Origin of the sequence: Aeromonas sp. S41-2, from assembly GCF_027705845.1 — a bacterium.
In the GTDB taxonomy this organism is placed as follows: Bacteria; Pseudomonadota; Gammaproteobacteria; order Enterobacterales; family Aeromonadaceae; genus Aeromonas; species Aeromonas hydrophila.
Genome location: NZ_JAPDCG010000003.1, coordinates 57672 through 115150, shown reverse-complemented (window position 1 = coordinate 115150; position 57479 = coordinate 57672). Strand labels below are relative to the sequence as shown.

Sequence of the window (57479 nt, the reverse complement as noted above, 5' to 3'; positions counted from 1 at the left end):
ATGCGGGCCCTTTCCTTTTGGCCCCTGCTCTGCTCTAATTCAGCCACTGTTTTTTCTGTGAGATCAACCAGATGATAGAGTTTCTGCGCCGTATTGCCGCCCATCGCCTGGCCTGGAGTCTGCTTGCAGCCTCTGCCCTGTTCCTCGAGTTGAGCGCCCTCTTCTTCCAGCATGTGCTGGGCCTGCATCCCTGCGTCATGTGCGTCTATGAGCGGATCGCCACGCTGGGAGTCCTCACCGCAGGGCTGCTCGGCATGGTGGCACCGCAGAAATGGTACGTGCGCTGGAGCGCTCTGCTGTTGTGGGGCTCCAGTGCCTTCTGGGGCCTGAAACTGGCGCTCAAGCATGTGGATTATCAGGTCAATCCCTCCCCCTTCAACGTCTGCGAAGGCTTTGTCGACTTCCCGAGCTGGGCGCCGCTGGATCAGTGGATCCCCTGGATGTTCTACCCGGATGGCGATTGCAGCGAGGTCACCTGGCAGTTCCTGAGCTTCTCCATGCCTCAGTGGCTGGTGGCCATCTTCGCAGCCTACCTGCTGGTGTTCGTCGTGGTGGCCATCGGCAATCTGGTCAAGGGTCGCTGCTGCAACTAAGCCCGATAGCAGTACAAAAAAGAAGGGAGCCAGTGGCTCCCTTCTTTTTTATGTCATTCGGCTTCATCAGCCAGGTGGCAGGGTGTTCAGGAAGCCGCCTTGCTGGCGTTCATTCTGGCCTTCACCATGCCGATCACCATGGGCAGCAGCGAAATGCCGATGATGCCGAAGATGAGCAGGGTAAAGTTCTGACGCACCACCGGCAGATTGCCAAAGAAGTGACCGGCATAGACGAATGAAAGGACCCACAACAGACCGCCCACCAGATTGAACGCCAGGAAGCGCTGATAGGTCATGGCACCCATGCCCGCCACGAAGGGCGCGAAGGTACGCACGATGGGCAGGAAGCGGGTGATGATGATGGTCTTGCCGCCATGCTTGGCGTAGAAGGCATGGGTCTTGTCCAGGTAATCCCGCCGGAAGATTTTGGAGTCAGGATTGCGGAACAGCTGCTCGCCGAAGAAGTGACCTATGGTGTAGTTCACCACGTTGCCGAGTACCGCGGCGATGATCAGCACGGCGGCCAGGGTATGCACATCCAGCACGCTGCCCACGGTGAGCGCACCGGCGGCAAACAGCAGGGAATCGCCCGGCAGGAAGGGGGTTACCACCAGTCCGGTCTCGCAGAAGATGATCAGAAACAGGATGGCGTAAACCCAGATCCCATAGTTTTCAAACAGCTCTTTCAAGTGCACGTCGACGTGCAGGATAAAATCAATCGCAAACAGGATCAGATCCATTTTCTCATACCCATAAAGTGAACGGCGTGGAGTCTACGCCAATGCATTGAGCGCCACAATCTCCCCCACCATGCTCTTTCTTATCACGCCCAAACACAACCGGCATGACACTTTTCATCAAATCGATGGCGATACAGCGAGCACGGCCAAGGCGGCCTACTCCCGCTCGGCGAGCGCCGCCCTCACGGCACCGGGCAGGCATAACTCCCAACCCCACAACAAGAGCAGCAGCAGGGTCGCATCGTCGAGCCAGCCAACAAATGGCACCACATCGGGGATGAGATCCAGCGGGCTGATGCCGTAGAGCAGGACCAGGATCACCAGCCCCCTGGCCCACCAGGGGGTATCGGGGTGGCGAAAACCCCGATAGAGGCGGCGCAAACGCCGCCAGATCAGCCAGCGTCGGGTACCCGGCAAGGCACTCAACTCTCGATCAACTCGTTGCGCAGCCGCTGGATCTGGTCCCGCAGCGCTGCCGCCTGCTCGAACTCCAGATCCCGTGCATGCTGGAACATCTGCTCTTCCATCCGCTTGATCTCCTTGCTGATCTCGCTGGCGGAGCGGGCATGGTACTCCCCTTGTGGCTCGGCGGCCTTGCGACTGCCCCGCCCGCTCTTGCCCGCACTGCGACTGCCTCCCATGTCCATCACATCGCCCACCGACTTGTTGAGCCCCGTCGGGGTGATGCCGTGTTCCTGGTTGTGGGCATGCTGCAGGGCGCGGCGCCGCTCGGTCTCTTCGATCGCCACCTGCATGGAGTTGGTGATGGTATCCCCGTAGAGAATGACCTTGCCGTTGAGGTTACGCGCCGCCCGGCCGATGGTCTGGATGAGGGAGCGGGTGGAACGCAGGAAACCCTCTTTATCCGCATCCAGGATCGCCACCAGCGAGACCTCCGGCATATCGAGCCCCTCTCGCAACAGGTTGATCCCCACCAGCACGTCGAACTTGCCGAGGCGCAGGTCCCGAATGATCTCCACCCGCTCGACGGTGTCGATGTCGGAGTGCAGATAACGCACCCGCACCTCGTGATCCGCCAGGTATTCGGTCAGATCTTCCGCCATCCGCTTGGTGAGGGTGGTGACCAGCACCCGCTCCTCCACCGCCACCCGTTTGCGGATCTCGGAGAGCAGGTCGTCCACCTGGGTGGTGACCGGACGCACCTCGATCTCGGGGTCGAGCAGGCCGGTGGGGCGCACCACCTGCTGCACCACATCGCCGCCGGACTTCTCCAGCTCGTAGGGGCCAGGGGTGGCCGAGACAAACACCGTCTGCGGCATCAGCGCCTCGAACTCGTCGAACTTGAGCGGCCGGTTGTCGAGCGCCGAGGGGAGCCGGAAGCCGTACTCCACCAGGGTCTCCTTGCGGGATCTGTCTCCTTTGAACATGGCGCCGATCTGCGGCACCGTGACGTGGGATTCGTCGATGATGAGCAGGCCGTCTCCCGGCAGATAGTCAAACAGGGTGGGCGGCGGCTCGCCGGGCGCGCGACCGGAGAGGTAACGGCTGTAGTTCTCGATGCCGGAGCAGTAGCCCAGCTCCTGCATCATCTCGATGTCGAACTGGGTGCGCTGACTGATGCGCTGCTCCTCCACCAGCTTGCCCAGCGACAACAGCTGCTCACGGCGGCCCTTGAGCTCCTCCTTGATGTGCTCGATGGCCCCCAGGATGGTCTCGCGCGGGGTAGCGTAGTGGGTCTTGGGATAGATGGTGTAGCGCACCACCGTCTGCTCGATGGCGCCGGTCAGCGGATCGAACAGGGAGAGGCGTTCCACCTCCTCGTCAAACAGCTCCACCCGCAGGGCCAGCTTGTCCGATTCGGCGGGATAGATGTCGATCACCTCCCCCCGCACCCGGAAGGTGCCGCGCTGGAAGGCCATGTCGTTGCGGGTGTACTGCAGCTCGGCGAGACGGCGCAGGATATCCCGCTGGTTGATCAGGTCCCCCACTTTCAGGTGTAGCATCATGCTGAGGTAGGCTTGCGGGTCTCCCAGACCGTAGATGGCCGACACCGAGGCGACGATCACCACGTCGCGGCGCTCCAGCAGTGCCTTGGTGGCCGACAGCCGCATCTGCTCGATGTGATCGTTGATGGAGGCATCCTTCTCGATGAAGGTGTCGGTGGTCGGCACATAGGCTTCCGGCTGATAGTAGTCGTAGTAGGAGACGAAATACTCCACCGAGTTGTCGGGGAAGAACTCCTTCATCTCGCCATAGAGCTGGGCCGCCAGGGTCTTGTTGGGAGCCAGGATCATGGTAGGGCGATTGAGGGTGGCGATGACGTTGGCCATGGTGAAGGTCTTGCCCGAGCCGGTTACCCCGAGCAGGGTCTGATGGGCAAGGCCGGATTCGATGCCATCGAGCAGCTGGGCAATGGCCCTTGGCTGATCCCCGGCGGGTTGAAACTGGCTGGCCAGCTGGAATAACTTGCTCATGACGACTCCCGGCAAAAAAACGCAAGAGCAGAAGTGTACTCCGAGATGGGGTGGGCTGGGTATCCACTCTGCCGGAAGAAGCAACTATTGACCTCGAAATACGACCTCTGTATGATGCTCCTCCTTGCCTGATGTTCCCCCGTAGTTCAGTCGGTAGAACGGCGGACTGTTAATCCGTATGTCACTGGTTCAAGTCCAGTCGGGGGAGCCAATCTCCTCACCATCTCGGTGCAAGTTATCCACTTTAGTGCTTTCCTCTGCCAATTTTAATGCACAAGCCGCATCCCGCGGTGACGTCTCCCTTTTGATTCCGCATCCCCCCCGGCAGCGTTTTGTTCTGCTGCGTCTAACTATTTGATTTTTATAGAAACAATTTATCTCAGGTATTTTTTGAACAGTCCTTGCAGCCCAGTATTGGCGCGGGATACAGCCTGATCACCAAGTTTCATGAACAGGGTTATCCACAGATTCTGTGGGTAAGTAGAGCAAAGCCAATGACGGCCTAGGCTGGCAGGCCATTGCCAGCGACGGGCGATGTTTTTCCCTGCCGACCTGATTTTCTGCTGTTTTTGAGCGCCCCCCTGAATGGGTTGCCATCGCCGCCGACAGATGCCTTTTGCAGATATCTTTTCGCCATCCCGCACAACATGGGTCACTCCCTGGCGACACCCACCTATCGGCTCCCGGACTCATGCCACCCCCTTCAGTCAGATGTGCTGAAAAACCAGAAAACCGCCCTGCCAAACAGCAGAGAATAAATTTTCAAGCAGAGCGGAAAGACGAGGATCACAGATAGCAGGAATCACTAATTGACAGCGGGGCTGGCAGAGGGAAATAGAGGTCATCACCAGACCCGCCCCGCAGTTTCCCTCACACAGGCGGGTCGCGTGGCGGGTTAGTGCCGATTAATCCTCCTTTGACGCTTCTTTATTGGTGAGGGATCCGGCACAATATCGGCCCCACTTTTTTCCTCGGTTTTTCCGGGCATGACCATAGATTTTGTGACACTGCTACATCAAAGCGACTCCCTGCTGCTGTTCGTGGTACTGGCCTTCGGCCTGCTGCTCGGTAAAGTCAGGTTCGGCAACTTCCAGATCGGCAACACCATCGGCGTGCTGTTTACCGCCCTGCTGTTCGGCCAGATGGGTTTTGAATTCACCGCCACCACGGAGAACGTCGGCTTCATGCTGTTCATCTTCTGCGTGGGGATAGAAGCGGGGCCGCACTTCTTCAGCGTCTTCCTGCGTGACGGCATCCACTACATCACCCTCACCCTGGTGATCCTGCTGACCGCCCTCTTCCTCACCGTGGGGCTGGCCAAGTTCTTCAACCTCGGGCCGGGCATGGCGGCCGGCATCCTGGCCGGCTCGCTCACCTCGACCCCGGCGCTGGTGGGCGCGCAGGATGCCCTGCGCAGCGGCCTGCTCAACCTGCCCCATCAGACCGACATGCAGTCGGTGCTCGACAACATGGGCATCGGCTATGCACTGACCTATCTGGTGGGACTGGTCGGCCTGATGCTGGTGGTGCGCTACCTGCCTTCACTGGCACGGCTCGACCTCAACACCGAGGCGCAGAAGATCGCCCGCGAGCGCGGCCTCTCCGACAACGAGAGTCGCAAGACCTACCTGCCCATCATCCGTGCCTACCGGGTTGGCCCGGAGCTGGCCGCCTGGATCGGCGGCCGCACCCTGCGCGAGACCGGCATCTACCCCCACACCGGCTGCTATGTGGAGCGGATCCGCCGCAACGGCATCCTGGCGAGCCCGGATGGCGATGCCGTCATCCAGGAAGGGGACGAGATCGCCCTGGTGGGTTACCCCGAGAGCCACGAGAAGCTCGACGTCAACTACCGCAACGGCAAGGAGGTGTTCGACCGCAATCTGCTTGACCTGCAGATCGTCACCGAAGAGATAGTGGTGAAAAACGATGCGGTGGTGGGTCGCCATCTGGTGGAGCTCAACCTCACCGAGAAGGGCTGCTTCCTCAACCGGGTGGTGCGCTCCCAGATAGAGATGCCGTTCGATCGCAACATCATGCTGCAAAAGGGCGACGTGCTGCAGATCAGTGGCGAGAAGCAGCGGGTCAAGCTGCTGGCCAACAAGATCGGCTTCATCAGCATCCACAGCCAGACCACGGATCTGGTGGCCTTCACTACCTTCTTCGTGCTGGGGCTGCTGATAGGCTCCGTCTCCCTGGTGTTCGGCCAGCTCGAATTTGGGCTGGGTAACGCCGTCGGGCTGCTGCTGGCGGGGATCCTGATGGGCTACCTGCGCGCCAACCACCCCACCGTCGGCTACGTGCCGCCGGGCGCCCTGCGTCTGGCCAAGGATCTCGGTCTGGCGGTGTTCATGGTGAGCACCGGCCTCAAAGCCGGCGGCGGCATTCTGGATCACCTGAGCCAGGTCGGTGCCGTGGTGCTCTTCTCCGGCATGCTGGTGACCACCCTGCCGGTGCTGGTGGGCTACCTGTTCGGGGTCTGGGTGCTGAAGATGAACCCAGCCCTGCTGCTCGGCGCCATCACGGGGGCCCGCACCTGCGCCCCGGCCATGGACGTGGTGAACGAGGCGGCCAACAGCTCCATCCCGGCGCTCGGCTATGCCGGCACCTATGCGGTGGCCAACGTCATGCTGACTCTGGCGGGCTCCTTCATCATCGGCTTCTGGTTCTAGCGCCGACGATCTAGCACCAAGTACACCAACTCAAGGGGAGCCGTTATGGCTCCCCTTGAGTTCATGCCTCTCTCCTCTTCGCCTAAGCCCCATCGCCTCGCCCCGCAAGATAGGGCCTATCGTGCTATGCGCCCCTCACCGACCAAACCCAATGAGCTAAAGCGCCCGCCCCATGCCGCTTACACTCAATGAAACACACGAGGGCATCGTCATGATACGGTTATGGATCCTTCTGGGCTGGCTGCTGTGCGGCCCGCTGCAGGCCGCCACGCCAGCGCAAACCTCCCCCGCAGAGGAAGCCGACTCCGAACCGGCCGCCCTGGCTTTTAGCAGCGACCAGCTCGCCCAGCCCCTGCTTGGCGATCTCGATGCCATGCTGGCACGGCGCACCATCCGGGTGCTCACCACCTACAACAAGACCGGCTATTTCATCTACAAGGGGGTGCAGCGGGGCGTCACCTACGACGCCTTCATCGAGGTGGAGAAGCGGCTCAACGAGCAGTTGCGCAAGCAAAAGAGCCTCAAGCGCCATCTCAAGCTGCACCTGGTCTTCATCCCGGTAGCGCGCGAGGCCCTGCTGGAAGCCCTCATCGCGGGCAAAGGCGACATCGCCGCCGCCAACCTCACCATCACCGAGCGGCGCAAACTGCAGGGGGTGATCTTTACCGACCCTCTGCTGGAGAACGTGCGGGAACTGCTCATCTCGGGACCGGCCTCTCCCAAGGTGGAGAGCGCCGCCGATCTGGCCGGCCAACGGATCTACGTGCGCCCCTCCTCCAGCTACTTCGAGAGCCTCACGGCCTACAACCAGGCCCGCAAGGCGGCGGGAGAGCCGCTTGTCGACATCCAGCCCGCCCCGGAGGCGCTGGAAGATGAAGATCTGGTGGAGATGGTCAATGCCGGCCTGCTGCCCTTCATCGTCATGGACGAACACAAGGCCCGGTTCTGGCAGAAGATCTTCCCCGCCATCCGCATCCATGAGCAGCCGGTGTTCCGGCAAGGGGGGGTCATCGCCTGGGCGGTGCGCAAGGAGAGCCCGCAACTGCTGGCCATGCTCAACGAACAGATAGCCGCCCTGCGCGGCAAACACAGTGGCGACGCCATCCTGGCCCGCTATCTCAAGCAGAACAAGTTCGTCAAGAGCGCCGCCGCCGACGCCGAGCGCCAGAAGTTTCTGCAGGTGGTGGATCTGTTTCGCGAATATGGCGAGAAATACGAGGTGGACTGGCTGCTGATGGCGGCCCAGGGCTATCAGGAGTCGGCCCTCAATCACAAGGCGCGCAGCCACGTCGGCGCCATCGGCATCATGCAGATCATGCCCGCCACCGGCAAGGGGCTCAAAGTGGGCGACATTCGCCAGCTAGAGCCCAACATCCACGGAGGTGTCAAATACATGCGCTGGATGATCGACCACTACTATGCAGACGAGCCCATGACGGCCCTCGACAAGGCACTCTTCTCGTTCGCCTCCTACAACGCCGGCCCCGCCCGGGTGGCGCGGCTGCGCACCGAGGCCAAGAAACGGGGGCTGGATCCCAACGTCTGGTTTCACAACGTCGAGTACGTGGCGGCGGAGAAGATTGGGGCGGAAACCGTGACCTACGTCGGCAACATCTACAAGTACTACATCGCCTACAAGCTGGTGATGGAGCAGTTGCAGCTCAGGCAGCAGGCAACCGAGGCCATCAAGCAGCAGGGCACCGCCGACGACCAGGTATCCACCGCACCGGCATCACAGGGATAAGCCAGCCCGTCATCCGCGAGGCTCCCCGTCTGACGGGGAGCCTCGCGCCTTTTCAGCCGTTGCCACGGTTCGCTTCTGGCCACCTTCAGCCCCGCCATGGCCCACCTCACCCTGCCGTGACCAGAATAAACATAATGGCCACAATAGCCTTAATAGCCATTACGGTCAGATTGTTTGCCGACCAATCATGATTAATTAACCTTCCTGCAACAATCACAAGGAGTACACCATGTTGCAAGGAACCCTCAAACGCACGTTGCTCTGCTGCCTGCTGGGCGCCAGCCTCGGCGCCCAGGCCAAGATCGACGAAATCCACTTCCTCATTCCGGGCGGCGCCGGCGGCGGCTGGGACAACACCGCCCGCGGCACCGGCGAGGCGCTGACCAAATCCGGCCTCATCACCACCGCCTCCTACCAGAACATCTCGGCCGGTGGCGGTGCCAAGGCCATCGCTCACCTGATCGAGACCTCGGCCCAGTCCGACAAGACCCTGATGGTCAACTCCACCCCCATCATCGTCAAATCCCTCTCCAAGGAGTTGCCACAATCGTTCCGGGATCTCACCCCGGTGGCCGCCATCATCGCCGACTACCAGGCGCTGGCCGTGCCGCTGGACTCCCCCTATCAGAGCTGGCCCCAGCTGCTGGCCGCCTATCAGGAGAACCCCGCCAAGGTGAAGATTGCCGGCGGCTCCGCCCGTGGCAGCCTGGATCATCTGGTGGCGGCCATGACCTTCAAGAATGCCGGGGCCGATGCCGGCAAGCTGCGCTACGTGGCCTATGACGCCGGCGGCAGCGCCATGGCGGCGGTGCTGGCAGGAGAAACCCAGGTACTCTCCACCGGCTTTGGCGAGGCGATGGAGGCGGTCAAGTCGGGCCAGATGCGGATCCTCGGCATGACGGCTCCCACCCGGATGCCGGATGCGAGCGAAGTGCCCACCTTCAGCGAGCAGGGCAACCCCACGGTCTTTGCCAACTGGCGCGGCTATTTCGCCTCCCCTGCCGTCAGCGCCGACAAGTCGGCCGAATTCGCCGCCCTGCTCAAGCAGATGTATGACAAGCCGGAGTGGGAGACGGTCCGTGCCCGCAACAACTGGACCAATCTCTATCAGGCCGGCCCCGAGTTCACCGCCTTTCTGATCCAGCAGGAGCAGCAGATCGGCGGCCTGATGCGCGAACTCGGCTTCATCAAGTAATCCCACTGTCGGCGGGCCTGGCCCGCCCATCGGAGTCATCCCATGCATTTGACCAAGGAGCGACTCGGGGGGCTGCTGTTTTTGCTGCTCTCCCTCGCCTACGGCTATCACGCCACCCAGATCCCCGGCTACCCCGGGGACGAATATGAACCCTTCACCGCCAGCACCCTGCCCTATGCCCTGGCCGGTGCCGGCGCCCTGCTCTCCCTGCTGCTGATCTGCTTTCCGGGCGGCGAGCGGCTGCAGCGGGAGAGCGGCAACTGGCGGCTGGTGTTCGCCCTGCTGCTGCTGATGCTGGTATACGGCCTGGCCCTTGGCTGGCTCGGCTTTCTGGTTGCCACCACCCTGTTTCTCATCGGCGGGATCCGGCTGATGGGCGAGCAGAGCCTCGCCTTCGCCTGCAAGGTGAGCCTGCCGTTCACCCTCATCTTCTGGGCCCTGCTCACCAAGGGGCTCAACGTCTACCTCGAGCCGGGCCGGCTGTTCACCCAGTTGCTGGGATAAGGAGAACCCATGTTAGACGGCATTTTGCAAGGACTGGGCACCGCCATGCTGCCCATCAACATCTTCATGGTGATCGTCGGCTGTTTCGTCGGCACCTTCATCGGCATGCTGCCGGGCCTTGGGCCCGTCACCGCCATCGCCCTGATGATCCCCATCACCTACGGGCTGGATCCCGCCTCCGGCATCATTTTGATGGCCGGGGTCTATTACGGCTCCATGTTCGGCGGATCCACCTCTTCCATCCTGATCAACACCCCGGGCTGCTCCGCCAGCATGATCACCGCCATCGACGGCTATCCGCTGGCCTGCAAGGGGCAGGCGGGCAAGGCGCTGGCCATCGCTGCCTACGCCTCCTTCACCGGCGGCACCCTGTCCGCCATCTTCCTGATGGTGGCGGCGCCGCTGCTGGCCAAGGTCTCCCTCTCGTTCCAGTCGGCGGACTACTTCGCCCTCATGGTGCTGGGACTCTCGGCGGTGGCGGCCTTTGCCGGCAAGGGCCAGGTGCTCAAGGCGCTGATCATGGCGCTGTTCGGCATCATGCTCTCCACCGTCGGCATCGACCGCAGCGTCGGGGTGGACAGGTTCACCTTCGGCCTGCCGGACTTGCGCGACGGCTTCTCCTTCCTGCTGCTGGCCATGGCCACCTTCGCCCTGGCGGAGATCTTGATGACGGTGCTGCGCCCGGGCAAGGACACCAGCAAGGAGGAGGCGCGCAAGATCCAGCAGCTCGGCTCCCTCAAGCTGAGCAGGGACGAGGTCAAAGAGATAGCGCCCCCCATCGCCCGCTCCTCGGTGATGGGTTTTCTCATCGGCGTGCTGCCGGGGGCCGGCGCCACCATCGCCTCCTTCATGGCCTATGGCGCCGAGCGCAACTTCGCCAGCAAGCGCAGGCAGGAGGAGTTCGGCAAGGGCAGCCTGACCGGTATCGCCGCGCCGGAAGCGGCCAACAACGCCGCATCCAGCGGGGCCTTCGTGCCGCTGCTGACCCTGGGGATCCCGGGCTCCGGCACCACGGCGCTGATGCTGGGGGCCCTTATCGCCTACGGCATCCAGCCGGGCCCGCGCCTGTTCATGGAGCACCCGGACGTGTTCTGGTCGGTGATCATCTCCATGTATCTGGGCAACGTGGTGCTGCTGATCCTCAACCTGCCGCTCATCCCCTATCTGGCCAAGATCCTGCAGGTGCCGCGCCCGGTGCTCATCCCCATGGTGCTGCTGTTTTCGCTGATCGGGGTCTATCTGGTCTCCTTCAACACCATGGACATCTATGTGATGGCGCTGGTGGCGCTGATCGCCATCGGCCTGCGCCTGCTGGACTTCCCCATGGCGCCCATGCTGCTCGGCTTCATTCTGGGGGGCATGCTGGAGGATAACCTGCGCCGGGCCCTGGTGATCAACGACGGCTCCCTGAGCTTCCTGTGGGAGCGCCCCATCACCCTCGCCTTCACCCTGATCACCCTGGTGATGCTGCTGTTGCCGGTGTGGCAGTGGTGGCAGGCGCGCCGCGCACCGGCCGCCACACTGCAATCCGAACCGAGCTGAGTTGGCGGATCTTACACAGCAAAAGAGCGCCGACAGGCGCTCTTTTTATTGGCAAGACGAGATGCGTGGCTATCCCGCTCAGGGCTGGCGATAACGCCGCTCCGGCCGGCCCACGGTGCCGTACTCCAGCTCCGGGCTCGCCAGCTGCTGGCCCACCAGAAACTCCAGATAGCGGCGCGCCGTGGTGCGGCTCACCCCGACCCGGCCGCCGATCTCCTCGGCGCTGGCCCCCTGCGACCCCAGCGCCGCCAGCACCCGCTGCAGGGTGAGTCCGTCGATCCCCTTGGGCAGACCGCCTGCCGCCACCTGCTGCAACGGCGTCCCCAGCAGGGCGTCCACCGCCTGCTGATCGATGTCGGCCAAGGCCGCCAGGGCGGCGCGGTTCTGGCAATATTTGTCGAGGGTGTCGCGCAGCCGCTCGAACACCACGGGCTTGAGGATGAAATCCACCACCCCGAGCCGCATCGCCTCCTGCAGGGCGCCGGCCTCCCGCGCCGCGGTGAGCAGTATCACGTCGAGGGAAGCCCCCGCCTGGCGCAGCTCCCGCAGCAGGGCAAAGCCCTCGCCATCGGGCAGCCAGACGTCCAGCAGCACCAGATCGGGCTTGAGGATCTCTATCTGCTCCCTGGCATCAAACAGGGTGAGCGCCACCCCCAGCACCTCGAAGCCCGCCAGCCGCTGCACGAAGCGGCGGTGGATCTCGGCAATGGCCGGGTCATCCTCGACGATCAGGATCTTGATCACTCACACCTCCTTGGGAATGTAACAGACGACGCAACTCCCCTGCGTCGTGGCTTCGATGGTGATGGTCCCCTGCAGGGCATCCAGGGTCTTGCGCACCAGCGCGAGGCCGATGCCGTGATCCGGCTCCGCCTTGCTGCTGACCCCCCGCTCGAACAACCTGTCCGCCAGTGCGGGATCGATCCCCCCCGCCCCATCTTCCACCTCCAGGATCAGATCCTGGCCGAGATCGCTCAGCGCCACCCGCACCGGCTGGTAGGGGGCACCGTGGCGACGAGTCGCCTCGAAGGCATTGTCGATGAGATTGCCCAGCACCGTCACCAGCTGGGAGCCGCTGACGCGAAGGGGAATGTCGTACAGGCGGGAATCCGGGTCCACCTCCAGCACCAGTCCCAGCTCGTGAGCCCTGTGGTATTTGCCGAGCAGCAGGCCGGCCACCTTGGGCTTGGCGATGGCGCTCATCAGGAAGCTGAGCAGGCTCTGCTCGGTTGCAGCCTCCCGCCCGATGAAGGCGAGCGCCTCGCGGGTGGCTCCGAGCTCGATGAGCCCGGCGATGGTGCCGAGCTGATTGTGGTGTTCGTGGGTCTGCACCCGCAGCAGATCGCTGTAGGCCTGCACCTGGGAGAGCTGGGCGCTCAGTTCGGCCAGCTCGTCCTTGCGCCGAAAGCTCGACACCGCGCCGATCAGCTTGCCATCGCGCACCAGCGGCAGCCGGTTGACGATGAGGGACTGGCCGTTGAGCACTATCTCCTCGTCAAACTGCGGGCGCGGATCCTGAATGAGGGAGAGCATGCGACTCTCCGGCAGCAGCCGGGTGACGGGCTGGCCGATGGCGGCCTGGGCCGTCTGCTCGTCAAGGCGCAGCAAGCGGATGCCATTGGGATTGAGGGAGGTGAGCCGACCCTGCTCGTCGATGGTGAGGATCCCCTCGCGCACGCTGCGCAGGGTGCAGTCGAGCTCGGCATAGAGGCGGCCGATCTGCTCGGGCTCGAAGCCAAGGATGGCACGTTTGTAACGGCGGGCCAGCCAGGCGGCGGCCAGGCTGTTGAGCAGCACGATGAGCAGGGTCATGGCGAGGCCGAAACGCAGGAACCCCTGTAGATCCGCCTCGATATCCCGCACCAGATAACCGACCGAGACCACCCCGATGATCTGGCCGAGCTCATCGCGGATGGGGCTCTTGCCGCGCACCGAGACCCCGAGGGACCCTTGCGCGCGGGAGATATAGGCCTCCCCCTGCAGCGCCCGCCTCGGATCATCCCCCATCATGGGCTGGCCGATGCGATCCGCATTGGGGTGCACCAGCCGGCGCGCGTCTTTATCGCCGATGACAATATAGCTGGCACCGACCTCGGCGCGGATCCGCTCCACCAGCACATTGAGGCGGGCGGTGTCGGCCCGCTTCACCCCGGCCAGCACGCCAGGCTCGCGGGCCACCAGCCGCGCCACGTCGAGGGCCTGATCCCCCACCTCGCGGTAGCGCTGCTCGGACACATAGTAGTAACTGGCCCCGCTCAGCAGCACCAGCTGCAGCAGACTGACCAGACAGAGCATGAGGAGGATGCGTCCTTGCAACCCCAGCTTCATGCCTCCTTGTCGCCTCGCAACAAGTCGAGCAGCAGGCTGCCATCGCGCAGGGCCTTGTGCACCTGCACCGAGGTGGGCTTGGTGGGATCTTCGTAAAAGTGGGTGGATTCAATCTGCAGCCGCACCAGGTATTCGGCCGGCAGCTGGCTTGCCAGCGACTGGTGCAGCATGGGGAACAGCAGCCGATCGGCGCGGGTGATTTCGCCTCCCAGCAGCAGCTTGCCCGGATTGAGCAGGCAGATGAGGTTGGAGAGCACCCGGGAGAGCCGTCCCGCCGCCTGATGGAGGATGTCCTGGCAGAGGCTGTTGCCCGCCAGCGCCAGCTCGCACAGCTCGCGGATGGTGACGCTCTCCGGCAGATCGTACTCCTGCATCCGCTCGCGCAGATCCCGGTACTGGGCTTCGAGCGCCTGATTGGTCACCAGCGTGCAGGCACAGCCAAAGCCGCCGCAATAACAGCGCTGACCGTAGGGCTCGAGCTGCAGGTGGCTGAGATCGCCGAGCAGGGCCGATTCGCTCTCGATGAGCTGGCCGTTGACCACCATGCCGACCCCGATGTCGTTGTGCACGAACACCAGTACCGCATCGGCGCAGTTCTTGGCGGCCCCCCACTCACGCTCGGCCTGGATCCAGGTGCGCACGTCGCCACTCACCAGCACGGGCACCGCGAACGCCTCCTGCAGGGTGGGGCCAAGCGGCCAGTTGCGCAGATCGTAGAAGGGGAAGTGTTTGACCATGCCGGAGTGGCGCTCCACCTGCCCCGGCAGACAGAGGGCGATGCAGGCGAGGCGCAGCGCCTTCTTGGGTAAGAAGCCCTCGATGGCCCGCACCAGGCTGGCCAGCAGGTCGGCGCGCTCCCCTTCGCTGAAGACATGGCGATGACGGGCGAGCGAGCGACCGGCCAGATCGAACAGCGCCATGTCCACATAGCCGCGGCCAAGGCGCATGGAGAGAAACTGGAAGCGGCGCTCGTTGATGCGCAGCAGGGTCTGGCGGCGACCGCGCCCCACCGAGCTCTCGCCACAGGTGACCACCAGACCGCCGTCGAGCAGCTCGCGGGTGATCTTGGTGATGCTGGCAGGCGAGAGGCCGGTCAAGCGGGAGAGATCGGTACGGGACAGCTCCTTGTGCTCCTCCAGGCTGGCGTAGACCAGGCCATAGTTGAGCTGACGGATCAAATCGATACTGCCTTTCACGATCTCATTCATAGGGTACGGGGCAAGGGCTGACACAGAGGGGGGCAATTTTCACATATTATTGGTCAATCCCCAAATAAAGTGCGGCCTGAACCGGGGTTCAGGCCGCATCTTGTGAGGGACATCCCCCTCTTGTCACCCCATCAGTAGCGGAACTGGGAGACCAGCTTGCGCAGTTTGTCGCCGGTGCTGGCGAGATCGCGGGTGGTGCTGTTGGACTCGACCGCCGCGTCTGTCAGCTCGCTGACGATCTGCTGAATGGCCACCAGGTTCTTGTTGATCTCCTCGGAGACCGCGTGCTGCTCCTCGGCAGCGGTGGCTATCTGGATGTTCATGTCGTTGATGGTGCTGACCGCCATCACCATGCTGTCGAGGGAGGTGGCGATGTGGCTCGCCTCCTGCACCGTCTCCTGGCTGCGCTCCTCGCTCGCCTGCATCACGTCCACCGCCTGCTTCACCCCGCCCTGCAGGCGCTGCAGCATCTCGTTGATCTCCTTGGTGCTCTGCTGGGTGCGACCGGCGAGCGATCGGACTTCGTCCGCCACCACCGCAAAGCCGCGCCCCTGCTCGCCGGCCCGGGCCGCCTCGATGGCGGCGTTGAGCGCCAGCAGGTTGGTCTGCTCGGCAATGCCGCGAATGACCTCCACCACGGATCCTATCTTGGCGGTCTCCTGCGCCAGCTGCTCAATGACGCCGGAGGCGGTGTGCACCTCCCCCACCAGCCGGTTGATGCTGTTGATGGCGGTGCCCACCACGCCGCGAGCGGCATCGGATTCGCGCGCCGCGTCGCTGGTGGCGGTGGCCGCGTTGGAGGCGCTGGCCGCCACTTCCTGGGCGGTGGAGCTCATCTCGGTCACCGCGGTGACCACCTGATCAGTCTCCCGGCTGTGGCCGTGCATCTGATGGTCATAGTGCTCGCTCAGGTGGTGCAGCTTCTCCACCGCGCTGAATAGATGATTGCTGGTCTCCCCCACCTGGCTCACCACCGACTGGATCCGCGTCACGAAGCGATTGAAGGCGGTGGCCAGCTGACCAATCTCGTCATGGCTCTGCACCTTGAGGCGCTGGGTCAGATCCCCCTCCCCGTCGGCGATGTCGTTGAGGGCCGAGACCGCATCCGCCAGTGGCCGGGTGACCCGGTTGCCGATCACCACAGTCACCGCCAGGGTGATCCCCAGGATCACCAGGATCAGCAGCACGCTGCTCTGCAGGGAGTCGTGCATGTTGCTCTCACGCTCGGTGCGCAGCGCCGCCAGTTCATTGTCGATGTCATCGATATAAAAGCCGGTGCCGATGACCCACTGGTACTTGTCGAGCACCAGGTTGAAGGAGAGCTTGGGGGCATCCCGGCCGATGGAGGGCTTGGCGGTCCAGTATTCGGAGAAGCCGTCCCCCTGGCGCGCCGCCTTGACGATCTCCTGGATCAGCAGCTTGCCCTTGGCATCCTTGTCCTGCCAGCGGTTCTTGCCTTCCATCTCGGGGCGGGTGGGCAGCAGTATGGTGTTGCCCTGAAAGTCGTAGACGAAGAAGTAGCCGTCACTGCTGTAGCGCAATGGCCGCAGGATCTCGGTGACCTGCTTGCGAGCTTCCGGGGTGTCTGGCTGGTTGTAGGCAGTGTCGACGGCGGTCTTGGCCAGCATCAGGTAGCTGCTGAGCAACGCCTTGCGATCCTTGATGGCATTTTCTCGCGCCACCACCAGATCGGCTTCCAGGTCACTCTTTGAAATCATGTAGTTGCTGAGATTGACCACCAGGGCCATCAGGAGCACGGGGACGGCTCCCAACAACAGAATTTTCTGCTTTAGCGTCATCTTTCACATCCTTGCAGCTATTTTTATGGGCGTTCCGTTCCTACCAGACCAGTATAGGATGCTGGTCGACGGGGACCCGCTTTCGCTACAATCCCCGCCCTCTATATCTATCGACTCTGATGGCCAGACACATGAACAAATGTCCTTGCGGTTCAACTCTTTCTCTCGAATTGTGCTGTGGATCACTGCATCGGGGCGCCACCGCCCAGACCCCGGAGCAGCTGATGCGCTCGCGCTACAGCGCCTTCGTACTGGGATTGGGGGAGTACCTGGTGCACAGCTGGCACCCTGACTATCTGGGGGATCTGACTGCGGAGCAGCTCTCCCAGACCGACACCCAATGGGATGGGCTCGAGATCATCGCCAGCCAGGGCGGCCCCGCTGACACCCTCGGCATGGTGGAGTTCAAGGCCTGGTTCGTGGAAGGTGAAGCACGCCACTGCCTGCATGAGCGCTCCCGCTTCATGCGCCATCAGGGGCGCTGGGTCTACACCGACGGCGAGCAGGATCCGGCGCCGCTGCGGGTGGGGCGCAACGACCCCTGCCCCTGCGGTAGCGGCAAGAAGTTCAAGAAGTGCTGCGGCTGAGCGCCGCGACTCGTGTCGACAGAGGGGGCCCAGTGGCCCCCTCTGCTGTTGCTGGAGTGTGACAACAATCACGATTTGCTCATTAACACCCCGTAAATTGAGCGTTTGCGAACATTAACTTGGCCCATATCAAACATTTTCGCCCAGAGACAGGCCACACTGGCACCATCTGGAAGAGATGAGACGGGCAAGAATGAAAAGAATAACCACACAAGTCGTCATCATAGGGGGTGGCGCCACCGGAGCCGGCATCATGCGCGATTGCGCACTGCGCGGCATCGACTGCATCCTGCTTGAGCGGGACGACATCGCCGCCGGCACCACGGGCCGCAACCACGGCCTGCTCCACTCCGGCGCCCGCTACGCGGTGACGGATCAGGAGTCCGCCCGCGAGTGCATTCAGGAGAACCGCATCCTCAAGCGGATCGCCAGCCACTGCGTCGAGGACACCGGCGGCCTCTTCATTACCCTGCCGGAAGATGACATCAATTTTCAAAATACCTTCATGGACGCCTGCGCCCTGGCTGGCATTGACGCCCGCCAGCTGGATCCCGCCGATGCGCTGCGCCTCGAACCTAACGTCAACCCAGCGCTGATCGGTGCCATCCAGGTGCCGGACGGCACGGTCGATCCCTTCCGCTTGGCCGCCGCCAACGTGCTGGATGCCAAGGAGCACGGCGCCCGCATCTTCACCCACAGCAAGGTGCTCGGGCTTTTGCGCACTCAGGATCGGGTGCACGGGGTCAAGGCGATCAACACCCGCACCGGTGAAGCGTTCGAGGTGGAGTGCCAGGAGGTGATCAACGCCGCCGGCATCTGGGGCCAGCAGATCTGCGAGTACGCCGATCTCGGCATCCGCATGTTCCCGGCCAAGGGCTCCCTGCTCATCATGGATTACCGCATCAATCAGCTGGTGCTCAACCGCGCCCGCAAACCGGCGGACGCGGACATCCTGGTGCCGGGCGATACCATCTCCCTCATCGGCACCACCTCGAGTCGCATCGATTACCACAAGATTGACCAGCTCACCGTCGAGCCCGAAGAGGTGGAGGTGCTGCTGCGCGAGGGGATCAAGCTCGCCCCCATCATGGCTCGCACCCGTCTGCTGCGCGCCTATGCAGGGGTGCGCCCGCTGGTGGCGGTGGATGGTGACGAGTCCGGCCGCAACATCAGCCGTGGCATAGTGCTGCTGGATCACGCCGAACGTGACGGTCTCAAAGGGTTCAACACCATCACTGGCGGCAAGCTGATGACCTACCGGCTGATGGCCGAATGGGCCACCGATCTGCTGGCCAAGAAGCTGGGCAACAGCAAGCCCTGCCGCACCGCCGAACTGAGCCTGCCCGGCTCACGGGATCCGGAGAAGGTCTCCGCCCCCGGCCTCTCGGTGCCGGCCGAAGGCTCGGCCCAGTACCGCCACGGCGAGCGGGTCATCGCCTTCTTCCGCGACAACCCCAAGGCCAACGCCCTCATCTGCGAGTGCGAGATGGTCACCGCCGGCGAGATTGAATACGCCCTGCGCGAGCTGGATGTGGACAACCTGGTGGATCTGCGCCGCCGCACCCGCCTCGGCATGGGCCCCTGTCAGGGGGAGCTGTGCGCCTATCGCGCCGCCGGCCTGATGCAGGAGTATGGCAAGGCCGATGGCCGTCAGGCCTGCGTCATGCTGCGCCAGTTCCTGGAGGAGCGCTACAAGGGCACCCGGCCGGTGCTGTGGGGCGATGCCCTGCGCGAAGCTGAATTTACCTACTGGATCTACGAGGGGCTGTTCGGCCTTGGCGAGTGGACGGCCCCCCACCTGGTGGCCGAGCCGCCCTTCCCGCTCGACGCCAGCACCGCAACCCCCACCAAGGACCGCAGCCATGAAATTTGACAGCATCGTTATCGGCGGCGGCATGGCGGGCCTCTCGGCGGCCCTGCGCCTGGCCGAGGCCGGCCAGAAGACCCTGCTGATGGCCTCTGGCCAGAGCGCCCTGCACTTCTCCTCCGGCTCGGTCGATCTGCTGGAGAGCGAGGGGGATCCCCGCGCCGCCTTGCCCGCCTTCATGGCCGCCAACCCCGAGCATCCCTACAACAAGGTGGGGCTGACCCATATCGCGGCGAGCCTCGATGATCTGCAGCGCCACTGCGCCGCGCAGGGATTGCCGCTGTTTCGCCAGGAGCGCAACCACCAGCGGCTGACCCCCATCGGCACCCTCAAAGCCACCTGGCTCTCCCCCGACACCTGCGCCTGCGTGACCGATGCGCCGGCCCCCGACGCCATCCTGCTGGCCACCCTGGAGGGATTTCGCGACTTTCACCCTGAGCTCGCGGCCGCCAACCTGGCGACCCACCCCCGCTTCGCCCACTGCCGCATCCTGACCGGGGAGCTCCGCCTGCCCCAGCTGGCCGAGTTCAGCCGCAATCCCCACGAGTTTCGCTCCGCCGACATCGCCCGCCTGTTCGACAAGCAGGGCAATGGCCAGCGTGACCTGCTGACGGATCTGGCCCGCGAGATCAGCCGCCTGGTGCAAGAGAGCGGCGAGCCGCGCTGCCACCACCTGGTGCTGCCCGCCTGCTTGTCGCTGGGACTGGTCGGCCCGCGCCTGGCGGAGCTGGAGCAGCGCACCGGCTGCATCATCAAAGAGGTAGCCACCATGCCGCCCTCACTGATCGGCATGCGGATGCAGGAGGCGCTCAAGCGCCGCTTCATGGCCCTTGGCGGCACCTTCCTCACCAGCGAGCGGGTGCTGGGCGCCCGCTATGACGGTGACCGGGTGATTGGCGTGCACAGCCAGAATGGCGACGATCAGCTGTTCGAGGCGGACCACTTCGTGCTCGCCTCCGGCAGCTTCTTCAGCCGCGGGCTGGAGTCCCGCCTGCGCGGCATTCGCGAGCCCATCTTCAACGCCGACGTGCTGAGCCTGCCCGAGCGGGACGCCTGGGCCGGCCGTCGCCTGTTCGACCACCACCCCTTCATGGGCTTCGGGGTCAAGACCGACGACAAGCTCAGGGTGCTGCGTGGCGGCAAGCCGCTCACCAACCTCTACGGCGCCGGCAGCGTGCTGGCGCACTATGACCCCATTAAAGAAGGTTCCGGCTCCGGCGTGGCAGTTGCCACCGGCTGGCAGGCTGCCGGTCACATTTTGAGTTCAGCCCAATGATGATTTTGTCCCATATCCCGTGCCTTCACGCCCAACGGGAGGAGAACTGACATGCTACTGGATCATGCCAACCAAACCTTCGATCAGTGCATCAAATGCACCGTCTGTACCGCCTACTGCCCGGTGGCCAAGGCCAACCCGGCCTACCCAGGCCCCAAGCAGGCAGGCCCGGATGGGGAGCGGCTGCGCATCAAGAGCCCCGAGCTCTTTGACAGCGCCCTCAAGTACTGCACCAACTGCAAGCGCTGCGAAGTGGCCTGCCCGAGCGGGGTGCGCATCGGCGACATCATCGCCAAGGCCAAGCACCAGTACAGCGGCTTCAAGCCGGGGATCCGCGAGTTTGTGCTCTCCCACACCGATCTGATGGGCAGTATGTCCACCCTGATGGCCCCGGTGGTCAACTTCACCACCGGCCTCAAGCCGATGAAGCTGGTGCTGGACAAGGCGCTGGGGGTCTCCTCCCACCGCGACCTGCCCAAATACTCCCAGGGCACCTTCCGCGGCTGGTACAAGAAGCAGAAAGCGAGTCAGGCCCGCTTCGAGCGCCAGATCGCCTACTTCCACGGCTGCTACGTCAACTACAACCACCCGCAGCTTGGCAAGGAGCTGGTGAAGGTGCTCAACGCCATGAACATCGGCGTCCAGCTGCTGGAGCGGGAGAAGTGCTGCGGCGTGCCGCTGATTGCCAACGGCTTCATGGACAAGGCCAAGCAGCAGGCGGCCTTCAACATCAAGCAGCTGGAGAACACCCTGCTCGGCAACGAGATGCCGCTGCTGGCCACCTCCTCCACCTGCGGCTTCACCCTGCGCGACGAATATCCCCATCTGCTGGAGCAGGACAACCACAAGGTGCGCGATCGCATCTCGCTGGTGACCCGCTTCCTGTGGAACGAGTTCTACAAGGGCAACAAGCCGGCGATGAAGCCGCTCAATCTGCACATCGCCTACCACACCCCCTGCCACATGGAGAAGATGGGCGGCGTCATCTATACCCTCGAGCTGCTGCGCGCCATCCCCGGGGTCAAGGTGACCGTGCTGGAGTCCCAGTGCTGCGGCATCGCCGGCACCTACGGCTTCAAGTCGGAGAACTACCAGACCAGTCAGGCCATCGGCGAAGGACTGTTTGATCAGATAAACCGGCTCAAGCCCGATCTGGTCATCACCGACTGCGAGACCTGCAAATGGCAGATCGAGATGAGCACACCGTTCCCTTGTGAACACCCCATCCACCTGCTGGCCAAAGCCTTGGCGTGAGAGGAGCACCTCCTTATCCACTGGTGAGCAAACACCAGATAGAAAAAGAGCCGGCTATTGCCGGCTCTTTTTACTGGATCATCGTTCGAATAGGCCATGGTATCCATGGACAGTCCACTGATTGAATCCGGCAATCAGGGGATCATCATGGCTCCCTTCCCCGATCTTAATAATGCATATCTATTCACAGGGAATTTTCTATCCCTAAATGAATACAGCTCGCGCCATTTGACGCACATTCCCTTGCAGGACGCGGGCTGGCGGGCCATGGCCGCCAGGGTGCGTGGTGCACCGCGTTAACAATGATGCAATAAGTTGAGTTTCCTCATAATTTAACCGGGGTCTCATTTCCGCTTGTTGCCTGCTCCGACAATTGATCTAGCGCAATCCCGCTCCCGATAAATCATCATTCGTTTTACCCATTTGGTAATATCCAGCTCGAGCAATCGCATAAATACATGGGTTTTATTCACTAATAACAATTAATCGGCCTGCCTGCTCCTGCCTAGTGCGGGGGCTGATGCCCACATCCAGGATGGAACGGTCAGGCTTGGCAATGAGATCGATTTGGGAGTGATGATCGTGAGTTCACACAACAGACAGACCAGGCTGGGCCTCGCCGCCCTGCTGCTTACCACCTGCCTTGGCACCAGCGGCTGGGCACAGGCGGCCGACGAGGCACAACCCAAGGGCAAGATCGAGGCGCGCAGCGAGCTGTTCGCCAAGGATCACGCCGATCAGTTCACCAGCTGGAAAGGCACCAGCGAGAGCAAGGAACGCACCGACGCCCTGGCGGAAGATCCGCAGATGGTGGTGCTCTGGGCCGGCTACCCCTTCTCCAAGGATTACAACAAGCCGCGCGGCCACTTCTATGCGCTGACCGACGTGCGGGAAACCCTGCGTACCGGCGCCCCCAAGACCGCCGAAGACGGTCCGTTGCCCATGGCCTGCTGGAGCTGCAAAGGCCCGGACGTGGCCCGCGTCATCGACGAGAAAGGTGAGGATGGCTACTTCAAGGGGATGTGGGCAAAAGGCGGACCCGAGATCGTCAACACCATCGGCTGCGCCGACTGCCACGACACCGCCTCGAAAGAGTTCAAGGAGGGGAAACCCGCCCTGCACCTCTCCCGTCCCTATGCCGACCGGGCCATGACCGCCATCGGCAAGCCGTTCAAGGAGCAGGGGCGCTTTGATCAGCAGTCCCAGGTGTGCGGCCAGTGCCACGTGGAGTACTACTTCAGCGGCCCCACCAAGGCGGTGAAGTTCCCCTGGGACAAGGGCACCACAGTGGAGCAGATGGAGCAGTATTACGATGAAATAGGCTTTGCCGACTGGACCCATGCCCTCTCCAAGACCCCCATACTCAAAGCCCAGCACCCCGAGTACGAGACCTGGCGCGCCGGCATTCACGGCCAGAACAACGTCGCCTGCGTCGACTGCCACATGCCCAAGGTGCAGAACGAGCAGGGCAAGGTCTACACCGATCACAAGGTAGGCAACCCCTTCGATCGCTTCGACCAGACCTGCCGCAACTGCCACACCCAGAGCAAGGAGATGCTGCAAGGGGTGGTCAAGCAGCGCAAGGATGCCGTCACCGAGATCAAGCTCAAAGTCGAGAAGCAGCTGGTGCACGCCCACTTTGAAGCCAAGGCCGCCTGGGATGCCGGCGCCACCGAGGCCGAGATGAAGGACATTCTGCAGGACATCCGTCACGCCCAATGGCGCTGGGACTTCTCCATCGCCTCCCACGGGGTGCAGATGCACGCCCCGGAAGTGGCGCTGCGCATGCTGGGAACCGCCCTGGACAAGGCCGCCGATGCCCGCACCAAGCTGGCACGCCTGTTGGCCGCCAAGGGGATCAGCCACGAGATCGCCATTCCTGACATTTCCAGCAAGGAGAAGGCCCAGGCCGCTCTTGGCATGGACATGAAGCAGATGAACAGCGACAAGGCCCAGTTCCTCAAGACCACAGTCCCCGCCTGGGATGCCGAGGCCAAAGCGGCCGGACGGCTCGCACAATGACGAGGCATGCGGGCCCGCAGTGTCGGGCCCGCAGCCGGATGGAGGCTTCCTATGGGTGATTTAACAATGGATTTCTTACGACTGATGCTGATGGCAGCCATGCTGCTGACCAGCCTGCAGGGTCAGGCAGCCGATGCGGCGAACGCCCCTGCGGCCCTCTCTGCCACACCTGTCTCTGCTACACATGAGGTGGAGTTTTTGCGCAATCCCGATGCCGCCTGTACCGACTGCCACAAGGAGCAGGCATACGGCATGCACGGCAAGCACGGCCAGGCGACCAACCCCAACAACCTGGCGCCGGTCACCTGCACCAACTGCCATGGTCAGCCCTCCCCCAAACACCGGGAAGGGGTCAAGGATGTGATGCGCTTTAGCGACAGCTTCAAGGACAAACAGAGTACCGAGAGCTACCCCATCGCCGAGCAGAACGGGGTCTGCATGAGCTGTCACGAGCCCAAACCGCTGCGCGAGGCACTCTGGGCCCACGACGTGCACGCCACCAAGCTCACCTGCACCAGCTGCCACCAGCTGCACCCGGCCAAGGAGCCCATGGTGGCGATCCCGGAGAAGTCCCGCATCAAGCTCTGCGTCGACTGCCACAGCAAGCAGCATGAGGCCGTCAAGGCGGCCAAGGCGAACACCACCTCGGGCAAGGAGGCACAATGAGCTGCTCTCGCCGTCACTTCATGGCGGGGATGAGCGCGGGGGCCCTCATCATGATGACGGGGGCTGCTCGTGCCAACACCCGCTCCCTTGCCACCACCCTCGCCCACAGCCAGACCATCGACGGGATCCGCTACGGCATGATCCACGACGAGACGGCCTGCATCGGCTGTACCGCCTGCATGGATGCCTGCCGGGAGGTGAATCAGGTGCCAGAGGGGGTCTCGCGCCTCGAGATCATCCGCTCCGGTCCCATCGGCACCTTCCCCGATGCCGAGTACCACTTCTTTCGCAAGTCCTGCCAGCACTGCGACAACGCCCCCTGCGTGCACGTCTGCCCGACCGGTGCCTCCCATATCCGCAAGGAGGATGGCATCGTCGACGTCAACCCGGATCTCTGCGTCGGCTGCATGTACTGTCTGGCCGCCTGCCCCTATCAGGTGCGCTTTATCAACCCTGTGACCAAGGTTGCCGACAAGTGCGACTTTTGCCGCAAGACCAACCTGGCGGCGGGCAAGGAGCCGGCGTGCGTGGAATCCTGCCCTACCAAGGCGCTGGTGTTCGGCAATCTGGATGACCCGGACAGCCCCATCGCCAAACGGCTGGTGAAGGAGACCACCTATCGCTACAAGCAGGCACTCGGCACCTCGCCCAAGATGTACCGCGTGCCCAAAGGGGAGATAAAGTCATGACCATGCAAGAGGCATTTCACTTCCCTTCACTTGTCTGGGACTGGCCCATCGCCATCTATCTCTTTCTGCTCGGCATCTCCGCCGGGGCCACCACCCTCTCGGTGCTGCTGCGCCGCAAGGGAGCCGGCAGCGAGAGCGGCATCATCAAGGCGACCGCCATTCTGGCGCCTGTGAGCGTGGTGCTGGGGTTACTGATCCTTATCTTCCACCTGGCCCGCCCCTGGACCTTCTGGAAGCTGATGTTCCACTACCAGTTCGACTCCGTGATGTCCATGGGGGTCATGCTGTTTCAGGTCTACATGGCGGTGCTGTTCGCCTGGCTGGCGGTGGTGTTTCGCTCCGAGATCGAGACCTTGCGCCGTCACCTGCTGCAAGAGAAGCTCGCCTTTGTGGATGGGCTGATCGCCCTGTTGGCACGCTTTGAGCGGCTGCTGGCGCCGCTCTTGCTGCTGCTCGCCGTGCTGTTGGGGGCCTACACCGGCTTTCTGCTGTCGGCGCTCAAGACCTATCCGCTGTTGAACAACCCGGTGCTGCCGGTGCTGTTCCTCATCTCCGGCGTCAGCTCCGGCATCGCTTCCACCATCTTGCTGGCGGTCACCCTGTTCAAGGAGAACCATCACAGCCAGGGGGTGAGCTTCGTGCACCGCTTTGAGCGGCCGGTGCTGGCGATGGAGGTGCTGCTGCTGGTCTGCTTCTTTACCGGCCTCTACTTCGGTGGCGGCCAGAAGGAGGCAGCCATGTGGGCCGCCATCGGCAGCGGCTTCTGGGCTCAGGTATTCTGGCTCGGGGTGGTGGGCATCGGCATGCTGCTGCCCCAGTTGCTGGCCCTGCTGGCCCCGGCGCCACTGCGGGCCAAAAACGGCTATCTGGTGCTGGTCTGCAGCCTGACCCTGGTGGGGATACTGCTGCTGCGCTACTTCGTGCTCTATGCCGGCCAAATGACGGTGGTATAAGAAACAGGTCACAAGCGCCAGCCGCCCTCGGGCGACTGGCGCTTATTTGTTGCGATGAGTTGTTGCGATTGATTGTTGCCAGAAATGTGGATGTTATCCCCCAGCGCCGGTACGGTGCAGACGCTGCGGCATAACATAGACGAATGATTGACTGGAGGTTGTGTGCTGGCGGAGCTCGGCTATCTCTCACTGTTGCTGGCGACCGGGCTCGCCCTGCTGCAAGGCACCCTGCCCTGGCTGGGGCTGCGGCTCGCCTCACGGCCGCTGCTCGGCTGCGCAGCACCGCTGGCCCTCCTGGTCGCGCTCCTGTTGTTGGCCGCCCTGCTGCTGCTCACCAGCTGTTTTGGCCTCGATGACTTCACCCTGGTCTATGTGGCCCAGCACGCCAACAGCGCCCTGCCGCTGGGCTTCAAGCTGGCGGCGGTGTGGGGCGGCCACGAGGGCTCCATGCTCTTCTTCGTCTTTGCGCTGGGGCTGTGGGGCGCGCTGGTGGCTCTTTGCTCCAAGCGGGTCGATCCGCTTATTACAACCCGGGTACTGGCCATCATGGGGCTGATCGTCGGGCTGTTCGGCCTCTATACCCTGATCTTCTCCAGCCCGTTTGACCGCCAGTTCCCGGGGCCGCTGGAGGGGCGCGATCTCAACCCCATGCTGCAGGATATCGGCCTCATCATCCACCCGCCCCTGCTCTATCTCGGCTATGTCGGCTTTGCGGTCAACTTCGCCTTCGCCATGGCGGCGCTGCACTCGGGTCGGCTCGATGGCGCCGTGGCCCACTGGAGCCGCCCCTGGGCGCTCGGCTCCTGGGTGTTTCTCACCGCCGGCATCCTGCTGGGCTCCTGGTGGGCCTACTACGAGCTCGGCTGGGGCGGCTGGTGGTTCTGGGATCCGGTGGAAAATGCCTCCCTCTTGCCCTGGCTGCTCGGTACCGCCCTGCTGCACGCCCTGGTGGTGTGCGAGAAGCGCGGCGCTTACGGTCACGCCGTGTTGCTGCTCTCCATCTTTACCTTCTCCTTGAGCCTGCTCGGCACCTTCGTGGTGCGCTCCGGGGTGCTCACCTCGGTGCACGCCTTTGCGGTGGACCCCAGCCGCGGCCTCACCCTCTTGTTGCTGCTCGGCTTGCTATTGACCTGCGCCCTCACCCTGTTTGCCCTGCGGGCCGACATTCGCGCCCCCTATGCCCGCTTTGGCTTGCTGTCAAAAGAGGGGCTGCTCGGCGCAGCCATCCTGTTGCTCAGCGTGGCCTGCGCCAGCGTGCTGCTCGGCACCTTCTACCCCATGGTGTTCCAGTCGCTCCATCTGGGCTCACTCTCGGTGGGCGCCCCCTATTTCAATACCATCTTCGTGCCGCTGGCCCTCTGCCTGATGGCGCTGATGACCCAGCTGCCGCGCCTGCGCTGGCAACATCTGGCAGCCCAGCGCCGCATCAAGGTGCTGCTCCCATGCCTGTTCGGCCTGCTGGGGGGCGCCTTGCTGAGCCTCGCCTATCCCGAACCGCTGCGGGCCGGCTGGCTGGGGCTCGCGGCCAACGTGCTGAGCCTCTGGCTGATGGCCAGCCTGCTGCTCCCGCTCTTGCAGCCGACGTCGCTGCGCGCGCTCACCCTCAATCGGTTCGGCAGCCTGCTGGCCCACCTCGGGGTGGCGGTGTGCGCCCTCGGTATTGCGCAGGTGAGTCACCACAGCCAGGAGGGGGGCGCCGTGCTCGCCGCAGGCCAGCCCTATCGGCTCGGCGCCTTCGAGTTTCGCTATGAGGGGAGCGAGCCGCTCATCGGCCCCAACTACACCGCCGAGCGCATCACCTTGAGCGTGCATAAGGACGGTAAAGAGGTCGCCAGGCTAACCCCGGAGCGGCGTCACTATAGCGTGCGCACCATGAACATGAACGAACCCGGGATCAAATGGGGATTGCTCGGCGATCTCTACGTGGTGCTTGGCGAGAAGATGGGTCCCGGCGCCTATGCCATGCGGCTGCACTACAAGCCGCTGGTACGCTGGATCTGGCTCGGCGGCCTGTTGATGATGGCGGGCGGCGCCCTGCGCCTGCTCGCCCGCCGGCCGCTGCTGGCTAGCCATCCTGCGCCAGCTCCCCCCCCCTACCCTCGGCTTGAACAGGAGTCCTTATGAACGCTCGTCTGCGCCTGTTCGTGCCGCTCGTGCTCACCCTGGGGCTCGGTGCCCTGCTCTGGCTCGGCCTTGGCAACAACCCCTACAGCCAGGATGAGGCCGTCCCAGGGCGTACTCTGCCTGCCTGGCAGAGTGATGATCTGCTTGGCGGCGCCCCCATCTACACCGCGGCGCTCAAGGGGGAGCCCTTCGTGCTCAACGTCTGGGCCAGCTGGTGCCCCAACTGCCGCGCCGAGCATCCGCTGCTGGGTGAGCTGGCCAGCGCCGTGCCCCTCTATGGCCTCAACTACCGGGACAAGGGGGACGCAGCCCGCGCCTGGCTCACCGAGGCGGGCAACCCCTATCGTGCCGTGCTGGCCGACCCCGACGGCCGACTCGCCCTGGAGCTCGGCGTCTATGGCACGCCGGAAACCTATCTCTTCGCCGGCGACGGTACCCTGCTGACCCGTCATACCGGCCTGCTCACCCGGGAGATCTGGCAACGCCAGTTTGCCCCCCTGCTTGCAAAGGCCCGCAGCAACATCGCTAGCCAGCCCGAAGTGGAGAGAGAAGTAAAGAGACAAGTGCAGGAGAGCAAGCCATGAGCCGCCTCGGCCACGCCCTGATCGCGCCGCTCTTGCTGGCCTTGAGCCTCGGGGCCCTTGCCAGCGGGGTCGACACCTATGAGTTTCGCCACCCCGAGCGGCAGACCCGCGCTCAGGAGCTGGCCCGCGCCCTGCGCTGCCCCCAGTGCCAGAACCAGAACCTGGTGGAGTCCAACTCCCCCATCGCCCGGGATCTGCGGCTCGAGGTCTACCGCTGGGTGGACGAGGGACAGTCTGATGAGCAGGTGATCGCCCGCATGACGGAGCGCTTCGGCGATTTCGTGCGCTACGATCCCCCCTTCAAGCGCAGCACGGCCCTGCTGTGGGGCGGCCCCGCCCTCTTGCTGCTGCTGGCACTCAATCGCCTGCGCAGGAGTCTGCATCGCCGGCAACCGGCGCGGGTACCGCTTATTGGCGACAGAGCCGAAGGGATGCTCGCCCACGACCCCAGGGCCGAGCTGAACCGGCTGATCATGGCCGAGCAGCAGGCGGGGCTTGCCCCCCACAGCCGCCTCTACCGGGAGCTGGAGCTGGCCCGCCTCGCCAACGCCACCCCACCTGCCGAGCAGGCCCTGCGCGAGCGGCTGACCAAGGACCGCACCGCCCATCCGCTGCCCTGGCTGCGGTCATGGATACTGCTTGGAGCCCTGCTGCTGGCGCTGATGGCCGGCATTTATGCCGGCACCGGCCGCTATCAGGCGTGGCAGGCTTATCAGTCGCGCCCCGATCCGCTGGCAGGATTGAGCCCGCGGGATCTGCAGGACAAGGAGCTGGGCGCCCTGCACCAGCGCCTGCAAGCCAACCCCGCCGATCTCGACGGCTGGGCGGCGCTCGGCCAGCTCTATCTCTATCGGGACGAGTACGCCAACGCCCTGCTCGCCTACCAGCGCCTCGCCCTGCAAGAGGGGGGCGCCAGCGCCGCGACCCAGGCCGCCCAGGCGACCGTGCTCTACTACCAGGCGGGCCAGCAGCTGACCCCCGAGGCGCTGCGCCTGCTCGATAGCGCGCTCAAGCAGGACAAGGGCGAGGTGAGCGCCCTGATGCTGCTCGCCTCCGATCACTTCCTGCACGGCCGCTACTCCCAGGCCATCGCCCTCTGGCAGCAGTTGCTGGACGAGGAGCGCCCCCGCATCAACCGGGCCGCGCTGATCGAAGCGATCCAGACCGCCCGCATGATGGGAGGCTGACCGCACGCGTGATTGGGGCTGAATGCCCCTGTCACGTTTGGCCCGCACAAACGCCGCCGGCAGGGAAATCACTTGCCAACCTCCCGTCGGCGGCCGAACAATAGGCGTCCATTGAACCTGTTTTTGGAGCCGCTCCCATGATCCCCATTCGCTGTCACGCCGTCTCCGGCGTCGCGCTCTCCACCGGCCAGGGCGAGACCAGGTTGCTGATGATGAAACGGGTCAAGGGCGGCTTCTGGTGTCATGTGGCGGGCACGGTCGAGGCGGGGGAAACCGGTTGGCAGACCATAGTGCGCGAATTTCGCGAGGAGACCGGCATCGTCGTGCACGAACTCTACAACGGCCAGTATCTGGAGCAGTTTTACGAGCACGCCACCAACACCGTCTATCTGGTGCCGGTGTTTGTGGTCTACTGCCCGCCAAGGCAGGCGGTGACCCTCAATCACGAGCACACCGAGTACCGCTGGTGCAGCCTGACCGAAGCCAAGGCGCTGGCAGGCTTCCCCGGCCAGCAGGCACTCTATGATCACCTCTGGCACTACTTTGTCGAAAACAGCCCCTCGGCGCTGATGCGGGTGGCCATGGCACCATAGCGGACGCATGCCAAGAGCTCTGCCGTTATCCCCTTGATCCTGTGATGATCCACATCCGGCCATGGCGACCATCAGCACATGTTGCCGGCCCTGATCAGGCCGTTTTCAGCAGAGATGATCACCCAGAATGAACGAGAGGAAGGAAACAAACAGCAGAGAGAGGTAAAAGGGTGACTATCTGGCGGCCAGGGGGCGCCGCCAGCCGCGCGCCGCGACCAGGTTCCCCACTCCTGCCCACCCCATAGTTACTCGTATGAAGCCACCCATAGCCGCCATTGCCGTTATTTCAAGGTGCGCCATCCCATAAAATTGAAATATCGGGCCATTAGACGTTGTGAAGCGTCAATTACCGTCATATAACTTAGCCAAATATCCCTGTCAGCCGTACGGTAGCGTCAAATCATGATTACTCGCCCTTTTCTTACCCTGTTGCTCGGTGCCTTCCTTGTTCCCGTCAGCATGGAGAGCGCCCAGGCCAATCCGTTTTCAGCCCAGTCCCACTCCCCCAACAGCTTTCTGGAGCAGCGCAACGATCTGGCGCTGAGCTCCGCCGCCTTCGTGGTGGCCAACCCGCGTACCGGTGAAGTGCTGTCGGAGCGCAACGCCAACCGGGTGATGCCGATAGCCTCCATCACCAAGCTGATGACTGCGCTGGTGGTGCTCGATGCCAATCAGCGGCTCTCCGAAATGCTGACCGTCACCATGGCCGACGTGGATCGCCTCAAGGGTACCGGGTCGCGGCTGGCGGTGGGCTCGCGCCTGAGCCGGGCCGACATGCTGCACATCGCCCTGATGTCGTCGGAAAACCGCGCCGCCTCGGCGCTGGCCAGAAACTACCCGGGTGGCCAGCGCGCCTTCATCGAGGCGATGAACGCCAAGGCCCGCATGCTCGGCATGTGGAGCACCCAGTTCTCCGACAGTACCGGCCTCACCCCTCGCAACGTCTCCAGCGCCCACGATCTCGCCAAGCTGGTGGCGGCGGCATCCACCTATCCGCTCATTCGCCAGTACTCCTCCACCGAGGAGCGCATGGTGCGCAACGGCAAGCGCCAGTTGCACTACCTCAACTCCAACCGGCTGGTGCGCGAAGGGAGCTGGCCCATCTCCCTCTCCAAGACCGGCTATATCCGCGAGGCGGGTCGCTGCCTGGTGATGGCCACCCAGATCAACCGCGAGCCGGTGATCATGGTGCTGCTCAATGCCGATACCCCCAATGCCCGGGTGGCCGATGCCAAGCGGATCAAATCCTGGCTGGAGACTTCCGGTCGCATGAGCCTGACCGCCCAGTCCACTCCCCAGACCAAGCTGTTCAGCAGCCAGTAACGCTCCCGACCATCCTCGTCAAAAAAGCCCCCGCATCCAGGTGCGGGGGCTTTTGTTGTTGAGCCTTGTGAACAAATCCGCTGGCTACGACGCCAAAGTGCTGGCAATCAGACCGGCTTGAGCCGCGCGGTGAAGTGACGCAGCAGCGGCGGCTCGTAGTCGAAGGTGAGCCCGCGAATGTCGCTGGCCCGCGCTTTCACCGCGATCAGGCAGTCGGCCACATAGTCCATGTGATCCCGGGTGTAGACCCGGCGCGGAATGGTGAGCCGCAACAGCTCGAAATCCGCCGCCTCCTGCTTGCCGGTGGCGGGATCACGCCCGAGCAGCAGGGAACCTATCTCCACCCCGCGCACGCCTCCTTCCAGATAGAGCTCGCAGGCGAGCGCATGGGCCGGGAACTGCTCGGCCGGAATATGGGGCAGCAGTTTTTTGGCGTCGACAAACACCGCATGGCCGCCAGTGGGGGTCTGGATCGGGATGCCCGCCTCGGCCAGCCGCTCGCCGAGATAAGCCACCTGACCGATGCGATAAGTCAGATACTCCTCATCCATCCCCTCGCGCAGGCCGATGGCAAGCGCCGCCATGTCCCGTCCGGCGAGGCCGCCATAGGTGACAAACCCCTCCATCGCCACGCAGCGCACCTGCACCGCGCGAAACAGGTCGAGATCCTCTTTAAAGCAACAGAGCCCGCCTATATTGACCAACCCGTCCTTCTTGGCCGACATGGTGAAGATATCCCCCAGCGCGAACATCTGGCGCACTATCTCCTTGATGCTGCACTTGGCATAGGCCGGATCCCGCTCCTTGATAAACCAGGCGTTCTCGGCGAAGCGGGCGGCGTCGATCACCACCGGAATATGGTGGCGACGGGCCAGCTCGGAGACCGCCTCCATATTGGCCATGGAGACCGGCTGACCGCCGGCGCTGTTGCAGGTGACCGTGATGATGATGCCGGCCACGTTATCGGCCCCCAGGGTCTCGATGGTGTCGCTCAGGCGAGGGAGATCAAAATCCCCCTTCCAGGCGTAGGGGGCCGTGGTGTCTAGGGCCTTCGGGGTGAGCAGGTTGATGGCCCGCGCCCCAGCCAACTCCACGTGGGCCTTGGTGGTGTCGAAGTGGTAGTTGGAGATGAAGACCGGCGCCTTGCCCTGGCAACGCTTGACCAGCTCGGGGAAGAGGATCTGCTCCGCCCCGCGCCCCTGGTGGGTGGGCATCACATGCTGGTAGCCAAAAATCTCGCGCACCGCGTGCTCCAGCTCGACGAAGTTGCGGCTGCCCGCATAGGCTTCGTCCCCCATCATGATGCCGGCCCACTGGCGATCGGACATGGCACCGGTACCGCTGTCGGTCAGCAGATCGATATAGACATCCTCGGCCAGCAACAGGAAGGGGTTCCAGCCAGCGGCCTCGAGGGCGGCGCGGCGCTCGGCGCCAGTGGTCTGTTTGATGGGCTCGACCATCTTGATACGAAACGGCTCGGGTATACGACGCATAAAAGACTCCTCACCGGCGCAACGCCAGTGTGTTTGAAATCGGGATTGGCAAAGAGGCCGGGACGATCAGGGTCGTCCGGCTGACAAATTCAAACGGCGGGTGCCGCCAATCAGCGGTGAGGAAAGTCGAGGGTCAGAATGGGATCCCGGGTGTACCAGTGGGCGAGCAGGCAGGCTGCCCGGGGCGTAGCTGTCACGATTGGCATCACTCCCCTCCATGTCGGTTGTAAACAGTCGGTGGCCAATAAGATCCATTGATGGGTGCTGCCAGCAGGTAGCCTCGCCACGTTAACGGCAGGTTAATTGGCAGACAAGAGGCGCACCGCCGGGCTGTGCGCCTGCTCACAAAGCGTCCACTCATCCGACTCGATACGGGTAACAGTGATCCCCCCAGCTCCCAGCTTCGTTAAGCTGTTATCCCGTTGACTTGACCCTGTTCACGCCGCCCCCTTGCCAACCATCGGAAGTCCCATGCATCGCAAAGCCCATCTGCCCGAGAAGATCTGCCCCGTCTGCCAACGTCCCTTCAGCTGGCGGCGCAAGTGGGCAAATTGCTGGGAGGAAGTGCGCTACTGCAGCGAGCGCTGTCGCCGCGCTCGTCACCGCAGCCAGCAACCTGAGGGGGAGCCCGTCTGATGGAGCTGCGCCTCGTGCTCGGCGATCAGCTGAACGCCAGTCACAGCTGGTTTCGCACACCGGATCCTGCTGCCTGTTATCTGATGGCGGAGCTGCGCCAGGAGACCGACTACTGTCGCCACCATCGCCAGAAGGTGCTGGCCTTCTTTGCCGCCATGCGCGCCTTCGCGGCGGCCCTTGGCAAAGCGGGCCACCGGGTCTGTTACCTGACCCTTGATGAGAGCGCCCGCTGGCCCGACTTGCCCAGCCTGCTGGCAGCTCAGATCGCGGCGCATCAGGCCGACAGCGTTGCCTGGCAGAGCCCGGACGAGTGGCGCCTCGCCAGCCAGCTGCAAGCATGGGCGGCGGGCCTCGCCATCCCTGCCACCGAGGTGGAGAGCGAACATTTTCTCACCCCCCGCGATGGCTGGCAGCGCTACCCCCACAGCCGGATGGAGTTCTTCTACCGCGCCCTGCGAAAGCAATACAGGGTGCTGCTCGATGAGCGCGGCCAACCCCTTGGTGGGCGCTGGAATTTTGATGACGAGAACCGCGCCAAGCTGCCGGAGCGTCAGCCGATCCCGGCCCCCCTCACCTTTGTCAACGAGGTGAGCGACATCGATGCCATGCTGACCCGCCACGGGGTCAGCACCATCGGCGAGGCGGATGCCAGCAGCCTGCCCTGGCCCATCAACCGGCGTCAGAGCCGCGAGCTGCTGGCCCATTTTCTGGCGCACTGCCTGCCCCACTTTGGCCGCTATCAGGATGCCCTGAGCGAGCGGGGCTGGAGCCTGTTTCACAGCCGCCTGTCATTTTCCCTCAACAGCAAAATGCTCCACCCGCTCGAGGTGATCCGCGCCGCCGAAGCCCACTGGCAGGCCAATCAGGCCGCCATCACCCTGGCGCAAGTGGAGGGCTTTATTCGCCAGATCCTCGGCTGGCGCGAGTTCGTGCGAGCCCTCTACTGGGCAAAGATGCCCGACTATCGGCGCACCAATTTTCTGGGGGCCAAGCAGCCGCTACCCGGCTTTTTCTGGAGTGGCGAAACCAAGATGGCCTGCGTGCGCCACGCCATTGGCCAGTCTCTGGAGCACGCCTACGCCCACCATATCCAGCGGCTGATGGTGACCGGCAACTTTGCCCTGCTGGCGGGGATCGATCCTGACGAGGTGGATGCCTGGTATCTCGGCATCTATGTGGATGCCATCGAGTGGGTGGAGCTGCCCAACACCCGCGGCATGAGCCAGTTTGCCGATGGCGGCCTGATGGGCAGCAAGCCCTACGCCAGCAGCGGCGCCTATCTCGAGCGGATGGGCCACTACTGCAAGGGGTGCCACTATCAGGTCAAATCCCGCCACGGCGACGGGAGCTGCCCCTTCAACAGCCTCTACTGGCACTTTTTGTGGCGCAACCGGGACAAACTTGGCAGCAATCCCCGCCTCGCCCTCCCCTATGCCAACTGGGATGGCCAGGCCGCCGAACAGCAGCACGCCATCCTGGCGACGGCGGAGCAGTACCTGATCCGGCTGGAGCAGCTCTGACTGCCACAGCTAATGCCAACAAGTCCACACTTTTCAACATTGAAAACCAGTTAAATAAATGTAAATAGATATATATCCCAATTATATCTACACCAGTTGAATATCCTGTGGCGGCTGATTAAGGTGAGGGCCCCAGTCAAGGAGAGACAAGATGGACATAGTGGTACTCGGTGGTGGCGTGGTCGGCGTGACCAGCGCCTGGTATCTGGCCAAGGCGGGTCACAAGGTGACGCTGCTGGAGCGGCGTGACGGGGTGGCCCTTGAAACCAGCCACGCCAATGCCGGCCAGATCTCCCCCGGTTACGCGGCCCCCTGGGCGGCCCCCGGTATTCCCCTCAAGGCCGCCAAGTGGCTGCTGCAAAAGCATGCCCCCTTCACGGTGCGACCGACCTCGGATCCCTTCCAGCTGCGCTGGATGCTGAAGATGTTTGCCAACTGCACCCCGGCGGCCTATGCGGCCAACAAGGGGCGCATGGTGCGGCTGGCCGAATACAGCCGCGACTGCATGAAGCTGCTGCGCGACGAGCTGAGCATCGATTATGAAGGGCGCCAGCTCGGCACTCTGCAGCTGTTTCGCAGTCAGGCCCAGCTCGATGCCAGCAAGCGCGACATCGAGGTGCTGGAAGAGTACGGCGTGCCCTACCAGTCCCTCGATGCCGCTGGCTGTGAAGGGGCAGAACCGGCACTGGCCCGGGTACGTGGCAAGATAGTGGGCGGCCTGCGCCTGCCGGGCGATGAGACCGGCGACTGCTTCCGCTTCACCAAGGCCATGGCAGCAGAAGCGCAGCGACTGGGGGTCAAGTTCGTGTTCAACTGCGCCATCGACGAGATCGAGCTGGCACAGGGACGCGCCGTGGCGGTACGGGCCGGTGAGCAGCGCTTCAAGGCCGACGCCATCGTCTGTGCCCTCGGCAGCTATGCCACCGGGTTCCTGCGCCCGCTCGGGCTCGATCTGCCCGTCTACCCGGTCAAGGGCTACTCCCTCACCCTGCCGATGATCAACGCCGAGGCCTCGCCGCGCAGTACCGTGCTGGACGAAACCTACAAGGTGGCCATCACCCGCTTCGATGAGCGGATCCGGGTGGGCGGCATGGCGGAGCTGTCGGGCTACAACCTGGCCCTCAACCCGAAACGGCACGACACCCTGGCCATGGTGGTCGGCGATCTCTTCCCCGAGGGGGGCGACATCAGCCGCGCCGACTTCTGGACCGGGCTGCGCCCCATGACGCCGGACGGCACCCCGCTGGTGGGCCCAAGCCCTATCCCCGGGCTCTGGCTCAACACCGGCCATGGCACCCTGGGCTGGACCATGGCGGCGGGCTCGGGCCAGCTGCTGTGCGATCTCATCAGCGGCAGTGACACCGCCATCAGCGACGAAGGGCTTACCCTGGCCCGCTACGGCTGAGCCTTCTCCTCCGTCTCTTCCCGTTTCATCCCAAAGAGGGAGTGCCTGGCACTCCCTCTTGTTTTGACCCCAGTTTGTTTTGACCGCAGTTTGTTTTGACCCAAGCGCGGTTTATTCAGCCTCTGCCGCCGCCCCGCCCGGCATCAGGACGGGCCACGCCTGCCACACTCTGGCGGGATCCGGCTCGGCGATGGCGCTCGCCACCAGTTGCTGCAGCCAGTGGCGATGGAGCAGCCAGATGGGATCTCCCAGGCGCCCCTGCTCCTTGGCGCACTGCTTGACCACATCCGCCGTCCGGTAGAAGTAGCGGATCAGGGTGGTGAGCTCGGGGTCGGGCCAGCGGCAGCCAAAATGGCGCAGCCGCTCATGCCAGAATGCCAGCTGGCCGCGCTCGTGCTCCTGCTCGACCCTGTGCAGGGCCGGGATGAGATCCATCGCCTGCCACAGGGCCCCGTAGCCGGCGAAGCGCTCATCCAGCGCGTCCAGCGCCTGATCCAGCATGGCCAGGGTCTGCGGCCAGTTGTCGACCTGCTGGCGGATCGCCGCCTGCGCCTCGCACACCGCCGCCAGCCAGTCCATCGCCAGCCGGCAGATGATCGCCTCCTTGTTGGGATAGAGGTGATAGAGCGACTTGATGCCCACCCCGGCGCGGGCGGCGATGGCATTGGTGTTGAGCGCCGCGAACCCCTGCTCCCGCAGCAACGCCAGGGTGGCCTGCTCGATGCGGGTCGCCACCTCCTGACTGCGCTGCTGCCGCGGCTGACGCCGCATGCAGAGCCCCTCTGGCAATGCGTGTTCCGCCATTGCGTCTCTCCCTCCATGGTCACCGAGTCTCATCACTACATGATGAGACAGACTCAACACAAGTCAAAAAAAATGCAGCAATTACTGGCATTTTCCGGCACAGCTGCAATAAACAAATGTGCTCATATTTGCAGTAATCACTGCAATCATACAAGGAGAGCACGCAATGGATGGCAAACAACACAACCACCGCCGGGGGCTTGTCGCCCTGCTGATGACAGTCCTGCTCGGCGGCTGCCAGCAGGACAACCGCTCGCAGGAACCGACCAGCACCCTCTACTTCAACGGCAAGATTTACACCCAGGACGGCCAGCGCAGCCTGGCCGAGGCCATGGTGGTCGAGGATGGCAAGTTCCGCTATGTCGGCTCGCGCCAGGGGGCCGAACCCTTCATGACCAGCGCGACCCGCCAGGTGGATCTGCAGGGGCGCATGGTGCTGCCGGGGCTGCACGACAACCACATCCACCTGCTTGGCACCGTGGCCCTGCCCATGTGCGATCTGGATGGCCAGGCCGTCGATCTCGATCAGCTGGCTGCCAAGGTCAAGGCGTGCCTGCCCCGCTACGCCGGGCAGCCGGGCGAGTGGCTGGTGGTCAATCAGTGGTCCCCCTATGACGGCAATACCCCGACCGCGAGCCATGCCACCCTGCTGGCCGCCCTGGATGCCGTGGCGCCGGACAATCCGGTGGTGCTGCTCGGGGCGGACGGTCACGCCAGTGCCTACAACTCGCAGGCGCTGGCCAGCGCCGAAGATCAGGATGGCAATCAGGTGGGCTTCAACCCCGCCACATTGGCGCCGGGCGGGGTGTTCGAGCGGTTCATCCCCTATGTGGACTTGACCAGCGGCGTCATCCGGGAGGGGGCCCGCAGCGCCATCCCGGTGCCGGACAGCGGGGTACTGAGCGCCAGTGACGAGCGGGCCGCCGCCCAGTACGAGCAGATCCTGCCGGCCATCGCCACCCTGATGGCCTCGCGCGGCATCACCGGCGTGCAGGACGCCTGCGCCACCGACTTCATCCGCCAGCGCCTGCTCAGCATGCAGGCACGGGGGCTGCTGCAGATGCGCATCACCGCTGCCACCTGCTTTCACGAGGATGACTACAGCGGCAAGCTGGACATCGAGGGCCACCTGGCCAAGGCCACTCAGGTCAGAAACGCCTTTGCCGGCAACCCGCTGATCAAGGCCGATGCGGTCAAGATCTTCCTCGACGGAGTGCTGGAGGGAGATCCCTTCACCGCGCCGCCTTTCCTGCCCAACGCCGGCATGCTGGAAAACTACCAGAATCCCCATCTGGCGCTGGATCAGGACAGCGGCCGGGTCACCATCACCGCCGACAGCGAAGACGCCGGCAGCAACGGCATCGTCAACTACCGGGAGGCGGATCTGAAGCGCTACGTCACCGCGCTGGACGGGGCGGGTTTTGGTATCCACATGCACAGCATCGGTGATCGCAGCACCCGGGTCGGGCTCGATGCGCTGGCCGCCGCCCGCGCCAGCAACGGCGACCGAGGCATCCCCCACACCCTGGCCCACCTGCAGGTGGTGCACCCGGACGATCAGCGCCGCCTCGGCGAGCTCGGCCTCTACCTCACCTTCACCTATGCCTGGACCACGCCCCAGCTCGCCTACGACATGCTGGTCACCCCCTTCATCCAGCCAACCAGGGCCGGCCAGTCCCTGAGCGAGGCGCTCTACGATCCGCTGGGCTATCTGCAGCAGGCCCTCTATCCGGTCGAGAGCAGCCGCAAGGCGGGCGCCATCCTGGTGGCGGGCAGCGACGCGCCGGTCGACAGCCGGGATCCCCGCCCGTTTGAAAACATGGCCGCCGGTATTGTGCGGGCGGCCGGCAGCGACGATGCATTTCGCGCCAGCCAGCGCATCTCGCTGGCCGAGATGCTGGCCGCCTACACCATCAACGGCGCCAGGGCGGTGCGTCAGGGGGAGATCACCGGCTCCATCGAGGCAGGCAAATCCGCCGACTTCATCGTGCTCGACCGGGATCTGTTCGCCCTGGTCGAGGCCGGCACCCCAGAGCAGATTGCCGACACCCAGGTCGAACAGACCGTGTTTCAGGGCAACACCATCTACCCGGCCCCCTGAGCCAAGCCGCAGACAACAAAAAGGCCCCGCGAGGGGCCTTTTTTATGGACTGACCGATGCGCCGGTTTCACCCTGCGCCGGATGCAGCGCCAGGTTGAACAACGCTGCCACCATGTCCGACTGGGTCAGGATCCCCACCAACTGCTCGCCATCCACCACCGGCATGTGGTGCAGGCCGCCATCGGAGAAGGCGCCCACCAGATCGTAGAGCGGCTGATAGCGGCGGGCGGTCGACACGTGGCGGGTCATCAGATCCGCGACCCGCAACTCGGCTAGGTCCGCGGCGCCTCGCGGCTGTTGCAGCGCCCGGTCGATCATCAGGTCATGCAGGGTGATGATGCCGGTCAGCCGGCCGGTCTCGTCCACCACCGGCAGCGCCTTCACCTGATGGTGGGAGAGCAGTTGCCAGGCCGCCATGGCCGGCTGCTGCGCCGCTATCAGGATCAGATCCCGCGACATCACGTCCTGCACCCGCACCGTGCCCACCCTGGCCCGCAGGGCGTGCAGCTGGGCCTCCTGCAACAGCGCCTGCAGATCCTGGCGGCTGATGTCGAGCAGCTCGCCGTGCTTTTCCAGCGCAAAGTCGATGTCCGCCGCCTGGGTCGCCACCCGCTCGCTCGGCTGGGGATCGGCGGTCTGGTGGCGGTTGGGCTGTGCCTGACCGCTGTTGGGGTAACGGCGCCCCAGCAGCCGGTTGTAGCAGAGTGCCAGTAGCAGCAACAAGAGCGAATTGAGCAGCACCGGCAGCAGCACATAGCCGACCCCGAGCTGGCGGATCTCCTCGCCGCCGATAACCGCAGTCAAGGCCACGGCGCCGCCGGGCGGATGCAGGCTGCGGGTGAGAAACATGGCGGCGATGGCCAGCATCACGGCAAGGGCCGCAGCCAGTGCCGGATCCGCCACCAGGCTGGCACTCAGCACCCCCATCAGCGCCGAGACCCCGTTGCCCACCACGATGGACCAGGGCTGGGCCAGCGGGCTGGCCGGCGCGGCAAACAACAGCACGGCGGAGGCCCCCATGGGGGCGATTAGCCAATGAACCTCAAGCCCCAGCCCCCACCGACACAAGAGGGCGGTACCCAGCAGCCCGACGAAGGCGCCCAGGGCGCCGTAACAACTCTCTTTGATACTGGTATTGGTGGATACCGGAAAAAAATCCCTGAACTGCATGGGGCTCCTGCGCGGATAACATTTATTTCAAATACGCAATTTTAACGGTATCCCCTCGCCCAATACCACAGCCAGATGCAGCCAGCCCCTCTTATTTGGTGACGTGCGGCCTCATGGGAGTCACTCCGCCATCCCTCTGCTCCCCGCGCTCGTCACAAAACTGTGATGCAGCAACAAATTCTTACAAAAAAGCCGCCGACACACCCCTTTCCCTCTTCTCTTAACACGTCCTTAAGAATCGCAGTGTCATCTTGAGCTCATCTTCATGCACGGAGCCACTACTTATGAGCACCATCAGAGATGCCCTTCGCCGCTTCGACGGCCAGCGCCGCTGCTGGACCGCCGGGCTGGAGCGGGCCGCCCTCGCCTGGCTCGCGCGTCAAGGCCGACTGCCGGCGAGCAGCCAGCCTCCCCAGCGGATCCTGGTCATTCGCAGTACCTGCCGCATCGGCAACAACCTGTTTTTGCTGCCCTTCTTGCAAAAGGTGCGCAGCGCCCACCCCCAGGCCGAGATAGAGCTGGTGTGCAGCGGCGGCCAGCTGCTCCCCTTCCTGGCCGATCTGCAGTTGCAGCGCATTCATCCGGTCAAGCTGCAGGGCAAGCGGCTGCTGGCCTCCCTGTCGGTGCTGTGGCGGCTGCGCCGTCAGCACTACGATCGGGTCTACGTGCCCTTTGCCTCCAGCACCGATCACCTGATCGCCGGCTGGGTCAAGGCCCGCGAGAAGCTGGGCTTTGACGATGCCAAGGGCGATGCCCTGTTCCCCCAGCCCCTCACCCCCAACCAGCACTGCCATTACGCCCACCAGCCGCTGCAACTGCTCGGCATGCACGGCCATCTCGCCGATCAGATTGAGCTCGGCAGCTTGCTGCACAGCGCCAGCCCACGGCTGGTGGCACTCAGGCACGACTACCCGGCGCGGCCGCTCATCGGCTTTTTCACCGGGGCCCGCAAGGGCAAGGGGCTCTCTCTGCCCCAGTGGCAACGACTGCTCGGGGATCTGCGCCGCCACTACCCCAGCGCCCTGCTGATCCAGCTCGAGGATCCCGCCGATCCCCAGCCCCCGCTCGGGGACGTGCAGGTCTCCCTCGCCAGCCTGAGCGAGCTGGCCCGCTTTGCCGGTGGCCTCTCCCTCTTCGTCAGCGGCGACACCGGGCCGCTGCACCTGGCTGCCGCCAGCGGCGTACCCTGTCTCGGTCTCTTTACCCAGACCGATCCCGCCCGCTACGGCTGCCTCGGCGCCCAGCACCTCAATCTGGTGATCGGTGATCGCAATGCCATCCCCCTCGATCACCATTGGCTGGCCGAAGCGCTGGCGAGGGAGCCCATGCCGCAGCAGCTGCCGAGTGCCCCCTCGCCCGTCCCAAGCCCGGGGCTTGCCAGCGGCGCCTTTGTCGTCACCCTCTGAGGGGCTTCAACCAACAAAAAAAGAGGGAAGGCTTGCGCCTTCCCTCGTTCGTTATGCCCGTACTCTCTTGTTGTTTGCTGATGCTTTTCAGGCCAGTTCGGCGCGCAGCGCCTTGGTGGCATCGACCATCACCTTGAGGGCCGCCTCGGTCTCTTCCCAGCCGCGGGTCTTGAGGCCGCAATCCGGGTTGACCCACAGCCGCTCGGCCGGGATCTGCTTGGCCGCCTTGCGCAGCAGGCTTTCAATCCAGCTCTGGCTCGGCACGTTCGGCGAGTGGATGTCGTAGACGCCCGGACCGATTTCGTTGGGGTAGTTGAAGCGCTCGAACGCTTCGAGCAGCTGCATCTGGCTGCGGCTGGTCTCGATGGTGATCACGTCCGCATCCAGCGCCGCCACCGCCTCGATGATGAGGTTGAAGTCGCTATAGCACATGTGGGTGTGGATCTGGGTGCTGTCCGCCACCGGGCTTGCGCTCAGACGGAAGGCCCGCACCGCCCAGTCGAGATAAGCCTGGTGATCCTGTTTGCGCAGGGGCAAGCCCTCACGGATCGCCGGCTCGTCGATCTGGATGATCTTGATGCCGGCGGCTTCGAGATCTGCCACCTCGTCGCGAATGGCCAGGCCAATCTGCAGGGCGGACTGCTCGCGGCTCACGTCTTCGCGCGGGAAGGACCAGCAGAGGATGGTCACCGGACCGGTCAGCATGCCCTTGACCGGCTTGTCGGTCAGGCTCTGGGCAAACTTCGTCCACTCAAGGGTCATGGGGGTCGGCCGGTCGATGTCGCGGGTGATCACCGGCGGCTTGACGCAGCGCGAGCCATAGCTCTGTACCCAGCCGAAGCGGGTGATGGCAAAGCCATCCAGCAGCTCACCGAAATACTCCACCATGTCGTTGCGCTCGGCTTCACCGTGCACCAGCACGTCCAGCCCGATGGCCTCCTGGCGCAGGATGGCATCCTTGATCTGGGCCTGAATGCCCGCCTCATAGGCACTGTCGTCGATGCGGCCAGCCCGCCAATCCTGACGCAGCACCCGAATTTCCGAGGTCTGCGGGAAGGAGCCGATGGTGGTGGTCGGCAACAGCGGCAGCTTGAGATCCGAGCGCTGCGCCTCGGCCCGCACCGGATAGGCGCTCTGGCGGTCGAAATCGCTGTTGGTGAGGCTGGCGAGCCGTGACTGCACCGCCTTCTTGTGGACCCGGCTGTCGGACTCCCGATCCACGATGGGCTGGCTGTAGGCAGTGATCTTGTCCAGCTCCCCGCCATTGAGATGGTCAGCCAGCAGCCCCAGCTCGTAGCATTTTTGCAGGGCGAAGGCGAACCAGCTACGAGTCTGGGCATCCAGCTCCAATTCGAGGGTCAAGTCCACCGGGCTGTGCAGCAAGGAGCAGGAGGAGGCCACCCAGAGCCGCTCGCCGAGCCTGGCCTTCAGTGCTTTCAGGGTCGGTACCAGCTTGGCCAGGTTGGCACGCCAGACGTTGCGACCGTTGATGACCCCGGCCGAGATGACCCACTGGGCCGGCAGGTGCGGGACCAGGGTCTCCAGCTGCTCGGGCGCCGCCACCAGATCCAGGTGCAGGCCGTCCACCTTCAGGCTGGTGATGATGTCGCGCTGATGGGCCACCGAACCGAAATAGGTGGTGAGCAGCAGCTTGCAGGGGCCGGCCAGACGCTCATAGGCGTTGAGATAGGCGAGGCGCCACTCGTCCGGCAAGTCCAGCGCCAGCGCCGGCTCGTCGATTTGTACCCACTCCACCCCCTGGGCGGCCAGTTTCGCCAGGATCTCCTGATAGACGATGAGCAGGCGGTCGAGCAGCTCGAGGCGGGAGAAGCCGCTCTCTTTCTCCTTGCCAAGCCAGAGGTAGGAGACAGGCCCCAGCAGCACCGCCTTGACCGGCAGCCCCAGCGCCTTGGCCTCTTCCACTTCGTCAAACAGCTGGCTCCAGCCCAGTTTGAAGCGCTGGTCGCGGCTGAACTCGGGCACCAGGTAGTGGTAGTTGGTGTTGAACCACTTGGTCATCTCGGCGGCGGCGGCGGCCGGGCCGGTCGGCGCACGGCCACGGGCGACCCGGAACAGGGTATCGAGATCGGTGTCGCCATGACGGTGGCGGGCGGGGATGGCATCCACCAGCAGGCTGGTGCCGAGCACCTGATCGTACCAGGCGAAGTCGCCCACCGGCAGCAGGGTCACACCGGCCTGTTGCTGGGCCTGCCAGTGACGCTCACGCAGGCTCTTGCCGGTGGCGATGAGTTCGGCCTGGCTGGTCTCGCCGCGCCAGTAGGATTCGAGGGCAAATTTCAGCTCACGCTTGGCGCCGATACGGGGAAAGCCCAGGGTGTGTGCGCAGGTCATAGGTTCCATTCCTTATGCTCGTTCATCTGATGGTGAACTGGATGATTTAGCCATCCAGATGTTTACACATCCAAAATGACAAGATAAGGTGGCGTTGGCTATTGAATCCTTTTCAACTGGCTCTCAAGAAATTCTCAAGGCGGGCAACAAGCCGTCGCCCAGGCACAACAAGGAGGGATACCATGGCGGTGTCAAGCAACCCGGGGATCGACATCAAGCACCTGAAAACGGTGAGCGCGCTGGCCGAGCAGGGCTCGCTGGCCGGTGCGGCGCTGACCCTCAACCTCACCCAGTCCGCCCTCTCCCACCAGCTCAAGGAGCTGGAGACCCGCCTCAACCTGGAGCTCTATCTGCGCAAGAGCCGGCCGCTGGTGCTGACTGCGGCCGGCAACCAGCTGCTGGGGCTGGCCCGCCAGGTGCTGCCGGCGCTGGCGCAGACCGAGAAACAGCTGCAGGCCCTGCACAGCGGCGAGGCCGGTCGCCTCCACCTGGCGCTCGATTGCCACAGCTGCATCCAGTGGCTGCTGCCGCTGTTGCCCGCTTTTCGCCGCCAGTGGCCGGGGGTGGATCTGGAGGTGGAGTCGGTGCCGGGCTTTGATGCCATCAGCGCCCTGCTCGGCGGCCAGCTCGACTTGCTGCTCACCTCGGACGTGCAGGCCCGCGGCGATCTCCACTTCGAGCCGCTGTTCGCCTTCGAGCTGGTGCTGGTGATGGCGCCGGATCACCCCCTCTGTGGCCAGCAGACCATCAAGCCTGAGGATCTGCGCCCCGAGGTGCTGCTGGTCTACCCGGTGGAGCGGGCGCGGATGGACGTGTTCAGCCGCTTCTTGCAGCCGGCCGGTATCGAGCCCGCCCGCTGCAAGCCGGTGGACAACACCTCCGTGATGCTGCAGATGGCCGCCGCCGGCCTGGGCGTCGCCGCCCTGCCGCGCTGGGCCTGCGAGGAGTTTGTCCGTCAGGGGCTGCTTGAGGCGCGCCCGCTCGCCGAAGGGGTGCGGCGCCACATGTATGGCGCCGTACGCGCCGCCGACCGGGATCAAGCCTGTCTGCAGAGCCTGTTCGAGCGCATTCGCAGCAAGATGGGCGACGTAAAAGCGCAGTAAAAAGCCGCCTGAGGGCGGCTTGTCATCACGCAGGGTTTCTCTGTTCAAGCACCCTCTTCACAGCTCGCCGCCCCCAGCCGCCGCGGGCAGTTGGCGCAGAGCTCACCATCGCGGCGCTTGTAGTGCAGGCAGCAGCGCTGGCGCACATAACCGACCAAGCCGGCCGCTGGCGGCCAGGGTGCCGGCTGCCAGCCCGCCAGATGCTCGGCCGGCAGGCCGCAGGCGGCAAGCCAGTGCGGCGCATGGGCCGCCACCTCGGCGGGGCTTATCTCGTCAAAGAACGCGGGCACCCGCACCAGCGCCGCCAGCAGATCGTCCGCCAAGAGCGGCCGCACGAAGCCGGGTCGCAGCCGCTGCACCTGCCCGAGCTGTGCGAACAGTGCCTGCCAATGGGCCTGCAGCCGCTCGCCCGCCGCCTTGATCAAGCGCTCCAGCTCCCCCTTGATCATGGGCTCGGCCGGCAGGGTAAAGCCCGATACCAGCCCATCCTGATAGCCCTGGCCCAGCCTCTCCAGCGCTGGCACGGCCCGCAGCCGATAGACGGCCACCATGGCAAGATAGATGGATTGCCAGCAGAGCATGCCCCAGCTGCGGGTGAGCCAGTAGGCGGGACCCGCCTCCGGATGGGCCAGCCGCCAATACTCGTGCAGCGCGGCCGCCACCTCGGCCGGCGTGGCCTGCTTGGTCGCCGTCAACAGCGCCGCAGCCTCGCCGGTAGCCACCAGCCGCCCCTTGAGGGACGGGATAAGCCCGGCGGCGGCCGCGAACAGGGCGCCGTGATCCGCCAGCGCCTGCAGATCCGGCTCGCGCCGCGCCCCCGGGCTGCGGGCACAACGGCCAGCGCCGCTCATGGGATGAGAGAGTCCCGGGCGCGGCCCGGGACGCAGGGTCAGAATACGTATTTGAGTCGCGCCTCCACGCTGCGCTCTGCGCCGAACCAGCAGTTGTTCTGGTCGTAGCAGGAGTAGTAGGTCTTGTTTAACAGGTTGCTGGCGCTGAGTGACACCTCCACCCCTTGCAGACGCTGGCTGAGCTGGGCCAGATCGTAGGAGGCGGCCATGTCCATCAGCAGGTAATCCGGCACGGTGTCGGTGTTGGCGGCATCAAGCTGAGCCTCCCCCACGTAGCGCAGGCCAGCCCCTAGGCGCACCCCTTCCAGCGGGCCGGCCGGCAGGTAGTTGCTCCACAGCGAAGCCATTTGCTTGGGCACCCAGACCGGGGTCTTGCCCTGCAGGCTGGTGGTGTCGCGGGTGATCTCCATCTCCTGACGGGTATAGCTCAGCGCCAGATCCCAGCGGCTGGTGAGATCGACGCGCCCCTCCAGCTCGACCCCCTTGGAGACCATCTCGCCGGTCTGCAGCTTGGGCCCGTAGACATTGTCCGGATCCGTCACCAGGGCATTTTGCTTGGTGATGTGGAAGACCGAAGCGGTAAAGGTCTTGCTCATGTCCTCGGAGAGGAACTTGAGCCCCCCCTCCCACTGCCGGCCGGTAGCCGGTTTGAACGCCTGGCCCTGCTTGTCCGCCCCCGCCACCGGCTCGAAACTCTCGGCATAGCTCACATAGGGCGAGAGACCGTGATCCAGCTCGTAGAGGGCGCCGAGGCGCAGCGAGAGGTTGTCCTGATCAATCTGGGCCAGGGTGTTGCTCGCCGCCCCCTGATAGAGGGTCCGGCTGTCGGTGTCCATCCGGTAGCGGTCGTAGCGGGCGCCGCCGATGGCCACCAGCCGATCGAGGCGCACCTGATCCTGCAGGTAGAGGCCGCTCTGATACTGGCGGATGGTGCGGTTGTCCTGATAGTTGAAGGCCAGGTCTGCCGGCACTATCTGCTGGTGGTTCGGGTTGAAGATGTCGATGGCCGGGGCAGAATAGTCGAGGGTATCCCGATAGAGAATGCGCGCATCCAGATACTGGTAATCGACCCCCAGCAGCAGGTTGTGCTGGGCCTTGCCGGTCTGCACCTGGCCCGCCAGCTGGTTGTCGATGACAAAGCCGCGAGACTCTTCATCGGTCAGGTAGGCGTTGCGGGCCAGGGTGCGGTGGTCGGCCGCCAGCGCCGCGTTGTAGGTGTTCTGCTGGTTGGCCGAGGCATCCATGTAGCGGGCGTTTTGCAGCAGCTGCCAGTTGGCGTTGAAGTCGTGGCTCAGCTTGTAGCCAAGCAGGGTCACCTCCCGGCTGTAGTGGTTCCAGTTTTCATCGCCAAGGAAGGTATCGCTGCCAAGCTGGCCCAGCGGGTTGGACTTGACCGAACCGCTGGCCGGCACCGTGGTGTAGATGCCGGCTTGCGGGTCTTTCTGGTAATAGAGGTTGAGGTTCAGCAGGGTGCGCTCACTCAACTGCCAGTCGAGAGAGGGCGCCAGCACGTAGCGCTCCTCCTCTGAGGTCACCGCCTGGCCCTCTTTCTGACGGGCCAGCCCCACCAGCCGATAGGCAAACTGGTCGTTGAGGGCGCCGGTGCTGTCGAGGGTCAGCTCCTTGAGGGTGCCCGTCCCGCTCGCCACGCTGACGCTGTGCCTGCTCTCCCGCTGGGGGCGCTTGGCGATGAGGTTCACCATGCCGCCGGGGGGCATGCTGCCATAGAGCACGGAGGTGGGCCCCTTGAACACCTCCAGCTGCTCGATGGCCACCGGATCGATCTGGGGCTGCAGGTTCCAGTCGTTGTACTGCAGCAGCAGGCCGTCGTAGAAGTTCTGGTAGTTGTCAAAGCCGCGAATGTTGAACAGATCCAGCCGGTTGACCGCCCCGCCCCGCAGCTCGGTGTTGACGCCGGGCACGTAGCGCAGCGCCTCGCTCACCGAGCTGACGCCGCGCTGTTCCAGGGTGTCACCCTCCACCACCGAGATGGCCTGGGGCGTCTCCAGGGGGTCGAGCCGGGTCTTGGTCGCGGTGTTGCGATAGGTCTCGCCGAGCACGGTCAGGGTCTCGTCGGCCCGGATCTGTGGCGGGCGCTCGGCAGCGGCTGCCTGCACGGGGCCAGCCAACAGGGCGGAGATAGTCGCGGCGACCAGGGTCAAAGGGGGGTGAGTGGCGTACATCTGATCCTCGAATGCAATGATTGAATAGTAACAAATCTCATTTGCATTTTATTGGGTCATTTTGCCCTTGAATTAACAATTTGGGGCATGTTGGCGCTGAAGAGGGAGAAAATGCGGCCATTTTGGTCCCATCCGGCAACCTAAACTGACAGCAGACACGCAGGCGATGTCGAATGGATAGCAAAGCCTGGCGCAGCAAAAAGGGAAAGAGGGATAGCAGCGCCCGGCATCCGCCGGGCAAGGGAATAGCCGTGTCAGAGAGGGGCGACGGGCAGCCAGTACTCCATGCGGGCATCCGGCTGGTTGCCGTCAAAATCGGGGGCGTAGCGCTCCAGCTCGAAGCCGTCCACCCCACGATAACCGGAGCTCGGCAGCCAGTGCAGGATAAACCAGTTGAGGGTCTGCCCCAGCTGGCTGACGGGACCCACGTGGCTTAGCACCGCGTAGGTCTGGGCCGGCACCGGGAAGCGTGCCAGACCGGCGGGCAAGCTGGCCCCCTCCTCCATCACGCTACCCGCCCAGTAGGGGAGCGACTCGCCGGCGCCAGAAACATCCACCACCCCCACCCGCTCCTGCCCGGGTGGCAAACCGCCCTCCGTGCGCAGGGCGCGCCAGATGGCGGGCACCGTCTGCTGAAAGTCGGGGGCGGTGGCAAACAGCCCGCGGATCTGCCCCTTCACCCCGTGCAGGATAAAGCCCGGCTGACTCTCGATCCGCACCTGTACCAGCCTGGCAGGCATGGGCTGCGGCAGGGTAGCTCGCACCAGGGGGGTACGCAGCCCCAGCCGCAGACCTCTCTTGCGATAGGCCAGCGGCGAGCAGCCAAACTGCTGCTTGAAGGCGCGGCTGAAGCTCACCTCGGAGCCAAAACCGTAACAGAGCGCCAGATCCAGCACCCGCTGGCGACCAGAGAGCAGCGCCTCTGCCGCCTGGCTCAGCTTGAGCTCGCGCACATAGTGGGCCACCGTCAGCCCAGTCTCATGAAGGAACACCCGCTGCAACTGCCAGCGCGACCAGCAGCTCTGCTCCGCCAGCTCGGCCAGCGCCAGCGGCTGATCCAGGTTGGCGTGGATGTAATCGAGCACCCGCTCGATGCGGGTCAGCTGACTGTGCGGCTGGGGCACGGCGTCGGGAGTGGTGGGCAAGATGGTCATGACGAGATCGGATCTGGCTGTCGGCAAGGCGCTGCGCGCAAGGGCCCCATTAAACATGGCCGCGACCTTGGCGGCAAGCGCTGGCCGCTGTGCTCACCCTGGCCCCCTTGCCTACCCCTTAGAACCAGCGCGTCAAGCCAGCTTGGCAGACTGTCACAAAAGTGACGCGTTTGCCTGTCAGATTGTTTGAAAACAAATATATCAATTACCTCAAAAAGCCCATAAAGTCCTCGTTCGAATCTTTTATGCAGGGAGAGCCAAGATGAAGAAAGTTGCCTTGATCACCGGAGCCCGTGGCGGCATCGGATCCGCCATCACCACCGCCTTGCTGGCCCAGGGGTATCGCATCATCGCCACCCACTCCAGCCCCAACGGGGCAGCGGCGCACGACTGGTACGGGGAACAGGGTTTTCGGCCGGATCAGGTGCGGCTGCTGGCGCTGGACGTCGCCGACACCGCCATGTGCCGCGACACCCTGGGCCGATTGCTGCAGGATGAAGGACGGGTGGACGTGCTGGTCAACAATGCCGGCATCACCCGGGACGGGGCCTTCAAGCGGATGACCCCGGAGCAGTGGTTCGAGGTGATCCACACCAACCTGTGCAGCCTCTACAACGTGACCCAGCCGCTGTTCGACGCCATGTGCGAGCAGCGCGATGCCCGCATCATCAACATCTCCTCGGTCAATGGCCAGAAGGGGCAGTTCGGTCAGGTCAACTACTCGGCCGCCAAGGCGGGTATGCTGGGCTTCACCAAGGCGCTGGCGGCGGAAGGAGCCCGCTTCGGGGTGACGGTCAACGCCATCGCCCCCGGTTATACCGCCACCCCCATGGTGGAGGCGATCCGCACCGACATCCTCGACAGCATCAAGGCCGACATCCCCATGCGCCGGCTGGCCAAGCCGGAAGAGATCGCCGCCGCCGTGGTGTTTCTTGCCAGCGAGGCGGGTGCCTATATCACCGGCGAGACCCTGGCCATCAACGGCGGCCTCTACATGAAGTGAGGCCGGGCCTGTTCTCACCGGCATTGCATCGACAGAGGGCAGCCCGCGGGCTGCCCTCTTTGTTTGATCCTTGTTTGCACCCTGTTTGCGCCGGCCAACCGGAACGGCCTTCTTCCTTGCCCGGGCTATGAACGTGTCGACCCGGCCCCCACCGGCTCGGCGAAGTGGCTGCGCAGGGCGGCGATCACCCGGCGCACCTTCTCCGGGATCTCCCGCTGCGGGGTGATGGCGTGGATCTCCATGGGTGGCACCCGAAAGCCCGGCAGCAATTCCAGCAGGCGGCCCGAGGCGAGATCGTCGGCGATCTCCCCCTCCGGCTGCAGCGACACCCCCTGCCCCGCCAGAGTGAACTGGCGCAGCGGCAGCACGTTGTTGCACACCACCCGCGGCTTGGGTTTGACCCTGTGCCCCTGCCCCTTCTCATCGAAGAAGGTCAGGCCGCCGCTCAGCATATCGGCGGCCAGCCAGTCGTGATCCAGCAGCGCCTCCGGGCTGCGCGGGGTGCCCTTGCGCGCCAGATAGGCGGGCGAGGCGCACAGCAACATCCGGGTCTGGCCCAGCTTGCGCGCCACCAGGGTGGAGTCCGAGAGCGTGCCGACCCGCAGCGCCACGTCGATGCGCTCGGCAATGAGATCCCGCTTCTCGTCGTCGGCGATGATCTGGATGCACAGGCCGGGGTGGGCCTGCAGCAGCGGCGAGAGCGCCCGCGCCAGCGGCTGGCCGGCCATCCCCACCGGGGCGGTGATCCGAACTTCACCGAGCAGGCTGTCACGCACCTCCGAGAGGCGCAGCTCGGTCTGGTTGAGGGTCTGCTGCAGGGACTGGCACCCCTGCCACACCACCTCTCCCGCCTCGGTCAGGTTGAGGCGGCGGGTGGAGCGGTGCAGCAGGGTGAGGCCGAGCAGGCTCTCCAGCTGGCTGATATGCTGACTGACGGCGGAGGGTGTCATGCCGAGGGCCTTGGCGGCGCCGGTCATGCTGCCCGCCTCGACCACGGCGGCGAAGATGGCGTAACGCTTGAGCTGTTCCATTATTAAATCCAGCTTATAAGTGAATGCAATTTACAACGGATTATTAAATCACATTCGGGGGCGTAGGATAGCCCCATTCCAACAGTGAAGGAGAATCTCCCATGAAAATTGCCCTGATCGGTGCCAGCGGTTTTGTCGGTACAGCCATCCTCAACGAAGCCGTCAGCCGCGGCCATCACGTCACCGCCATCGTGCGTGACGTGAGCAAGGTCGCCGCTCACCCGCAGGTCACCGCCGTGGCGGTGGATGCCCAGGACAGCCAGGCGCTGGCCAAGGTGCTCAAGGGGCACGATCGGGTGATCAGCGCCTACAACCCGGGCTGGACCGCCCCGGACATCTACGACCAGTACCTCAAGGGGGCCAGCGCCATCGTGGCCGCCGCCGTCGCGGCCAACAGCTGGCTGCTGGTGGTCGGCGGTGCCGGCAGTCTGGAAGTTGCCCCGGGCGTGCAACTGGTGGATACCCCGGAATTCCCGGCCGAGTGGAAACAGGGGGCCCTGGCCGCCCGCGACGGCCTCACCGCCCTGCGTCGTGAAACCACCCTCGACTGGCGTTTCGTCTCCCCGCCCGTGTTCTTGGAACCCGGCGAGAAGCGCGGCGGCTACCGGCTCGGTGCCGATCAGGTGCTGTTCAGCGGTGAACAACCCGCCGGGATCACGGTCGGCGATCTGGCCGACGGCGTGCTCAACGAAGCGGAAAAACCGGCCCACCTGCGCCAGCGCTTCACCCTGGGTTACTGAACCTGAGCCAGGCACCACACCGGGCCGCAGTGCCCGTTACACAAAGGGAGGCATCAGCCTCCCTTTTTGCATCTCTGTATTTGGCGCATCTCTGTGCTGCCAGCGATGCTCGCCTCTCTATTTGCCCAACTTGCCCAACTCGCGCTCACATTGCGCTCAAGCCGGCACATGCCGGGTCAGGCCAACATGGGTGCCAAGTGCGCCGGTATATTGCCATTATCGCCGCTCAATCGGCAGCCACCCGGATGGGTGGCGAATTCTATTTCGATTTTTGTATATAACTAAGAATAATTTGTTGTTTCCGTCTTATAACTCCGAACAGTAGCATCTCCCTCAATCCAAATGGCGCCATCCCTGGCAACAGGGCGGTGGCCGGTTTATCGGTCAGGGCGTCGTCGTTTTCATGTCAGGTGTGCGGGTAGCATCCCGCCCCTGGCCAGTGAGGAGGTGCACATGGAACATTCACCACTGCCGATCATCGATCTCGCCGCGCTCGACGGCGCCCCCGAGACCCGTCGCCAGATGTTGGCCACCCTTGGCCGGGCGGCCCGCGAGGTGGGCTTTTTCTATCTGATCGGCCATGGCCTGAGCGAGCAAGAACAGCAGGAAACCCTGGCGCTGGCGGCCCGCTTCTTCGCCCTGCCACAGCAGGAGAAGCTGGCGGTGCAGATGGTGCACTCCCCCCACTTTCGCGGCTACAACCAGGTGGGGGCCGAGCTCACCCGGGCGCGGCCGGATCTGCGCGAGCAGTTCGACATCATGAACGAAGAGGCCGCCCTCGATGCCGCCGGCCTGCAGCATTCCTGGCAGCGGCTCATCGGCCCCAACCAGTGGCCGACCGCCCTGCCCGAGATGAAATCTCACCTGCTGGCGTGGCAGGAGCGGCTGAGCGCCATCACCCTCACCCTGCTCGCCGCCTTCGCCGAGGTGCTGGCGCAGCCATCCGGGGTGTTTGACGAGAGCATTCGCGGGGCGCCCCATCAGCACATGAAGCTGATCCACTACCCGGGGCAAGCCGCAGGGGGCAGCGGTCAGGGGGTGGGCGCCCACAAGGATCCCGGCTACCTGACCCTGGTGATGCAGGATCATCACTCCGGGCTCGAGGTGGAGACGGCCGACGGCTGGATCTCGGCGCCGCCCCTGCCGGGCGCCCTGGTGGTCAACATCGGCGAGCTGCTGGAGCTGGCCTCCAACGGCTACCTCAAGGCTACCCTGCACCGGGTGCAGAGCCCGCCGCCCGGGGTATCGCGCCTCTCCTGCGCCTTCTTCATGGCGGCGCGACTGGATGCGACCGTGCCGCTGCTCAGCCTCTCCCCCGCACTGGCGGCGCAGGCACAGGGGCCCGAGAGCGACCCGACCAACCCGCTCTTTTATCAGGTGGGGGAGAACGTACTCAAAGGGAGGCTGCGCTCCCACCCGGATGTGGCGGCCCGCCACTATGGCGTCGCCCCGGCGTCCGCCAATCCGCAGACCAACAGCGAACAGAGCGCAAAGCGCGATCGGCGCGAGCCACAACTCGCCTGACGCTGCCATACCTAATAGAAGGGGGGCGCCACGGCGCCCCCCTTCAGATGACACAAGCAGATGACACAAACAGATGACACAAACAGTTGGGCCACAGCCTGGCAATGACGGAGCAATACAATGAAATTCAAAACCATGAGCGTGCACAGCGGCCAGCGGATCGATCCCCAGACCGGCGCCCTCACCACCCCGCTTTACCAGAGCAGCACCTTCAGCTACTTCAACGCCCAGGCGGGCAAGGAGCGCTTCGCCGGTCAGGCTCCCGGCTTCATCTACAGCCGCTTTGGCAACCCCACCACCGCCGAGCTGGAGCAGAAGCTGGCGGCGCTGGAAGGTGCCGACGAAGCGCTGGTGGTGGCGAGCGGCATGGCGGCGGTGAGCGCCATCATGTATGCCCTGGCCGACAGCGGTGATGAAGTGGCCTATATCGGCCCGCTCTACGGCGGCACCGATGCGTTTCTCAAGCAGACCTTCAGCCGCGCCGGCATCAAGGTCACCGCCTACGAGAGCGATCAGGATCTGCTGGCCAACATCCGCCCCGCTACCAAGGTGGTACTGTTCGAAACCCTGACCAACCCTACCCTCAAGGTGGTGGATCCGCGGGTGGTAGTGGAAGCGGCCCGCAAGGTGGGCGCCATCACGGTGTGTGACAACACCTTCCTCACCCCCTATCTGCTGCGCCCGCTCGAGCTTGGCATCGACATCGTCATGCACAGCGGTACCAAGTACCTGGGCGGCCACGGCGACATCATCGCCGGGGTGGTGACGGGCTCGCACGCGCTGATGAAGTCGATTCGCACCGTGGCCCTCAAGCACATCGGCTCCCCCATCGGCCCGCAGGAGGCCTACCTGCTGCAGCGCGGGGTCAAGACCCTGCCACTGCGCATGGATGCCCACCTGCACAACGCCCAGAAGGTGGCCGACTTCCTGGCCGCCCACCCGGCGGTGAAGAAGGTGATCTACCCGGGGCTGGCCAACCATCCGGGCCACGATGCCCTCGGCGCCTTCGCCAGCGGCTTTGGCGGCATGGTGAGCATCGAGCTGGAGGGCGGGTTTGAGCGCTGCGCCACCCTGCTCGACAACCTGCAGCTGTTCGTGCAGGCGGTGAGCCTGGGCGATCTCGAGAGCCTCGCCTGCCACCCGGCCAGTACCACCCACGCCGCCATGGACGAGGAGAGCCGCCTCGCCGCCGGGGTCAATGACGATCTCATCCGCTTCAGCATCGGAGTGGAAGACGCCGACGATCTGATTGCCGATCTGGCCGCCGCCCTGGCCCTGATCTGACCGCTCGCCTCTTTTGAGCGCAAAAAAACAGCCCGCCCCCTGCCAGGGGGCGGGCTGTTTTGCTTGCGGCAATCGCCCGATAGGGGCAACCCTGCTTAAGGCGTGGCAGAGAGGCGCTGCACCGGCCAGCCCAACGCGGCGAGCTCAGGGGCCAGCGTCTTGGCATCCCCCACCACCAGGATCACCATGTCGTCGGGATCGAGCCAGCGGCGGGCCAGCTCGCGCAGGGTAAACGGAGAGAGCCGGCTCACCTGCTGCACCCGCTGCTCCACATAATCCTCTGGCCACCCCTTCAGCAAGATGGGCAGCATGTACTCCATTTCCTGCGGCAACGTCTCGTAATCGAGCGCCTGACCATTGAGCACCCGATCCCGCAGAGTGCGCACCTCCAGCCGGGTCGGCCCCAGCCGCTGATACTTGTCGAGCTCCTGCAGGATCTGCCGCAGGGCCGCCCCGGTCACCCCGCTGCGCACGCTGCTTTGCAACAGGAAATGGCCCGCATCGGCATTGCCGTCGAAGGCGGCGTCGATAAAGTAGGTGTAACCCAGCTCCTCGCGCAGCCGGATGTGCAGCCGCTCGGCGAGGGACACATTCATCAGCCTGGTCAGGTAGTGCTCGCCGAAGGCATCCTCCGCCATGGCGCGCCGTCCCACCCGGATCTGGCTGAGCGCCGCCCCGGGATTGTCCAGCAGATAGATGGCCCGCTTCGCCTGCTGGCCGCGCCAGCCGAGGGAGTGCAGGGCCGGCGGCTGACCTGCAGGTTCGACCAGAAAGCCGAGGGCCTTCATCACCCGCTCCTGGGCCAGATCCCCGCTCACCACCACCTGAGCTTCCCCGCTGCGATAGACCGACTGATAAAAGTTGCGCACATCGTCCAGCGTCAGCGCGCGCACACTGGCCAGCAGATCCGGCCGCTTGCCCCCCTCGAGCAGGGCGCCGAATTGCCAGTCCGCCTGCCACTGGGGATCTTGCATCAGCTGTTGCAGCCACTGGACATGATCAAAGCGGCTGCGCTCAAAATCGGCTACACGCATGGCGGGCTGCTGCACCAGCTCCCGCACCAGGGCCAGCGTCTCGTCAAAATGGGAGGTGAGCCCCTCGATCTCGACGTAGCTGCGCCCCTCCCCATGATTGAAACGAATACTGGCCCCCAGCTGACGGGCCCGCTCCTCGATGCTGGCCGCCTGCAGCTGCTCGCTGCCAAGGAAGAGCATGGCGTCGGCCAGGGTGGCGACTCCGCCCTTGCCCTCCGGCTCGGCCCGCTCACCACCCGGCCAGCTGATGCTCATGGCAAAGGCTGGCACCTCGTCGCTGTAGTGACCTAGCAGGGAGATCCGCTCACCCAGCTTGGCCTGCCACAGGGTCGGCATGGGCACCGGCAAGGCGCCGCCGCTGGCCGGCTCCTGGCGCCGGTCCAGGGTCTCCTTGATGACATGCGGCAGCAAAGAGGGGGTCGGCCGGGCCAGCGGCAAGGGGGGCGGCTCGACAAAGTTGGGGCTGCCCGCCTGCCATTCAGGGTGCTCGGCCGGCACCACGCTCAGCACCACCCTGGGCTTGTTCAACACATAGCGCGTCAATACCCGTTGTAGGTCGGCCGGCGTCACCCGGGCGATGCGCTGGAGGTTGCGGTACTGGAAGTTGGGGTCAGCAAACAGGGTGTGGCCGGTGGCCAGCTGCTCCACCTTGCCGGCCACGCTGTCCAGCGGCCAGATCCGCAGGGCCCGCTGGGCATTGACCGAGTGGGCCAGCTGCTCGCGGGAGACACTCTCGCTGGCGAGCTGGCCGACGATCCGGTCGATCTGCGCCTTGATGGGGCCCAGCTCGCCCCCTTTGG

The 57479-nt window shown here is 64.3% G+C and carries 45 protein-coding genes and 1 tRNA gene (1 of these 46 only partly in view); 30 read left to right on the top strand and 16 right to left on the bottom strand.

What is annotated here, in order from left to right; translation table 11 throughout:
• Positions 1 to 71 precede the first annotated feature (71 nt).
• On the top strand, positions 72 to 593 hold the full coding sequence (gene dsbB, locus OKC44_RS08500) for a disulfide bond formation protein DsbB (RefSeq protein ID WP_017409568.1): 522 nt from the start codon (positions 72 to 74) through the stop codon (positions 591 to 593).
• Between the two features lie 86 nt (positions 594 to 679).
• Here dsbB and OKC44_RS08495 read toward each other — a convergent pair whose 3' ends face one another.
• From OKC44_RS08495 to uvrB, 3 genes are all read right to left on the bottom strand, one after another.
• Positions 680 to 1333: a DedA family protein gene (locus tag OKC44_RS08495; protein WP_270812253.1), complete on the bottom strand. Its 654-nt coding sequence runs from the start codon at positions 1331 to 1333 to the stop codon at positions 680 to 682.
• Between the two features lie 156 nt (positions 1334 to 1489).
• Positions 1490 to 1759: a YkvA family protein gene (locus OKC44_RS08490; RefSeq protein ID WP_206819887.1), complete on the bottom strand. Its 270-nt coding sequence runs from the start codon at positions 1757 to 1759 to the stop codon at positions 1490 to 1492.
• Positions 1756 to 3768, bottom strand: a complete 2013-nt coding sequence (gene uvrB / locus OKC44_RS08485; protein WP_270812250.1) for an excinuclease ABC subunit UvrB — start codon at positions 3766 to 3768, stop codon at positions 1756 to 1758. The genes OKC44_RS08490 and uvrB overlap by 4 nt, the downstream gene beginning before the upstream one ends.
• 135 nt (positions 3769 to 3903) lie before the next feature.
• Between uvrB and OKC44_RS08480 the strand changes: the two genes are divergently transcribed.
• The 6 genes from OKC44_RS08480 (at position 3904) to OKC44_RS08455 (ending at position 11425) form a co-directional block, all read left to right on the top strand.
• Positions 3904 to 3979, top strand: a tRNA-Asn gene (locus tag OKC44_RS08480).
• Positions 3980 to 4754: 775 nt separating this feature from the next.
• Positions 4755 to 6440 carry an aspartate:alanine antiporter gene (locus tag OKC44_RS08475; RefSeq protein ID WP_011706282.1) on the top strand — a complete coding sequence of 562 codons (1686 nt, stop codon included), beginning with the start codon at positions 4755 to 4757 and terminating at the stop codon, positions 6438 to 6440.
• Positions 6441 to 6651: 211 nt separating this feature from the next.
• Entirely contained in the window at positions 6652 to 8184 is a 1533-nt protein-coding gene (locus OKC44_RS08470; RefSeq protein ID WP_270812249.1) for a lytic transglycosylase F, read from the top strand.
• 229 nt (positions 8185 to 8413) lie between these two features.
• Entirely contained in the window at positions 8414 to 9379 is a 966-nt protein-coding gene (locus OKC44_RS08465) for a tripartite tricarboxylate transporter substrate binding protein (RefSeq protein WP_029301042.1), read from the top strand.
• 42 nt (positions 9380 to 9421) lie between these two features.
• Entirely contained in the window at positions 9422 to 9883 is a 462-nt protein-coding gene (locus OKC44_RS08460; protein WP_101616047.1) for a tripartite tricarboxylate transporter TctB family protein, read from the top strand.
• A 9-nt stretch (positions 9884 to 9892) separates the two neighbouring features.
• Positions 9893 to 11425, top strand: a complete 1533-nt coding sequence (locus tag OKC44_RS08455) for a tripartite tricarboxylate transporter permease (protein WP_045789965.1) — start codon at positions 9893 to 9895, stop codon at positions 11423 to 11425.
• Positions 11426 to 11503: 78 nt separating this feature from the next.
• Here OKC44_RS08455 and OKC44_RS08450 read toward each other — a convergent pair whose 3' ends face one another.
• From OKC44_RS08450 to OKC44_RS08435, 4 genes are all read right to left on the bottom strand, one after another.
• Entirely contained in the window at positions 11504 to 12169 is a 666-nt protein-coding gene (locus OKC44_RS08450) for a response regulator (RefSeq protein WP_011706286.1), read from the bottom strand.
• Entirely contained in the window at positions 12170 to 13753 is a 1584-nt protein-coding gene (locus tag OKC44_RS08445) for an ATP-binding protein (protein ID WP_270812247.1), read from the bottom strand. It lies immediately after the preceding gene.
• Positions 13750 to 14961: an ROK family transcriptional regulator gene (locus tag OKC44_RS08440; protein WP_024944477.1), complete on the bottom strand. Its 1212-nt coding sequence runs from the start codon at positions 14959 to 14961 to the stop codon at positions 13750 to 13752. Before OKC44_RS08440 ends, OKC44_RS08445 begins: the two co-directional genes overlap by 4 nt.
• A 131-nt stretch (positions 14962 to 15092) precedes the next feature.
• Positions 15093 to 16760 (bottom strand): methyl-accepting chemotaxis protein, encoded by a 1668-nt coding sequence (locus OKC44_RS08435; RefSeq protein WP_270812246.1) that lies wholly within the window; start codon positions 16758 to 16760, stop codon positions 15093 to 15095.
• Between the two features lie 119 nt (positions 16761 to 16879).
• Here OKC44_RS08435 and OKC44_RS08430 point away from each other — a divergent pair, with 119 nt between their 5' ends.
• The 13 genes from OKC44_RS08430 to pbpG all read left to right on the top strand — a co-directional run bounded on the left by OKC44_RS08430 (position 16880) and on the right by pbpG (position 31885).
• Entirely contained in the window at positions 16880 to 17347 is a 468-nt protein-coding gene (locus OKC44_RS08430; RefSeq protein ID WP_333563243.1) for a YchJ family protein, read from the top strand.
• A gap of 193 nt (positions 17348 to 17540) precedes the next feature.
• Entirely contained in the window at positions 17541 to 19220 is a 1680-nt protein-coding gene (gene glpA, locus OKC44_RS08425; protein ID WP_270812243.1) for an anaerobic glycerol-3-phosphate dehydrogenase subunit A, read from the top strand.
• Complete coding sequence (gene glpB / locus OKC44_RS08420; RefSeq protein ID WP_270812242.1) at positions 19210 to 20490, top strand: glycerol-3-phosphate dehydrogenase subunit GlpB; 1281 nt, start codon at positions 19210 to 19212, stop codon at positions 20488 to 20490. The genes glpA and glpB overlap by 11 nt, the downstream gene beginning before the upstream one ends.
• Before the next feature lie 51 nt (positions 20491 to 20541).
• Complete coding sequence (glpC, locus tag OKC44_RS08415; RefSeq protein ID WP_270812241.1) at positions 20542 to 21744, top strand: anaerobic glycerol-3-phosphate dehydrogenase subunit GlpC; 1203 nt, start codon at positions 20542 to 20544, stop codon at positions 21742 to 21744.
• A 576-nt stretch (positions 21745 to 22320) separates the two neighbouring features.
• On the top strand, positions 22321 to 23766 hold the full coding sequence (nrfA, locus tag OKC44_RS08410) for an ammonia-forming nitrite reductase cytochrome c552 subunit (protein ID WP_270812239.1): 1446 nt from the start codon (positions 22321 to 22323) through the stop codon (positions 23764 to 23766).
• A gap of 51 nt (positions 23767 to 23817) precedes the next feature.
• On the top strand, positions 23818 to 24432 hold the full coding sequence (gene nrfB / locus OKC44_RS08405) for a cytochrome c nitrite reductase pentaheme subunit (RefSeq protein ID WP_011706296.1): 615 nt from the start codon (positions 23818 to 23820) through the stop codon (positions 24430 to 24432).
• A complete protein-coding gene (gene nrfC, locus OKC44_RS08400; protein WP_130632454.1) occupies positions 24429 to 25121 on the top strand; it encodes a cytochrome c nitrite reductase Fe-S protein in 693 nt (230 codons plus the stop codon). The genes nrfB and nrfC overlap by 4 nt, the downstream gene beginning before the upstream one ends.
• Positions 25118 to 26074 carry a cytochrome c nitrite reductase subunit NrfD gene (gene nrfD / locus OKC44_RS08395; RefSeq protein WP_270812235.1) on the top strand — a complete coding sequence of 319 codons (957 nt, stop codon included), beginning with the start codon at positions 25118 to 25120 and terminating at the stop codon, positions 26072 to 26074. Before nrfC ends, nrfD begins: the two co-directional genes overlap by 4 nt.
• A 162-nt stretch (positions 26075 to 26236) precedes the next feature.
• A complete protein-coding gene (nrfE, locus tag OKC44_RS08390) occupies positions 26237 to 28198 on the top strand; it encodes a heme lyase NrfEFG subunit NrfE (RefSeq protein WP_270812232.1) in 1962 nt (653 codons plus the stop codon).
• Complete coding sequence (locus OKC44_RS08385; RefSeq protein ID WP_270812230.1) at positions 28195 to 28782, top strand: DsbE family thiol:disulfide interchange protein; 588 nt, start codon at positions 28195 to 28197, stop codon at positions 28780 to 28782. The genes nrfE and OKC44_RS08385 overlap by 4 nt, the downstream gene beginning before the upstream one ends.
• Positions 28779 to 29969, top strand: a complete 1191-nt coding sequence (nrfF, locus tag OKC44_RS08380) for a heme lyase NrfEFG subunit NrfF (protein ID WP_270812228.1) — start codon at positions 28779 to 28781, stop codon at positions 29967 to 29969. Before OKC44_RS08385 ends, nrfF begins: the two co-directional genes overlap by 4 nt.
• Positions 29970 to 30106: 137 nt before the next feature.
• Positions 30107 to 30562 (top strand): NUDIX hydrolase, encoded by a 456-nt coding sequence (locus tag OKC44_RS08375; RefSeq protein ID WP_270812226.1) that lies wholly within the window; start codon positions 30107 to 30109, stop codon positions 30560 to 30562.
• A 402-nt stretch (positions 30563 to 30964) separates the two neighbouring features.
• Positions 30965 to 31885, top strand: coding sequence for a D-alanyl-D-alanine endopeptidase (gene pbpG, locus OKC44_RS08370; RefSeq protein WP_011706303.1), 921 nt, complete (start codon positions 30965 to 30967; stop codon positions 31883 to 31885).
• Positions 31886 to 31992: 107 nt separating this feature from the next.
• Here the strand turns inward: pbpG and OKC44_RS08365 are convergent, their stop codons facing one another.
• A complete protein-coding gene (locus OKC44_RS08365) occupies positions 31993 to 33378 on the bottom strand; it encodes a tryptophanase (RefSeq protein WP_270812224.1) in 1386 nt (461 codons plus the stop codon).
• Between the two features lie 471 nt (positions 33379 to 33849).
• Here OKC44_RS08365 and OKC44_RS08360 point away from each other — a divergent pair, with 471 nt between their 5' ends.
• The 3 genes from OKC44_RS08360 (at position 33850) to OKC44_RS08350 (ending at position 36939) form a co-directional block, all read left to right on the top strand.
• Complete coding sequence (locus tag OKC44_RS08360; RefSeq protein WP_270812223.1) at positions 33850 to 34014, top strand: DUF2256 domain-containing protein; 165 nt, start codon at positions 33850 to 33852, stop codon at positions 34012 to 34014.
• Positions 34014 to 35534, top strand: coding sequence for a cryptochrome/photolyase family protein (locus OKC44_RS08355; protein WP_270812221.1), 1521 nt, complete (start codon positions 34014 to 34016; stop codon positions 35532 to 35534). Before OKC44_RS08360 ends, OKC44_RS08355 begins: the two co-directional genes overlap by 1 nt.
• 151 nt (positions 35535 to 35685) lie before the next feature.
• Positions 35686 to 36939: a D-amino acid dehydrogenase gene (locus tag OKC44_RS08350; RefSeq protein ID WP_270812218.1), complete on the top strand. Its 1254-nt coding sequence runs from the start codon at positions 35686 to 35688 to the stop codon at positions 36937 to 36939.
• Between the two features lie 111 nt (positions 36940 to 37050).
• Here the strand turns inward: OKC44_RS08350 and OKC44_RS08345 are convergent, their stop codons facing one another.
• Positions 37051 to 37743 (bottom strand): TetR/AcrR family transcriptional regulator, encoded by a 693-nt coding sequence (locus tag OKC44_RS08345; RefSeq protein ID WP_270812216.1) that lies wholly within the window; start codon positions 37741 to 37743, stop codon positions 37051 to 37053.
• A 166-nt stretch (positions 37744 to 37909) separates the two neighbouring features.
• Between OKC44_RS08345 and OKC44_RS08340 the strand changes: the two genes are divergently transcribed.
• Entirely contained in the window at positions 37910 to 39844 is a 1935-nt protein-coding gene (locus tag OKC44_RS08340) for an amidohydrolase (protein ID WP_270812214.1), read from the top strand.
• Between the two features lie 42 nt (positions 39845 to 39886).
• Here the strand turns inward: OKC44_RS08340 and OKC44_RS08335 are convergent, their stop codons facing one another.
• Positions 39887 to 41014, bottom strand: coding sequence for an HPP family protein (locus tag OKC44_RS08335; RefSeq protein ID WP_270812213.1), 1128 nt, complete (start codon positions 41012 to 41014; stop codon positions 39887 to 39889).
• 284 nt (positions 41015 to 41298) lie between these two features.
• Here OKC44_RS08335 and OKC44_RS08330 point away from each other — a divergent pair, with 284 nt between their 5' ends.
• A complete protein-coding gene (locus OKC44_RS08330) occupies positions 41299 to 42420 on the top strand; it encodes a glycosyltransferase family 9 protein (RefSeq protein ID WP_270812212.1) in 1122 nt (373 codons plus the stop codon).
• Positions 42421 to 42507: 87 nt separating this feature from the next.
• Here the strand turns inward: OKC44_RS08330 and metE are convergent, their stop codons facing one another.
• Positions 42508 to 44772, bottom strand: coding sequence for a 5-methyltetrahydropteroyltriglutamate--homocysteine S-methyltransferase (metE, locus tag OKC44_RS08325; protein ID WP_270812211.1), 2265 nt, complete (start codon positions 44770 to 44772; stop codon positions 42508 to 42510).
• A gap of 182 nt (positions 44773 to 44954) precedes the next feature.
• Between metE and OKC44_RS08320 the strand changes: the two genes are divergently transcribed.
• The gene (locus OKC44_RS08320) at positions 44955 to 45875 is read left to right on the top strand and encodes a LysR substrate-binding domain-containing protein (RefSeq protein WP_139707275.1); all 921 of its coding nucleotides are present in this window, start codon (positions 44955 to 44957) and stop codon (positions 45873 to 45875) included.
• A gap of 44 nt (positions 45876 to 45919) precedes the next feature.
• On the opposite strand, the gene OKC44_RS08315 is transcribed toward OKC44_RS08320, so the two are convergent.
• The 3 genes from OKC44_RS08315 to OKC44_RS08305 all read right to left on the bottom strand — a co-directional run bounded on the left by OKC44_RS08315 (position 45920) and on the right by OKC44_RS08305 (position 50063).
• Complete coding sequence (locus OKC44_RS08315; protein WP_270812207.1) at positions 45920 to 46726, bottom strand: siderophore ferric iron reductase; 807 nt, start codon at positions 46724 to 46726, stop codon at positions 45920 to 45922.
• A 38-nt stretch (positions 46727 to 46764) separates the two neighbouring features.
• A complete protein-coding gene (locus OKC44_RS08310; RefSeq protein WP_270812204.1) occupies positions 46765 to 48909 on the bottom strand; it encodes a TonB-dependent siderophore receptor in 2145 nt (714 codons plus the stop codon).
• Positions 48910 to 49163: 254 nt separating this feature from the next.
• Positions 49164 to 50063 carry an AraC family transcriptional regulator gene (locus OKC44_RS08305; protein ID WP_270812202.1) on the bottom strand — a complete coding sequence of 300 codons (900 nt, stop codon included), beginning with the start codon at positions 50061 to 50063 and terminating at the stop codon, positions 49164 to 49166.
• A 262-nt stretch (positions 50064 to 50325) separates the two neighbouring features.
• On the opposite strand from OKC44_RS08305, the gene OKC44_RS08300 reads away from it, so the two are divergent.
• Positions 50326 to 51066, top strand: coding sequence for an SDR family oxidoreductase (locus OKC44_RS08300; protein ID WP_011705821.1), 741 nt, complete (start codon positions 50326 to 50328; stop codon positions 51064 to 51066).
• 125 nt (positions 51067 to 51191) lie between these two features.
• Here OKC44_RS08300 and OKC44_RS08295 read toward each other — a convergent pair whose 3' ends face one another.
• Positions 51192 to 52097, bottom strand: coding sequence for a LysR family transcriptional regulator (locus OKC44_RS08295; RefSeq protein ID WP_139707279.1), 906 nt, complete (start codon positions 52095 to 52097; stop codon positions 51192 to 51194).
• A 101-nt stretch (positions 52098 to 52198) separates the two neighbouring features.
• Here OKC44_RS08295 and OKC44_RS08290 point away from each other — a divergent pair, with 101 nt between their 5' ends.
• The 3 genes from OKC44_RS08290 (at position 52199) to OKC44_RS08280 (ending at position 55645) form a co-directional block, all read left to right on the top strand.
• Positions 52199 to 52837, top strand: a complete 639-nt coding sequence (locus OKC44_RS08290; protein ID WP_017409608.1) for an NAD(P)-dependent oxidoreductase — start codon at positions 52199 to 52201, stop codon at positions 52835 to 52837.
• Between the two features lie 453 nt (positions 52838 to 53290).
• On the top strand, positions 53291 to 54361 hold the full coding sequence (locus OKC44_RS08285; RefSeq protein ID WP_270812200.1) for an isopenicillin N synthase family dioxygenase: 1071 nt from the start codon (positions 53291 to 53293) through the stop codon (positions 54359 to 54361).
• 120 nt (positions 54362 to 54481) lie between these two features.
• Positions 54482 to 55645 (top strand): trans-sulfuration enzyme family protein, encoded by a 1164-nt coding sequence (locus OKC44_RS08280; RefSeq protein WP_270812198.1) that lies wholly within the window; start codon positions 54482 to 54484, stop codon positions 55643 to 55645.
• A 95-nt stretch (positions 55646 to 55740) separates the two neighbouring features.
• Here OKC44_RS08280 and OKC44_RS08275 read toward each other — a convergent pair whose 3' ends face one another.
• Positions 55741 to 57479, bottom strand: the 3' portion of a protein-coding gene (locus tag OKC44_RS08275; RefSeq protein ID WP_270812196.1) for a M16 family metallopeptidase. Its footprint extends 1039 nt past the window's final position; only the last 1739 of its 2778 coding nucleotides appear in the window; the start codon falls outside the window, past its right edge; its stop codon occupies positions 55741 to 55743.

Excerpts from the sequence above, each read along its gene's own strand:
- nrfD (WP_270812235.1), top strand. The coding sequence starts at position 25,118 with ATGACCATGCAAGAGGCATTTCACTTCCCTTCACTTGTCTGGGACTGG.
- OKC44_RS08455 (WP_045789965.1), top strand. The coding sequence starts at position 9,893 with ATGTTAGACGGCATTTTGCAAGGACTGGGCACCGCCATGCTGCCCATC.
- OKC44_RS08280 (WP_270812198.1), top strand. The coding sequence starts at position 54,482 with ATGAAATTCAAAACCATGAGCGTGCACAGCGGCCAGCGGATCGATCCC.
- OKC44_RS08435 (WP_270812246.1), bottom strand. The coding sequence starts at position 16,760 with ATGACGCTAAAGCAGAAAATTCTGTTGTTGGGAGCCGTCCCCGTGCTC.
- OKC44_RS08335 (WP_270812213.1), bottom strand. The coding sequence starts at position 41,014 with ATGCAGTTCAGGGATTTTTTTCCGGTATCCACCAATACCAGTATCAAA.
- OKC44_RS08350 (WP_270812218.1), top strand. The coding sequence starts at position 35,686 with ATGGACATAGTGGTACTCGGTGGTGGCGTGGTCGGCGTGACCAGCGCC.
- OKC44_RS08360 (WP_270812223.1), top strand. The coding sequence starts at position 33,850 with ATGCATCGCAAAGCCCATCTGCCCGAGAAGATCTGCCCCGTCTGCCAA.
- nrfB (WP_011706296.1), top strand. The coding sequence starts at position 23,818 with ATGGGTGATTTAACAATGGATTTCTTACGACTGATGCTGATGGCAGCC.
- OKC44_RS08330 (WP_270812212.1), top strand. The coding sequence starts at position 41,299 with ATGAGCACCATCAGAGATGCCCTTCGCCGCTTCGACGGCCAGCGCCGC.
- glpB (WP_270812242.1), top strand. The coding sequence starts at position 19,210 with ATGAAATTTGACAGCATCGTTATCGGCGGCGGCATGGCGGGCCTCTCG.
- glpA (WP_270812243.1), top strand. The coding sequence starts at position 17,541 with ATGAAAAGAATAACCACACAAGTCGTCATCATAGGGGGTGGCGCCACC.
- OKC44_RS08365 (WP_270812224.1), bottom strand. The coding sequence starts at position 33,378 with ATGCGTCGTATACCCGAGCCGTTTCGTATCAAGATGGTCGAGCCCATC.
- nrfC (WP_130632454.1), top strand. The coding sequence starts at position 24,429 with ATGAGCTGCTCTCGCCGTCACTTCATGGCGGGGATGAGCGCGGGGGCC.
- OKC44_RS08340 (WP_270812214.1), top strand. The coding sequence starts at position 37,910 with ATGGATGGCAAACAACACAACCACCGCCGGGGGCTTGTCGCCCTGCTG.
- OKC44_RS08300 (WP_011705821.1), top strand. The coding sequence starts at position 50,326 with ATGAAGAAAGTTGCCTTGATCACCGGAGCCCGTGGCGGCATCGGATCC.
- OKC44_RS08460 (WP_101616047.1), top strand. The coding sequence starts at position 9,422 with ATGCATTTGACCAAGGAGCGACTCGGGGGGCTGCTGTTTTTGCTGCTC.
- OKC44_RS08345 (WP_270812216.1), bottom strand. The coding sequence starts at position 37,743 with ATGGCGGAACACGCATTGCCAGAGGGGCTCTGCATGCGGCGTCAGCCG.
- pbpG (WP_011706303.1), top strand. The coding sequence starts at position 30,965 with ATGATTACTCGCCCTTTTCTTACCCTGTTGCTCGGTGCCTTCCTTGTT.
- dsbB (WP_017409568.1), top strand. The coding sequence starts at position 72 with ATGATAGAGTTTCTGCGCCGTATTGCCGCCCATCGCCTGGCCTGGAGT.
- OKC44_RS08310 (WP_270812204.1), bottom strand. The coding sequence starts at position 48,909 with ATGTACGCCACTCACCCCCCTTTGACCCTGGTCGCCGCGACTATCTCC.
- OKC44_RS08315 (WP_270812207.1), bottom strand. The coding sequence starts at position 46,726 with ATGAGCGGCGCTGGCCGTTGTGCCCGCAGCCCGGGGGCGCGGCGCGAG.
- OKC44_RS08385 (WP_270812230.1), top strand. The coding sequence starts at position 28,195 with ATGAACGCTCGTCTGCGCCTGTTCGTGCCGCTCGTGCTCACCCTGGGG.
- OKC44_RS08375 (WP_270812226.1), top strand. The coding sequence starts at position 30,107 with ATGATCCCCATTCGCTGTCACGCCGTCTCCGGCGTCGCGCTCTCCACC.
- OKC44_RS08495 (WP_270812253.1), bottom strand. The coding sequence starts at position 1,333 with ATGGATCTGATCCTGTTTGCGATTGATTTTATCCTGCACGTCGACGTG.
- OKC44_RS08355 (WP_270812221.1), top strand. The coding sequence starts at position 34,014 with ATGGAGCTGCGCCTCGTGCTCGGCGATCAGCTGAACGCCAGTCACAGC.
- nrfA (WP_270812239.1), top strand. The coding sequence starts at position 22,321 with ATGATCGTGAGTTCACACAACAGACAGACCAGGCTGGGCCTCGCCGCC.
- uvrB (WP_270812250.1), bottom strand. The coding sequence starts at position 3,768 with ATGAGCAAGTTATTCCAGCTGGCCAGCCAGTTTCAACCCGCCGGGGAT.
- OKC44_RS08430 (WP_333563243.1), top strand. The coding sequence starts at position 16,880 with ATGGCCAGACACATGAACAAATGTCCTTGCGGTTCAACTCTTTCTCTC.
- glpC (WP_270812241.1), top strand. The coding sequence starts at position 20,542 with ATGCTACTGGATCATGCCAACCAAACCTTCGATCAGTGCATCAAATGC.
- OKC44_RS08440 (WP_024944477.1), bottom strand. The coding sequence starts at position 14,961 with ATGAATGAGATCGTGAAAGGCAGTATCGATTTGATCCGTCAGCTCAAC.
- OKC44_RS08295 (WP_139707279.1), bottom strand. The coding sequence starts at position 52,097 with ATGGAACAGCTCAAGCGTTACGCCATCTTCGCCGCCGTGGTCGAGGCG.
- OKC44_RS08465 (WP_029301042.1), top strand. The coding sequence starts at position 8,414 with ATGTTGCAAGGAACCCTCAAACGCACGTTGCTCTGCTGCCTGCTGGGC.
- OKC44_RS08320 (WP_139707275.1), top strand. The coding sequence starts at position 44,955 with ATGGCGGTGTCAAGCAACCCGGGGATCGACATCAAGCACCTGAAAACG.
- OKC44_RS08475 (WP_011706282.1), top strand. The coding sequence starts at position 4,755 with ATGACCATAGATTTTGTGACACTGCTACATCAAAGCGACTCCCTGCTG.
- OKC44_RS08470 (WP_270812249.1), top strand. The coding sequence starts at position 6,652 with ATGATACGGTTATGGATCCTTCTGGGCTGGCTGCTGTGCGGCCCGCTG.
- OKC44_RS08445 (WP_270812247.1), bottom strand. The coding sequence starts at position 13,753 with ATGAAGCTGGGGTTGCAAGGACGCATCCTCCTCATGCTCTGTCTGGTC.
- metE (WP_270812211.1), bottom strand. The coding sequence starts at position 44,772 with ATGACCTGCGCACACACCCTGGGCTTTCCCCGTATCGGCGCCAAGCGT.
- OKC44_RS08290 (WP_017409608.1), top strand. The coding sequence starts at position 52,199 with ATGAAAATTGCCCTGATCGGTGCCAGCGGTTTTGTCGGTACAGCCATC.
- OKC44_RS08305 (WP_270812202.1), bottom strand. The coding sequence starts at position 50,063 with ATGACCATCTTGCCCACCACTCCCGACGCCGTGCCCCAGCCGCACAGT.
- OKC44_RS08285 (WP_270812200.1), top strand. The coding sequence starts at position 53,291 with ATGGAACATTCACCACTGCCGATCATCGATCTCGCCGCGCTCGACGGC.
- nrfF (WP_270812228.1), top strand. The coding sequence starts at position 28,779 with ATGAGCCGCCTCGGCCACGCCCTGATCGCGCCGCTCTTGCTGGCCTTG.